The sequence below is a fragment of the Microbulbifer agarilyticus genome (genome assembly GCF_019800665.1).
GTDB classification, from domain to species: domain Bacteria; phylum Pseudomonadota; class Gammaproteobacteria; order Pseudomonadales; family Cellvibrionaceae; genus Microbulbifer; species Microbulbifer agarilyticus_C.
On record NZ_JAHVKO010000001.1, the window covers coordinates 1 to 57,671 of the forward strand.

Sequence of the window (57,671 nt, forward strand, 5' to 3'; positions counted from 1 at the left end):
GACAGAGCTTGTTCATCAGAGGATGTTCGAAAACGAAATCGATGCGGTAGCTCATATCATCGAATACATTGAGTTCTACAACCGAGAACGGCTTCACTCCAGTCTCGGCTATCAATCGCCTTCAGAGTATGAAAAACTGGCGGCATAAAGTGTCCACGAAAGTGGTAGCAGATCATGCCCCTTCCGGCGGCGTTATGCGTATTAGAGTCACAAGATGAGTATTAATCAGATTTGCCGATGGACCATAGGTGGTTGTTGGATCTACCACGGAATCATCCCAAAGCTCTTTACGATTGCGCCTTTAGAGCAGCAAATGATGAACCGTCTCGGGTTTGGGGTGCAGATGACTGAGCGGCTAGTTCAAGCTGCAGGGGTAGCTGAAGTGTTCTTTGGTATTGTGTTTATCGCTTTCTATCGGGTGCTTGCTATAAATCTACTAAATATGGTCGCATTGATAGCACTATTACTTTTTGTCGTTGTCTTTTCATCGATATCATTACTAGCAGCGTTCAATCCGATAACTACAAATATTCCAATTATCGCATTGAGCGCAATTCTTATCATGGAGCTTCGTAGGGGCGATACGCATAACAAGGCAGAGCAATAGCTGCGGCCTTTGGGAACCCCGGGAATAGCTTACCTTGTTTACCTTTTGCGCAGGTCACTCCGCTCCCATTTTTGCGCAAAAGGTGTGCTAGGTCAGCTGCTCCAGCTAGCAGCGTTAAATGCATAGACTGATACGAATAATGGAATATGGTCGATGACTGAAAAAGAGAAAATGCTAGCAGGACTGCCTTATGATGCGTGGGATGAAGTTCTGTTAAGTGAGCGAATGACCGCAAAGGCAATTTGCCATAGTTTAAATGCTTACGATCCAGCTAAGTTGGATGAGCGAATGGCATTGTTGTCAAATTTATTGACGATAGATGGAAGAGCACATATAGAGCCTAATTTTTATTGTGACTATGGTTACAACATTAGGTTGGGCAATAACTTTTACTCAAATCACCACCTAACTATTTTGGATGTATGTAGGGTAGATATTGGAGACAATGTTTTAATTGGTCCCCATGTTATGATTTCCACCGCTACACATCCAATTAATGCCATTGAGCGCCGTACAACGGAATATGGAAAACCTATTTTAATTGGAAGCGATGTTTGGATTGGTGGGAATGTTTCAATACTTCCAGGGGTTTCTATAGGTAATAATACTGTGATAGGCGCCGGTAGTGTTGTAAATAGAGATATCCCAGATAATTGTGTCGCCGTAGGTGGTCCTTGTAAAGTCGTTAAATCGGTTTAGTTAGTATTTAACAAGCGCATGTTCCGGATAGGTTCCCGCTACCTTTCAGTATGTCCAAATGCATGTGTTGTAAAAATACATAAACTCCCCCTGTTTATTCTCTGACAACTTAGTAACTTTTCTACTGATTTCACCTTGATTTCACCCTAGCTTCTTTAAAGTGCTACTCACTCAGCTATTTAAAGGTGCTAACCATGTCGAGCAGTATCCACTTAAAGCAAATTGGCCATCATTTTACCTTGGCCAAGCAGCAGGTCAGCCTGTTTGAGGGGTTGAATATTGAACTGCACAGTGGCCAGTCTTACGCCATTGTGGGGCCCTCTGGAGTAGGCAAATCAAGCTTATTACTGTTAATGGCGGGGCTTGAATGTCCGGTTTCTGGCGAGGTGCAATTTCAGAAAAATGGTGACCCGCAACCACTAAAGAACCTGCGTCAGAGCTCGGGTTTTATTTTTCAGCAGTTCCATTTGTTACCCGAACTTGATGCATTGAGCAACGTCGCGCTGCCTTTAAAGCTAAAAGGCGACAAGTGTGCATTAGTCACAGCTGAGCTATGGCTCGATAAGGTTGGGTTATCTGACCGAATGTATCATAAACCACAGCAGCTCAGTGGCGGTGAGCAGCAACGGGTGGCTATTGCACGTACTTTAGCAATGCAGCCGCAATTTATTTTTGCCGATGAGCCTACAGGCAATCTAGACGAGAAAACCGCACAATATATCGCACAATTGATGTTTGATTGCTGTCAACAAAGTGGCGTGGGGCTGGTACTCGTCACTCACTCGATGGAGTTAGCGCAGCACGCCGATACTTTACTGCAATTGGGGCAAGGAAAATTAACGGTCAAGCCTGGCAACCATGCTGCGGCTACTGTAGGTGCATTATGCTGATTCTATTAGTGTGGCAACTGTTCCGCCAGCAATACCATCAAGGGGATGCACGATTAATTCGCTGGACCCAAACAAGTTTGATGTTTTTCATATTAACGCTCAGCTTGACCAGTAGTTCCATTCAAGCGTATTTAGCCAATAATTTGCAGCAAATGCTCGGCAGCGATTTAGTGATTTCTCACCATCAAGCGTTGACCGGTGCGCAATTAGACAAGTTGCAGCGGCATGCGCAGGAGTTGAGCGTGAGCCAACTGGTGAACGTAACGTTGACTCATGATAACCATTGGCAAGCGGTGCAGTTAAAGGCAGTGGATGATCACTATCCAGTACAAGGCACACTGCAGGTGGCGTTTGAGACGGGCGGGCAAGGTCAATCCCTGAGCCGTGGGCCTAAACCCGGTGAGATCTGGGTCGATAGTCGATTGTTTACCTCGCTGCAGCTCACCTTTGGCCAATCCTTAGATATGGGGCATGGAAAATTAAGGCTAACAGGTTTGGTGCAACACGAACCCGACCGTTTACTCGAAGGCCATTCTGTGGGATGCGTGCGCTGGTGCATCTAGATGACCTTTCATTGATACAAGCGGACAATGGCAACTATCGCTATTTGCTTACGGGGGACGATAGGGAGCTGAACACCCTAAAGCAATGGGTCGCTGCTGAGCTAGTGACTGCGCAGCTCTATGACAAATACAGTGGCCATCCTCTGGCGACGTTTTGGCAACGCGTTGAGAATTTTGTTGGCTTGGCATCTGTACTGTTGTTTTTGATGGCGGCCATAGCCATAGACCAAGCCTGTCGACGTCAGTTGCTTTCCCAGCAGCGTTTTGCGGCAGTGTGTTTGGCCATGGGTAGCAATAAACCCCAAGTATTTGCTCTGTCGTTTGGCCAGTGGTTACTGACCGTCATTGCAGGACTAATTCCGGCAACCGCCTTGGCATGGGGGGCGGGACATCTGATTTTGCAGCAAATGCAGACCCAGTTTACTGATCTATCCACCACCTGGATGTGGACAGATATAGTCAGTAGTTACGCGCTATTGTTGACTCTACTGGCGATTTTCCAAATTCCCAATTGGTTAGTGATGGCTAAAGTAACCCCCGCGCAGCTAGTTCGCCAAATGGAGAGCCCGAATCACTTGTTGCCCCGTTACGGATTTACGTTAATCAGTGTGGCAGCAGTAGCCTTTGTCTACTCAGACAACGGTCTGCTCACGGCCATGACGCTATCCGCTATGGCAGCTACCTTGATATTGATGATGGGCTTGACTTGGGTGGTGCTGAGTCTGGGGCATATGGTGACGAGCCGGGCGACGGGCATGATCGCTTTTGGTTTCTATATGATGAAACAGCGCTTGCTCAGTAAGTCCGTTCAAATTTTGGGTGTTGGAATGTGCGCCACCTTGTTGCTGTTCACCCTAAGTTTGATGAAAGACATTGGCCAAACCATGGAAGGCTATACCCGCGAGCACGATGGTAATCTGATGATCACCCAGGCCAACGAACATCAAGTGCAAGACATTCGCCAATGGAGTGCACAGAATGGTAGTGACATTCGCCAATTAATGCCGTTTTGGTACGCGCAGTTAAGTCATGTTAACGGCCAGCCCCTGGCAGAATTTGCGACAGGCCCCAGTGAAAGTTTGGTCAGCTTGCAGAAGCCTGTCCGCTTGCATTTTAGTACAAACCAGGCAAACAATAACCGAACGGTGGCTGGTCAACGCTGGCTAGATCGGGATGCTGACTGGCAACAAGTATCCGTTGAGCAAGAAGTCATGACGGATATGGGGTTGAAGCTTGGCGACCAATTACAGTTTGAGGTTGCGGGGCAATCTTTGAACTTTGTAATCAAGGCCAGCCATAAATACGTGCCGGGCGAAGGTTCCATCACCTTTTGGTTTGATGTGCCAGAAAGCACCACGCACCAGCTCCAAACACCGCCTCTTTATATGGGAAGCCTTGAGCTTGCGGACATTGCTTGGGAGCAATTGGCCGAGCTTTGGCAGCGTCACCCATCATTGCGGTTAATCTCGGTGCGGGAGTTGACACAGCGCTTTGATGATACGTTGTCGATGGTGATTAAGCTGGTATGTGGATTTAGCCTGATGATAATTTTGCTGGCACTGCTGGTAATTAGTGCGTCGGTCAAAGGCTATGAAGCTGATGAGCGTAAAAAGAACGCATTATTGATCAGCTTTGGCCAATCACGCCTTGCCTGCGGTAAACTAAGCTTGTTTGAGTGGTTGCTGACTTCTTTGATTGCCAGTGTGGGAGCCATTTTAGGTACGCATCTTACGGCCCAATTAATCTACCAGTCGCAATTTGGCGTACATTATAAGCCAGATTGGCTATGGATGATCGCTACTATAATCGTCAGTGCACTTGTGGTGTGCAGCGCTGGCATGATGGCCAGTCGCAGTAGTTTAAAGTTTTCCGTTGGGACCTTGTTAAGGAACGCAGGGTGATTAGAATTTCAAACTTGATAGCGAAAAAGCAATGAGGTTTGGCCGTTAACGTATTTGGATATTTTTAGCGCAAGGGCCGTTGGGGGCTACGGCCCTCCACGGGACGGCGGTATACGTGTAGAGTTCGAGAATTTGAATGAAAATTATAAAAGTTGACGAAGAACATATAGAAAACCTATCTAAATTATTTAATTTATATCGACAGTTTTATGATTGTTCTTCAGATATAGATAAGGCAAGAAGCTTTATATCAGAGAGGATTCATAACGGTGAGTCGATCATTTTTGTTGTCGAGAGCGGGAGTGAATTAGCAGGATTTATTCAGATTTATCCATCATTTTGCTCTGTGGATGCCGTAAAAATATTTATCCTATATGATCTCTATGTTGATGAATCTGGAAGAGGTAAGGGTGTTGCTGCTTTGTTGATGAATAAAGCAAGAGAGTATGCCATTGCAAATGATGTAAAAAGGATTGATTTGGTAACAGCCAAAGATAATAGTCCAGCAAGAAAGCTATATGAAAAACTTGGTTATCAAACGGCTTTAGAAAATTTTGTTAACTATTCGCTAAACCTTTAACCTGGCGCAGAAAATGACATTTGAAAAGTTATGTCTATACCTTAATCAGCATTGATGATGTAATCCCGCCTTTCGCGTAGCAATATCAATCAGTGGAAATTTGAAGAGCTTTCTTTTAACACTTCAGGGCTCTATTTATATGGGGCAGGTATATAAGAGCGGATCATAGTGGTCGCCGAAGGTAGTTGTGACTCACGCTTTAAAATACCTAAAAACTATACTTACCTTGGACCGCTAGGGCGGTATTGAGTTTGTAGTCTTAGTGAAACTTCCGAAGAGTAGGGATTTCTGAGAAAAAATGTTACATCCAGCATGCCCGAAATGTAGCTCAAGCTATGCGTATCAGGACCATGAGAATCTGGTCTGTCCAGAGTGTGGTTATGAGTGGAATCCATCCGAATCTTCAGATGAGGATGCGGTCATCGTTAGGGATTCTAATGGAAGCCTTCTCCAGGCAGGCGATAAGATTACCCTGATTAAAGATCTCAAGGTAAAAGGAAGTTCGCAGGGGCTAAAAATTGGTTCCAAGACGGTGATACGAAGAATTGTGGACGGTAAGGACCACCAGCTTGATTGCAAATTTCCCGGGGTGGGTGAAATTATGGTTACCGCAAAGTTTGTAAAGAAAGCCTGATGCTTGGGGGCATCGTAGCGCTGTTGTTATCCTGGGTCATCCTTCACCGCATGGCCGGGGAGCCCTTTACTGTCTTGGGTATTACCCCAACCTGGAAGCGTTGCGGTGAATTTCTGTTTGGCATGGTGTTTATGGCTGCCGTAGCGGTTATCAACTTCACCTGGCAGGCGCACTTCAAGCAAATTAGCTATACGATTAACTTGGAATACAGCTTGCTGGATTCTCTCCGTGGATCGTTTTGGGTATTTAGAGCGGTTCTGTTTGAAGAACTCGTGTTTCGCGGGGCTATCCTATATCTGCTGATCAGGTATGTCGGGCTGATAAAGGCGTGTCTGCTCAGTTCCATGATTTTTGGCGTCTACCATTGGTTCAGTTATGAGGTTTTTGGGGCTCACCTTGTACTGATGATATACATCTTTCTGGTTACTGGTATGGGCGGCTGGATGTTTGCCTTTGCCTATGCGAAAACAAAGTCTCTGTTCGCACCGGTCGGCTTGCATCTTGGCTGGAATCTTGTCACGGCAATCGTATTTTCTTTGGGGCCCCTCGGTAACCAGTGGCTGATCCAACAGGGGGAAGCGGTTCATACGAGTGATTGGATCACACTGATTTTCTTTTCACTACAAGCGATCGTCGCTCCTGGTCTGGTGACGCTGTACCTGCTCGCGCGCTACAAGTCGGTTGAATGCAATGCCGCAGCTTTGGTGAGATGATTGATACATACCGTTGCTCCGCTATGTTCCACCCAATATTTTCTTAGGTGAAATCCATTGAAGAAAATCATATTTGTTATTCTTTTTTTAGCAATCGCAGCATATCTGTTCTATCAGTATGGAAGAACAATTTGGCATCCGGCGACAACCAAGATCACCGGTAAGAAAACGGTAGCAGAGGTTATTGATCTTTATGGAGATCAAGCAAGACAAGAGCTGGAGCCGCTGTTCAATAAAAAAGGCATCAGCTACCCGCCGTCAAAACTCGCGCTTGTTGCCTTCAAGGATAAAGATGTCTTGGAAGTCTGGGCATCAAACGGCAGTGGCTATCAGCTGATTACGTCCTATCCCATCAAGGCGGCTAGTGGTGTACCGGGCCCGAAATTGCGCGAGGGAGATAAGCAGGTTCCGGAAGGTATTTATAAGATCATCGGGTTTAACCCAAATAGCGCTTATCATCTTTCCATGAAGTTAAATTATCCCAACGATTTTGATTTGGTACATGCCAAGAATGAAGGTCGGACTTATCCAGGTACAAATATATTTATCCATGGCCGTGCAGCTTCTATAGGCTGTCTGGCAATGGGGGACCCTGCGATCGAGCAATTGTTTTCCTTGGTTTATGCTACCGGAAAGTCGAATACGACAGTGCTTATTTCACCATCCGACCCATCGCAGAGCACGCTACGCCCACCCGCTGACTCTCCGTCGTGGGTTTCCGATCTATATAAAGATATTGAGTCAAAGTACTCGGAAATTACCGGGAAGTAGGTCCACGCCACATTCCAGCGTCTCAAACCAGTTCAAAAACTCGGCGACCATTTTCTTGCCAACAAAGGGTTTGCCGTGCTGCGGCAATATCATTTCCACATCCAATAGCCTTATCCGATTCACCCACTCGCGGCAGGCACGATTGCCCGCCATGTAGCGGCGGTGAAAGCCCTCCATGCGCGGGATATGTGCTGCCATGTCATCTACCGGTAGGTGATCCTGTCCTGGGGTAATGGCTGCACCCACATCGCCGGAAAATAAGGCTTTGCTGATGGGGTCGTAGAAATGGAAGTTGCCTACAGAGTGCAGAAAATGTGCGGGCACCGCTTGAAAGCTGGTTTCCCCCAGTGGAATACGACCTCCTTCGTCAGGTAGTTCGATCATGCGGTGGGTGAGAGAGGCATTCATGCGTTCAGACACGAAGCCTGATACGAGATGGGGCAGGAACCGGGCCCACAGCTTGGATGTTACAACGCAGCAGTCGGTATGCATGAGCCAGCGGGGCAGGGATGCAATGATATCGGGGTCTTGATGCGAGGCGCATACGTAGCGCAGCGACTTCAAGTCGATGAGCTTGGATAGCTCGAATGACAGCGCGCTATAGGTGAGGTCGCCGCCGGGATCAAATAGCGCGGCTTCACCGTGATCAATGATGACCAGTTGATTGCTCGGAATGGCTTCTCCATCCACCAGACCCGTTACGAATAGACAAATATGATCGTCTTTGTCGTAGAGTTTTATAATCTGCTGGCTCATCACACTGATCCCTTCTATTTCTGAGCAGTAGGCGTCATTATTCTTTTCAAGGGCGCGATCATACGTATCTGATAGGGCATCCAATTGATATGGATCAAGCCGGTCATGGGCGTGGATCACTAACTACGGGTTAAGTATGAAGACTATCGGTATGCTCGGTGGGATGAGTTGGGAGTCAACGGCAAGCTATTACAAGGCCATCAATGAAGGAGTTAAGGAAAGCCTTGGCGGCCTGCACTCAGCAAAAATTGCGCTTTACAGTGTTGATTTCGATGAGATCGAGAAGCTTCAGCATCAGGGACGTTGGGATGAAACGGCGAATATTCTCGCGGATGCAGCCAGATCGGTAGAGGCCGCCGGGGCAGAGTTCCTGCTCATTTGCACAAATACTATGCATAAGGTTGCAGGGGAAGTGGAGGCTGCCATATCCATACCTCTTGTGCATATTGCAGACGCCACGGCCCAGCAATTGCTAGCGGACGGAGTGAAGTCGGTAGGATTACTCGGGACAAAGTTCACCATGGAGCAGGAATTCTACAAGAGTCGACTGACAGAGCAGTATGGAATCAATGTGATTATTCCAACACAAGACGAGCGCGATACCGTGCATGATGTGATTTACTCTGAGCTTTGTCTTGGCATCATCAACGATGAGTCTCGAGCAAAGTATATCGGCGTGATTCGTCATCTGGCTGAGCAAGGCGCGGAAGCCGTGATACTGGGGTGTACGGAAATAGCACTGCTGATCGACCAATCAGATACAAGCGTACCGCTCTACGATACAACCAAGATTCACGCTGCGAAGGCGGTGAATCTGGCGGTCAGTGAACTTTGACGGTGGAATAATAAATGGATCGTAAAACACATTACCAAAAGCTGATTAGCATGTATGCGGCGGCGCCGATTAACGAGATCTTCGCGCCTATAATGGAAGTGTCTGAAGGGGAGGCGGTCATCGAGATCGAGCTGTCGAAGAAGTACCATCACTCTGGCGGTGGTGTGCACGGTTCAGTGTATTTTAAAATGCTCGATGATGCGGCTTTCTTTGCGGCCAACTCTCTGGAAGAAGAGGTGTTTGTCTTGACCACATCCTTTACCACTTATATTACCCGGCCTGTAGCAACAGGGTGTATGCGGGCGGTAGGCAGGGTTGTGAATAGAAACAGGACCCAATTTATCGCAGAATCCATCGTGTATGATGCCGAAGGTCGGGAGATCGGCCGAGGCAATGGTATTTTTGTGCGCGGCAAGCTTCCGCTGACGGATGCCGACGGATATGAGTGACAGGAACTGGCCTGACGTCACCCAGTCGTCATCAGCTTTGGTGACTCGTCAGTTCTGATTGTGTAATTAACCTAGTGAAGCAAGGGTTGTTAATGTTGATCAAAAAATCGTTAGTGGCTTTGGGTATGCTCCTATTCTTGTCTCAGCCAGTGATGGCGGAAATGGATAAAGAATTTGCACCTGTGGAAAAGATATTCGATGCGTTATCCGCGTTTGATCACGAAGGTATGAAGAGTGCGGTAACCCCAAGCTTTGTTTTGCTGGAGCATGGAGAAGTTTGGGATATCCAAAAGCTGATTGACGCGGTAAAGCCGGCCGAGTACCAGCGCAGAAATTTCATCAGTGTTATCTCTAAAGACGTGAAGGCTGAGATGGCGGTGATCAATTATTGGAACAAGGCAGTGTTCAAAAGTGGGGATAAAACCACTGAGCGTGCCTGGCTGGAAAGTGTCGTTGTGGTAAAGACGGAAAACGGTTGGCTTCTTGAGCAAATGCATTCCACGCGCATCAAGCTCGAGGATTTGCCTAAGGGACTGGAGTTTATTGAACTCTAGAGTGCTTACGCCATTCTGGTCGCCGTACTCAGCACGGTGCTCGTCCTCCAATTTAGCACCGATCTATTGCGTTAGTTTGATGATGCGAAAAGTAATATCGCTTGTTTTGGCCTACTTTTTCATCGCCCTCGCGGTGATTGGTGTGTTCCTGCCGGGTATTCCTACGGTTCCTTTCCTTCTGCTTTCCGCCTGGTTTGCCGCGCGTGGTTCAGACCGCTTGCACAAGTGGTTGTATGCACACCCCACCTTCGGCAGCCTGTTGATCAACTGGGAGCAGCAAAAGGCCATATCACGCAAGAGTAAAATTATCGCCGTGCTTATGTTGTGCGGCAGTTGGATTTTTCTATATCACTACCTCGAGAGTACCTGGCTGCTATTGGCAATCAGCGGTATTTTCTTGCTTGTGGCGGCGTTTATCCTCTCTCGCCGTGAGCCCTATTAAGCCGGCGCACAAAGTTTCAAACTGGCCGGAATCCAAAGAATGACCTCCCGGTGTGCTATAGCATTAGGCTGTAGCGCCATACCGCAATGTGTACCCTGGTGGTAGGCGCCCACTCCGTTTATACGGACCCTTGGCGTGCGGGAGCATGGAAATGGAAGGCATATTGGCTGGGACAGTCGCCCTACGGCTATTGCTCGCGGCCGGTCTGACGCTGGCGCTGATACTGGTGCTGGTGGCGTTGAGGTTTCTGTTTACGCGCGCGACACAGCGTGTGGATGACCGCCTCTTGCATTCCCGTTGGGCGCTGGCAATTCAAGACATGGAGCTAATGTCTGCTGCGAACCTGCGCAGGGGACTCTGCTTTTTGCTTGGCGCCGCACATATGTTTGCGGCACTGTTTGCCGTCTACCTGTATATCCCCTTTATGCTCGGTCTGTTTCCGGGTACCGAGCCGCTGGCCCTGCCGCTGGCGCAGTACTTTGTCACGCCGCTGACTCAGCTCTGGCAGGCACTGATCGACTATCTGCCTTCCCTGGTCAGCATGCTGGTGATCCTTTTTTATGCCTGGCTGATCTTGAAGTTACTCTACGTGGTGAAGGTTGCCTTACAGAAGCGCTATCTGACGTTACCGGACTTTCGCCCGGAGTGGAGTGAGCCGACCTATAAGATACTGCGTTTCCTGGTGCTGGCACTGACTTTGGCGATGGTCGTGCCGCTACTCCCGGGGGCGGATTCGCCGGCATTCAAGGGTGTTTCCTTGTTCGTTGGCGCGATGGTGACCTTGGGCTCAACCACGGCGATGGGCAACATTACGTCGGGCATCGTGCTGATTTATACCCGGGCTTTCAACGTTGGCGATATGGTGCGGGTGGGCGAAGCCTTCGGGGAGGTGGTGGAGCGCTCGCTGGTGGCGACCCGCATCAAGACACCGAAACACGAGATTGTCACCATCCCCAACTCTTCCGTGTTGAGCAGCCAAGTGACCAATTATTCGGATCGCTCAGAGTCCCCCGCGCATCTGGTGCATGTGCAGGTGAGTATTGGCTACGACGTGGATTGGCGCACTGTGCATCAATTGATGGTGGCGGCTGCACAGGATACCGCGCTGATTGATCCTGTGCCGGAGCCCTTTGTGCTGCAGAAGGGCATGGGAGATTTCAGTGTGAGCTATGAGATAAACGCCTATACGCGCGCCTCGGCGCAGCTACCGCAGATCTATTCCGAGTTGATGCAGCATGTCCTCGATCGGTTTGCGCAGGCAGACATCGAGATACTGTCTCCAGCCTATACCGCCATCCGCGACGGGAATCGCCGAACCACGCCTTCGACATAAGGCCCGCTTTGGGGCACCCGGGAGCGATTTATCCGCCAGTCCGGTAGCGCACTACACCGATGAACTGCTCACAGGGGTTACCAGTGCGGACGCCATCGTGCTGCATCGTGCTGGCGGTGCCCATGTATAATTTTGGTGTGCCCAGTCTGATTGCGGCATAGCGGCGGTTCCTACACGACCGCTGCTCTAGTGGATGGATAACCCGAGGTGACAACCACCAATGCCTGGTCGAGATCACAGCATCAATCCCAGCACCAATCCCGGCACCAAGCCCAGCACCAATCTCAGCGCCAAACACAGCACCCGAATCTTTGATAGCCACCTGCATATTATCCCGGCTGGTTACCCTCTGTATGAGAACAACGGGTTCCTGCCAGATTACTTTTCCGTGGCGGACTATCGTACGGCGATGGAAGCCTATGATGTGCAGGGCGGTGTGGTGGTTTCCGGTTCATTTCAGAAACAGGACCAGAGCTATTTACTGGACTCTCTGCGCAAGCTCGGAGAGGGCTTTTTCGGTGTTACGCAGTTGCGTTTTTCCGTCAGCGACGAAGACATCATTGCGCTGAATCGTGCGAGGGTGCGCGGTGTGCGTTTTAACGTAATGCGTGGCGGCTCTGAGACTGTGGACAACTTGGCATCATTCGCTGCACGGATCTATGAGCTGGCGAACTGGCATGTGGAACTCTATATCGATGCCAGAGAGATCGAGCCACTCTATGGCACCCTGGTGGCGCTGCCGTCTGTTTCGATCGACCACCTGGGGTTAAGCAAGGCCGGATTGCCGTGGGTGATCAAATTGGCTGAGTGTGGTGTAAAAGTGAAAGCGACGGGGTTTGGGCGGGTCGATTACGAACCCGGACAGGCGCTCTCCGCGATTTATGACGCCAATCCTGCGAGTCTGATGTTTGGCACTGACCTGCCCGGAACCCGGGCGCCAAGACCTTTTTGCGCGAATGATATTGCGATGATTCAGGAGACCCTGGGTGACGCGGGGGTCAATCGAGTGCTCTGTGACAATGCGCTTGCTTTTTATAACCGCTAGCCGGTTACAACTGTGGATAAATAGTGGGGTTCCTGAAGTGCCACATCCAGCTTTTGCGGGATGGATACAGTGCAGTAGTATTGCGATCAAATCCTTGTGAATAAATATCCCATAAGCTGAGAGTATGGCTGGAAACAAAGTTCGTCGACGCAGTGCGCGTGAAATTTTTACTGCATTCCTGAGGCTGGGACTCACCTCTTTCGGCGGTCCCATCGCCCATTTGGGGTACTTCCGCACAGAGTTTGTTGAGAAGCGGGCATGGCTCGATGAACAGCAGTTTGGCCAGCTGCTTTCGATCAGTCAGTTTTTGCCCGGGCCGGCTAGTAGCCAGCTGGGCTTTTGTATCGGGCTGCTCAAGGGCGGCTGGCTCGGGGCGCTTTGTGCTTTTCTCGCGTTTACCTTGCCGTCGGTCATGCTGCTGGTGGTGTTCGCGGGGCTTTCCTCTTTCCTTTCCGGGCCCGTTGGCATTGCCATCGTACACGGGTTGAAACTGGTAGCCTGTGCGGTCGTTGCGGATGCGCTGCTCGGTATGTCCAGAAACTTATGCCCGGATGCAAAACGGCGCACCATTGCTGTGGCTGCGGCGGCACTGCTACTGGTGTTCTCAACCTCCTATATGCAGCTGCTGGTGATTCTGCTGGGTGGTATTGCGGGCGTGCTGGCGCTCAGCGGAACGGCGAGCAACAATGCCGCCACCCCAATTTCGGTTTCTTTTGGCAAGCGCACCGGGTCGGTGCTAATTACGGTATTTTTTGCCTTGCTGTTTGCCTTGCCGCTGTTCGCCAGCGCAGCGCCGAATCTGCTGTCTGTTGCCGAGGCGTTTTACCGCGCAGGTGCCCTGGTATTTGGTGGTGGGCACGTTGTATTGCCGCTACTTGAGGATTCTGTGGTGACGCAGCGCTGGGTGAGCCCGGATCAGTTTCTGTCTGGTTACGGCGCTTCTCAGGCCATTCCGGGGCCGATGTTTGCATTCTCTGCCTACCTGGGTGCGCTGATCCCCACCGGCGCGGGTGCCTTGTTGACCGCTGCGGTGGCATTGATTTTCATGTTTCTGCCCGGGTTTCTGCTGGTGGCTGGTGTGCTGCCGTTCTGGAGTTCTGTATCCCATAGTCCGGTTGCCGCGCGTGTTATCGCAGGTGTGAATGCAGCGGTGGTCGGTCTGTTGGGTGCGGCACTGTATAACCCGATTTTCACCTCGGGTATTGAAGGTACCCAAGATCTCGCCATTGCGCTGGTCGGCTTCGGCTTACTGGCGGTTTGGCGAGTCTCGCCACTGTTCGTGGTGTTGTGGTGTGTGCTCGCCAGTGTCGTGCCGGTTTTGATTTAGCGCTCGCTTGCTTCTATATATTTGATTGCGGGCCCGAAGATTTCAGCCTGTAATCACTTTTGTGGAGCTTTTCTTATGCAGCGACAGGGTGGGAATTGTGCCGTCGCCCAGCAGTTATACGATGCGTTTCTGGCGGGAGATCTGGACGGGATCTACGCTCTGCTGGATCCGAACATCGAGTGGGAGTTGGTGGGTTCCGAGGAGGTGCCACATTTTGGTGTTTACCGCGGTCTCGACGAGGTGATGCGCTTTTTCTCCATTGTCGGTGATATCAACCGAGTCGAGTCGTTTGAGGTGCTTTCTTATACAGAGACGGAGAAGGGCGCTTATGTGGAGTGCCGGGAACGCGGCCATTTTGCCGGGCACCCGCAGCACTTCGATATACGCTCTTGCCAGATTCTGGAAATTGAAAGCGGTCGTATCGTGCGCTTTCGCATCTATCAGGACACTTCGCAAATGGTAGATGCCTGGCGGTCCTGACGCGGCCAGTGTGTAGCCCGGTACTCGTTACAGTTCGTCGAGCGGCTTCTCCTCCAGCTTCGCCAGCATCAGTTCGCGGATAACCGGTACCGGTGCGTTGCCGTAGCTCAGGAAGGTCTCGTGGAATTGCTTCAAGTCGAATGCGTCGCCCATCTTTTCCTTGATTTCATCGCGTAATTCCATGATGTCCATGTAGCCGGCAAAATAGCTGGTGAGCTGCACCTGACTGAGCGTGGCGCGGCGCCATTTGCCCAGTGCCTCGGTCTGTTGCTGGAACCCCTGCTTCATCATCATATCCATGGCTTCTGCTTCGGTCATGCCCCTTACCTGAATGGAGTAATCCAGAAGGGTATTGATGACGGTGCGCAGGTTCCACTTGTAATACATCATCCAGAGTTCTGGCTCGAAGTTGCCGTAGCCGGCTTCCAGCATCATACGTTCGGTGTAGACCGCCCAGCCCTCAATCATCGCACCATTGCCGAGAATATTCTTGATGAGGCTGGGGGACTGGTTGGCGTATACCAGTTGCGTGTAATGCCCGGGAATGGCCTCGTGAATATTCAGTATCTGCATCAGATAGGTGTTGTATTCACGCAGAAAGCTTTCGGCGCGATCGTCCGGGAGTTCCGCAACCGGCATTACGTTATAGTAGGTATTGGCATCTTTATCGTAGGGCCCCGGTGCATTGATCGAGGCAATGGCGAAACCGCGCATGTAGGGTGGCGTGGTACGGACAACTAATGGCTTTTCTTCGTCCAGTGACAGCAGGTCTTTTTCTTTGACGAAGGCGACAAGCTCTGGAATCTGTTTTTCCACCTCGGCCTTGAAGGTTTCCTTGGTGGCGTGATTCAGTGAAAGCTTTTCCAGTACCTTGTGGATTTTTTCCAGAATATCGCTCGGGCGTTTTTCGTCGGGAAAATACTTGGGCCACAGCTTGTCTGCCAGCTCATCCATTTTCAGGTGGAGGCGATCTTTCTCGCGCAGCGCGCGTTCGTACAGCGATTTCCCGCTCATGCTGATCTGAATATCGTAACCAAACTTTTGCTCGTATTGTTCTTCGCCAATACGGAAATCGCGGAAGCTTTGGGCGTTCGCCATTTGTGAATGCAGCGTTTGCAGGAAAACGACGTACTCATCGATGGCCTTGCGCGCATCCTTCAGGCGGCTTAAGAACTGTTCCTGTTCTCTTGGGGAGAGTCCGCTATCTTCAACCTGGCTTTCCAGTGCTTCGCCAAATACGGACTTGGCGCCTTCATTTTGCTGAATGGCCAGCATCAGCTGAGGCGCGGCAGGGTTTTTCAGGGTTTTTTCTGCAGCGGCGTAATAGGCGGGCACCTTGGTAAGGCGTTCGCTAAAGGTGCGCAGACGCTCGTCCAGCGGTGCGTAATCGGTATTCAGGATCAACGCGAAACCGTGCGACACATTGTAATCGGCGGGGTTCCACTCGTGAGGTTTGAATTCGGTCAGCTTCCAGATGGTTTGGTTCAGAAAATTAATGATCAGCGCAAGATCGGTGCGCGCTCCGGCACTCAGGGTCTGCGGGTCGAATCCGGAAAATTGATTCAGGTAGTTTCGCGCAAAGCTCAGTACCGCGCGACGGTAGTGGTTGTCCGGTACCTGAAGTTCACTGGCGACTTTGTAGTAGCCGTTGCTGATTGCCCAGGTGGGGAATAGCTGCCACATGCGCTCAATCATCTGTGCGCTCAGGCGCTCAAATGTTTCTTCGTTAACCGTAGCGCGTCGGCTGGGTTTCTCTTCTTCGGCGGGGGATTCGGTTACGCTCTGATCGACGAGCGTCTGCGGTGTGTTGGCGCCAGTATTCTCTTGTGGCGTATCTTTCGGTCCGCAGGCGCAGAGTATGCTGGTGAGGAGAAGTATCGCAGTCAGTTGTTTCATAGAGGTGCTCGAACTTTTGACCGAATCTGTTGAAAAACTAGCACAGTCGTCTTGTTAGCAGGATTTTATCCGTACACAATTTCGTGTGACCGAGCTTACCTTGTTTCCACTTCGCGTGGCGACTACAGTGTCAAATTCTGGATTTGTGGTCGAGCGCCACGATTCTACCCTCACTAATAATGAACTGTGCATAGAGGAGTCAGATATGACTGAGCTGGCAGCTCAAGCCTGCGAGGCCTGTCGTGCAGACGCACCACTGGTATCCGATGAAGAACTCGCGACACTGATCCGCGAAATTCCGGATTGGACCCCGATGACCCGCGACGGCGTCATGCAATTGGAGCGTGTGTTTAAGTTCCGTAACTTCAAGCAGGCGTTAGCGTTTACTAATCGCGTCGGCGCGATTGCGGAAGAGGTGGGCCACCATCCGGCACTACTGACGGAGTGGGGCAAGGTAACCGTTACCTGGTGGAGTCACGAGGCGGGCGGTTTGCACAAGAATGACTTTATTATGGCGGCGCGAACCGACCAGCAGCTGGACGCAGAGTAAAAACTTCTGCGGTTCCGGTTTCCAGGCTAGCGCTCAATTGTGAGTTCTAGCCTGGAGTCGCGAGTGCCTAATCGCGCTTTGTGGCCCACAGTAAAAATTCGCGGTTGCCGTCTCCGCCCTTGATTGGGCTTTCAATATAATCCCGCACGGTAAGATCCAGCGCTTCACACAAGGCGCAGATTTTTTCCTGCACACCTTGATAGAGGCTGGGGTCCTTTACCAGTCCACCTTTACCGATCCCTTCCGGGCCTACTTCAAACTGCGGTTTCACCAGGCTTAGCAGGTGCCCCTGTGGCTTCAGCAGTGCGGGAAGCTGGGGCAGGATGAGGGTCTGGGAAATAAACGATACATCCATCACCACCGCGTCAAAGCCCTCATCCCCCCATGGGGAGATCTGCTCGGCAGTGAGATCGCGTGCGTTGACACCTTCGAACAGGTGCATGCGCGGGTTTTCCAGCAATGCCGGCGCCAATTGGTCGCGCCCCACATCCACTCCCACCACCAGTTCTGCGCCCCGCTGCAGCAGGCAGTCACTAAAGCCGCCGGTGGAGCAGCCTACATCCAGGGCGTGCCAGCCCGCGGGGTTCAGCCCGGTGTGGTCGAGAATGCCCGCCAGCTTGATACCGGCACGGGAGACATACTGGTCTTCCGGCAGCGCTTCCACGCGCAGCTGGGTGTCCTCACTCAGGTTCTGGCTGGCCTTGGTGGCGGTGCGCCACTGGCTTCCGGCTGCATCCGATACCTGTACCTGCCCGGCGTCAATCAGTTTGCGGGCATGGGTGCGGGAGCTGGCGAGTTGTTGCTGTACCAGCAGTAGGTCGAGGCGGGTCATGAAAGGCACTATAGTTCAGAAACAATGGAAGATTAAATCGCTGCCATGCTAACCTCAGTTTCCCGGATGCGGAAGACGCGGACAGCAGGTAACCGCCCGGTAGATCGTAAAGTAAGCAGACAACCATGTAACTTGGCAACGCGGTTACATAGCGGATCTGAATGATAGGAGTTGGTGTTAGATGGCAAATAAGGTTCTGAGTAAATTCAGAGTGCGTAAAGGCAAGGTGTTCGAGGCGCCATTGGAGAATGCCCTGGGACGCCTGATGACGCCGTTCGATGAATTTATTCACCGCCAGAGTAGCAGTGGTGTACTGCTGATGATTTGCGCAGTGATTGCGCTGGTGATCGCCAACTCTGCATGGCAGGCGGGCTATGCGCATCTGCTGCACCTACCAGTCAGTTACAACTTCGGTGACTGGTCGCTGTCTATGAGTTTCCATCACTGGATCAATGATGGCCTGATGGCGATCTTCTTCTTGCTGGTGGGCCTCGAACTCAAGCGTGAGTTCCTGGTCGGCGAACTCTCCGAAATGAAACATGCGGTACTGCCCGTGATGGCCGCCATTGGCGGTATGGTGGTACCGGCCCTGATCTTCTCCATGTTCAATGTTGGGACGCCCACCGAGCGTGGTTGGGGTATTCCCATGGCCACCGATATCGCCTTTGCGGTGGGCTGTATTGCCATCCTGGGGAACCGGGTACCACGCGCGGTGGTGACCTTCCTGGTGGCATTGGCGATTGTGGATGACCTGGGAGCCATCCTGGTGATTGCCATCTGGTACACCGAAAGCGTCAATATGATCGCGTTGATGGGTGCCTTCCTGCTGACGGCGATTTTGTGGCTGCTGAATTTGGCCGGGGTACGGCACTCCGCCGCCTATATCTTTGTGGGTATCCTGCTGTGGTACGACCTCCACATCACCGGTGTGCACGCCACGCTGGCGGGGGTGATTACCGCGATGGCCATCCCGGCGCGTCCGAAGTACGACCCGGTGGCGTTCAGCTCCTTTGTAAAAGACATTATTCGCAGCTTCGACCGCAGCTTCCGCCCGGGCGACAAGATTATCGCCAACGACGCGCTGCGCGCGCGGGTGTCCGCACTGGATAACGGTGTGCACCTGGTACAGTCCCCGCTGCAGCGCATGGAAACGCGCCTGCACATCCCGGTGGCCTTTATTGTGGTACCGATTTTTGCGCTGGCCAATGCGGGTATTCCGGTGGACAGCTTTACCAGCGCCGAGGCAGTGCTGAACCCGCTGACCATTGGTGTGATTTGTGGTCTGGTATTTGGCAAGCTGATCGGCATCGTCGGTGCCACCTGGATCGGCTGGAAACTGGGCTGGGGTGAACTGCCCAAGCATTCCACTTTCCACCACATCATCGGCGTCGCCCTGCTGGGTGGTATCGGCTTCACCATGTCGATCTTTATTTCAGAACTGGCCTTTGCAGGTCAGAATGAAATGCTGATTCAGGCCAAGGCAGGTGTGTTGCTCGCGTCCCTGATCGCGGGTATTTCAGGCTTCTTGATCCTGCGCCGTGCGCCGATCGAGGAGTCCACCCAGAGCGAAGAAGTCGATGTTGTTGCTACCGCCGAGATGAGCACCGGTAGAAAGTTGCCCTGATCGGTAACTTCTCTAGATAGTTCTTCAGGCACCCTTCTTAAACGACCCCAGCACCATATAAGCGTGGTGCTGGGGGTTCGTTACTCTTTCCCTAACTCCCTTCCCAAGCAAACACGGTAGACGCAGTCGCGAGTATCAGAATACTTCGTGGCGCTGGTAGCGGTTGCAGCGATTGCCGCAGTACGGCTTGTCTGAGCGGATGGTACCACTGGTCGGGTGGACCAGAAGCTGGCGCTTCTTGTTGCCGTGGTAGGCGACCACATTCCAGTAGCCGTTGCGAAAAACCATGCTGCCGAAGGAGTGGAAGCCCAGTTGCTGTAAGCGTGCGCGCACCGCGCCGGCGCTCAGGTCAATCTCCGATGGCGTGTGTCCGTCGAGATCCGGCCCATATAGCTGCGGGGGTATCTGGGGGTTGGTTTTTGGGCCGGAGAACTGGAAGTCCTGGGCGGAAAAGGGGCCTGGTTGTTGTGCGGCGGCCCCGGCGCTTAGCGACAGGGCGGCGGCGAGCAGCGTAGCGCCGAGAAAGTGACGCTTTCTGTGGGACTGTCCTTGTTGGTGTGGTTCAGTGGCAAACAGCATGGCGCTCCCCAAATTGCCTTTATCCGGTCATTGATAGGCTGGGGAGGCGCCAACCCCAAGTGCTGTGGGCTTCCGGCTGTTCGCTGATGCACTTTGCGGTGAGTTGAAGAGTTGCTGAGACGGTATTTCCGGAGCGGAATCGCCAGTCACATTAGTACTGCTAGAATGGCGCGCTATTTATCCAATCTGTGAAAAATGGCGCCAAATATGACCATTAAGACCTTATACCGTCGCTTGGGCGCGGTACTGCTCGGATTTGCCGGAACCTCCGCGGCTATTGCCGCCGACCCGCTGAACGTCACCGGCGACAAGTTCCGCCAGCTGGAAGAGCTTCTGCCCACCCCGAACACCTATCGTGCCGCTTCCGGTGCGCCGGGGCATGCCTACTGGCAGCAGCAGGCGGACTACGACATCAAGGTCTCCCTGGATGATGACAAGCAGCGCATCACCGCGTCGGAAACCATCACTTACACCAACAACTCGCCGGATACCCTGCGTTACCTGTGGGTGCAGCTCGACCAGAACCGCTTCAAGCCAAACTCTTCCGGCAACCTGGCGGCGCCGGTAGACGTTGAGTCCATCGCCCCGGACACCATCCCGTTCCGCAGCTTCCGTCGCGAAGTGGTCTCCGCGGAATTCCAGGGTGGTTATGACATCACCAAGGTGGCGGATGCCCGTGGCCGTGACCTGCGCCACACCATCGTCGACACCAACATGCGCATCGACCTGCCGCAGCCGCTGAAGTCTGGCGACAGCGTCACCTTCCAGATCGACTGGGAATACAACATCATCGAGCAGAAGGCATTGGGTGGCCGCTCCGGTTACGAATATTTCGAGCGCGATGGCAACTACCTGTACGAGATTGCCCAGTGGTTCCCGCGCATGGCGGCGTATAACGATGTGAGCGGCTGGCAGAACAAGCAGTTCCTGGGCCGTGGTGAGTTTGCCCTGGAATTCGGTGATTACCGCGTGGCTATCGAAGTGCCGGCGGACCACATCGTTGCCTCCACCGGTGTACTGCAGAACCCGCAAGACGTACTGACCCGCGAGCAGCGCGCGCGCCTGAAAAAGGCCGAGACCGCGAAGAAGCCGGTAATGATCGTGACCAAGGACGAAGCCCTGGAGAACGAGAAAGACCGCGCAACTGCCCGCAAGACCTGGGTGTTTGAAGCAGAGAACGTGCGTGACTTTGCCTGGGCTTCCTCGCGTAAGTTCCTGTGGGATGCGCAGGGCTACAAGAAGGGCGGCACCGACACCATGGCGATGTCTTACTATCCGGAAGAGGGTACCCCGCTGTGGGACAAGTACTCTACCGAAGCCATCATCCACACCATGGAAGTGTTTAACCGCTACAGCTTCGATTACCCGTACCCGACCTCCATTTCGGTCAATGGCCCGGTAGGTGGTATGGAATACCCGATGATCACCTTCAATGGTCCGCGTCCGGAGATTGATGAGGAAGACCGCAGCAAGCGCACCTATTCCCGTCGCACCAAGTACGGCCTCATCTCGGTGATCATCCACGAGGTAGGTCACAACTACTATCCGATGATCGTGAACTCCGATGAGCGTCAGTGGACTTGGATGGACGAAGGCCTCAACACCTACGTTCAGTTCCTGGCGGAGCAGGAGTGGGAAGAGAAGTATCCGTCTCGCCGTGGCGATGCACGCAAGATCATTGAGTACATGAAGAGCGAGAACCAGGTACCGATCATGACCAACTCAGAATCCATTCTGCAGTTTGGTAACAATGCGTACGGCAAGCCGGCGACTGCGCTGAATATCCTGCGTGAAACCGTCATGGGTCGCGAGCTGTTCGACTTTGCGTTCCGCGAGTACTCCCAGCGTTGGAAGTTCAAGCGCCCGATGCCGGCGGATTTCTTCCGCACTATGGAAGACGCGTCCGGTATGGATCTGGACTGGTTCTGGCGCGGTTGGTTCTACACCACTGACAATGTGGATATCAGCATTGATGCAGTGAAACACTATACCGTGGGTACCAAGGACCCGGATGTAGAGGGCCCGTGGAAGCGTGAGCGTTTCGAGGAAGAGCCGGAGTCGGTAACCAAGCAGAAGAACCGTGCGAACAAGATGACGCGCATTGTGGACGGCAAGCCGGAGCTGGCGGACTTCTACAATGAGCACGATGAGTTTGATGTGTCCAATGCGGATCGCAATCGTTACCGCGGTATGCTGGATGGCCTGGAAGACTGGGAGCGCGATCTGCTGAAAGTAGAGAGCAATGTGTACGTGCTGAATTTCAGCAATATCGGTGGTTTGGTGATGCCGATCATCCTGAAACTGGACTACACCGATGGTTCTTCTGAAGAACTGCGTATCCCGGCGGAAATCTGGACCCGCAATGCGGCCAAGACTTCCAAGATGCTGGTGCGCGGTAAGGACAAACTGCTGAAGTCGGTTGTGGTTGACCCGCACTGGGAGACGGCCGACGTAGACGTGGAGAACAACCACTACCCGCGCCGTATCATCAAGTCGCGTCTGGAGCTGTTCAAAGACGAGAAAGCGCGCAACCTGATGAAGGACTGGCAGGAAGAGCTGAAAGAGGACTAAGCTCGAAACTGCGGCATGGTCCCATCTGGCCCGGTGGCGGTGACGCTACCGGGTACAGACTTGTGAGACACGCCGTGCACCCATCCCTGGGGGCTCTGCAAAAACATCCTGTTTTTGAAGGTCTCACAAGCCTGTACCCGGCACCGCCACCTTCGCCCGCAACTTTGTGTTCTTTTGTTGTCGCGTCTTACACTTCAACTATTCCATAGCTGTATCACTTGGATGCCTAATATGCGTATTTCTACTCCCAAACTGATTGCGTTTTTGTCTCTGGTTGCCCTGTTGTTTGCATCACAGGCCCACGCCCACCGCTACCACTTCGGCCTCACCGAAATGGCCGTGAATGAGCGCACCCAGTCTCTGGAAATCACCCATCGTTTCTTTATCGCGGATGTGGAGCGCGCGCTGCAGTTGAGCGCGAGTAAGGAAATGAAGGATGCCAAGGCGCAGATGGAGGCGTATGTGAATGATCGCTTTCAGTTGCGCACCGCCGATGGTGCAGTGATCAAGCCCAAGTGGGTGGGAATGGAAGCGGATGTGCACGATGTTTGGGTGTATCAGGAGCTGCCGCTGGCGGAGGTGCAGGGTAAGAAACTGCAGGTGCGTCAGTCGATGCTGATGGAGATGGAGCGAGATCAGGTGAATACCGTGAACGTTACCCGCGATGGCAACACTGAAACCTTTACCCTGAAGCCTGGCTCCAGTGCGGTAACGGTTCAGTTCTGAGGTTTATGCTTGAGGTTTTTGCCTGAGATGTGTGCCTAGCCGCAGCTACAGCAGCGGCGGGTTTTTTCGGTCTTGCCGATACCGGGGTTGAAGGTGTTGGTGGGGTCGAGTTGTTCGAAGAATTCGCGCTGTGCGTCGGGCGCTTGATACAGGTGGCCGACGTTGTGCTCTGCGGGGTAGCGCGCTCCCCGCTGGTCGAGCAGTGCGAGCATGGCTTTCTTGACCGCCTCGTGATCGGCGTCTTTTTTCAGGACGTAATCCTGATGGAAGACGTTACACAAGAAGTGGCCGTAGTAGAGGCGCTGCTCCAGTTGGTCGGCGATTTCTGCCGGTAGCTTTTCCTCCCAATCCATATCGTTGCGCCGCAGTGCAATATCCAGTGGCAGCAACTCTCCCACACGTTTGTAATGTACGGCCTGGTAGCGCATGGCGGCACCGGCGGAGACAAAGCGATGCAGCATGGCTTTGCTGGCTTCCTCTGGTGTACAGGTAAAAAAGTCACCCGTGTTTTCTCCTCTTTCGAAAAAGGCCTGCAGCCATTCGTGGGTGCTTTCAATTCCATCGTCCGCTACCTTGACGATCAGGTGGTGTGGATACTTTTCCCGATAGTCCAGCATGCGCTTGGGCAGATGTTGCGGGAGTAGCTTGCTGATTTTTTGTAGCAGGCGTTCACTCAGAAAACGCGGCAGGAAGCCGCGTTTTTCCAGCCAGGCATCAACGCGACCTTTGAGGGCGAAGAAGCGTGGCATGTTGCCGGTGCCGAGTTTGTTGATCAGATAGAAACTGTCTCTTCCGTATTCCGCGGCAAGATCAAACATGTCGCGGTGCAGGTATTCACCGAGCAGGGGAATAGTAGGTAACTCGCTCAGTAGGCCCCTGCGCAGGCGCGCAAACACGGCGGGATCGTCGCTGCCGATATAAAACGTTTGCGTGCGCTTGGGGGTGGGGTAGGTGTCGAGGCGTACCGCGAACACCGCGACCTTGCCGGCGCAGCCGCTGGTTTCAAACAGGCGGCGCGGGTCGGCATTAAATCTTGCCGGGGTGTCGGCGTCTACATCGCGTACCCGTTCCACATATTCCCGGTCCGAAGCCATGCGCGGACGGGTGTTATTGTCCGAGTAAGCGAGTTGCCCGACATCTGCAAAGTTGCCGTGCTCGAGGTTAGTGAGTATTTCCTCGGGGGTTATACCCAGCTCGATGCCCAGGTGATTGATCAGTTGCAGTTCGCCGCCGGCATCGACCTGTGCGTAGAGCGCCAGCTCGGTATAGGCTGGGCCCCGTTGGCAGAGTGCGCCGCCGGAATTGTTGGCGATACCACCGATAATGGAGGCGCCCAAACAGGACGAGCCGATCTCGGAGTGTGGCGAGCGCTGCAGCGGCGCCAGCTGTTTTTCCAGGCTGTTGAGGGTGGCGCCGGGCAGGGCGACAACTTGTTCACCGTGGTGATTTCCTTTACCCAGCAGGTGAATGGTGTCCATGCGCAGGGTATTGATTACCACAACCGGGCGATCGTAGTCGGTGCCGCTGGGGGTGGAGCCTTCTGTCAGGCCGGTGTTGGCTGCTTGCAAGATTATGATCGCACCCGCGTGCACGCAGGCTTCCAGTGTGCGCCAGAGTTGCAGCAGCGAATCCGGGAACACCACCGCAAGTGCGGCGCCCTCACCAGAGCGATAGCCGGTGCGATAGTACTCGTTGCGCTCGGCATCGGTAATTACGCGCTCGCGGCCCAGTAACTGTGCCAGTTGTTGGACCAGTTCCTGGGCGTTCGCGCGCGTATCAACGGTGCGGGAGGTGGATTCTGGCATTGCGGTGGGTCAGTTGTTGTCTTCCTTCATCTCCAGAATTTCCCCGCTGTTGGGGTCTACTTCCAGATCCCACTTTTTGCCCTCCTTGTAGGCTTCAACCTCCCAGCGGCCCTTGTCCAGGGTTACTTCGACTACTGGGGTGTAACCCTGTTGTTCCAGCTTGGTAAGCACCATGGATAACGCCATGGCACCGGGGGGCGGCTTTTTGTCTTTGGTGTCGTCCTGGGCGGCTGCGACCGCGGCAATGCCACCGAGGGTGACGGCGAGGAGCGAGTTTTTGACGTTTTTCATGTGGTACTCCCTAAACCGGCCGCTATTCGAGCCGGTTTCTCGAAGTGATGGCCTTGTCCGGAAATCAGTCGTTGTTGCTGAGGCGCTGCTGCATCATAAAACACCACTCGTCACTGCCGCCGTCGGGGCCATGGGCGTCGTCCATCTTGTCGCCACCGGTAAGCTTTTCCATCGCGGTAAACCATTCTTTGGAGCCCACTTCAGGCAGCCCGGTGGGGTAGTGTTCGGCAATGGCCAGGCCCTGGGTTTTCATCACCTCACCGTTGACCCACTCAAACCATTTTGCGTTGCAGATTAACTGTCCCTCACTGTTTGGGCTTTCGGGCGAGTCGGTGCTGCTGGTATCACCGGTACTGGCTGCCGATGACGTACTGTCGCCAGTGGGAGGGGTTGTTTGGGTGTTGGGATCTGGCTCGGTAACGGTGACTTCTTCCACCACCTCCGCTTCTGTGGTCGGTGCAGTATCCGGATCGTTGGTATCGGATTTGCGGCTGCAGCCGTGGAGGGCGACAGATGCCGCAAGAGTCGTGGCGAGCGCAGTGAGCAAGAGTTTACGGGTCATGAGGTCTCCTAAACTGTGCGTGCGTGTTCACTTGAACAGCGGTGGCGCCGATTTGCTCGGGTACGTGCACTAAGCATAGGTGGATTTTGGTGCCTTGCACGGCGGAGGGGCTTGCTGGAGCAGCAAAACAAAACAGGCGGCCAGTGGCCGCCTGTTTTGCTCAATAAGAGGGGAGGATCAGAGTGCCGACTGGGAGGCTGCAGATTCCGCAGCAGGGACTTCCACAAGGGCTTCGCTATTGTCGTTGGCTGCGGCGTCGGCCAGGCGCTGTTCTTCGATCCGGTCGGTCCAGGTCAACAGGGCCTGATAGTGGCGGATATTCTGCACGTAAGTCACCGGCTCCCAGCCACGGGCGTAGCCGTGTTTCAGGGTCTTGTAGTACTGGCGTTTGGCCAGTAGCGGCAGGTGGTCGCGCACGTCTGCCCAGCGGTCCGGGTTGCCGCCCATGCGCTCGGTGAGAACACGGGCGTCTTCCAGGTGGCCAAGGCCAATGTTATAGGCGGCGAGCGCCATCCAGGAGCGATCTGGCTCGCGGATACGCTCGGGGATGCGGTCGCGTACCTGAACCAGGTAGCGCGCTCCGCCGTCGATGCTCTCCAGCGGGTCCAGTCGGTTCACGCCCATTTCGCGCGCGGTAGCGCGGGTCAGCATCATCAGGCCGCGCACGCCGGTAGGTGACTTGGCGCGCGGGTTCCAGTGGGATTCCTGATAGCTGAGGGCAGCCAACAGTTCCCAATCCACGCCGTACTTGTCGGCGGCTTTCTGCAGTTCTTCCCGCCAGCGGGGCAGGCGGTCGCGGGTGAGCTGGGCGAAGGTCTTGGCACCGCCCACGTTCATCTGGCTCACGTGTCCAAAATGCAGTTCACGCAGCTCCGCCACCAGGCCACTGGTATTGGCGCGGACCATAAAGCTGCGCGCAGCGCGGTAGAGGGTGTCGTCATCGCCCTTGGGGAAGGCCCAGGAAACCGGCTGGAACTGGGTCAGGTTAAAGGCGATATGGGTATTGGGGTAAAGGCCGCGGTGCACCGCGTAGGCATTGGAGTCGACAACCGCGTAGTGGTACTTGCCCTGATCCACCATCTCCACCAGTTCCATGGCGTCGACGTCGGAGATTTCCTCCCAGGAAAGATCTTCATAGCGTTGGGAGAGCTTGCGCAGCTGCTCGGCATGGGCACTGCCGGCGATCACCGCAATATTCTTGCCGGCCAGGTCACCCACACTGCGCGGGCGCGCCTCGCCCAGGCGGTAGATCACCTGTTGGCGAATCTCAAAATAAGAAGGCGTGAAGCGCACCTGCTCGCGGCGCTCGGAGGTTACCGTGAGGCCCGATGCCGCCATGTGTGCACCAGACTCGGGGTCTTCCAGCTCACCGAACAGGTGGCTCAGGTCGTGCACGTCGCGGATTTCGAGTTCCACGCCCAGTTCGCGGGCAAACTCTTCCAGCATGCCGTACTCGAAGCCGGTGTACTGGCCGTTGGCATCTTCGTAATAGGTGGTGGGACCATTCTGGGACAGCACGACAAGATTGCCGGAGGCCTTGACCCTCTCCAGCAGGCTCGGCGCCTTGCTGGCGACCAATAAAGAGGCACAGCAGGCCAGGGCCACCCCCTTTACCAGGCGGCGGCTGTATCGCAACAGTCGGCTTTTCATGATCATAGGCTGTCCCCTCGAATCCCTTCGTTAGCATTATTAACGCGTGAAGCTCGGCCAGTACCTGCTTGGTACCTAACACCTTTCATCCGGATCTTTCACCGGGACTGTTTACCCGCTTGTGGCCGGTATCCATGCTTCACTGCGAGCGCTATCCATTGCGTCTCGCTTCGATTCACCGTGTACCAAGAGAATCCAGTACATCGGTAATGCCGGCTTTGCCTATTATTTGAACAGCACTAGGCAAAAGCGCGGCAATTTTACCCCATCTCTACCGGGTCTGACCAATTTTGACCAAATTGCGTGACCTGGTTTGTGAAAGCCGGGGTTGTCCCAATCCACCTTTCAGTGTAGTTGGCGCAGCCGACCATGGGCCTGGCCAAGGGTAATTTAAGGGGAATTGAGGTCGTTCCTGGTGCCATTTGGGTCTTCTCCATTAAAGAACGGGGTGCATAGGTACAGTTAATTCCCGTGGCAGTGTTGGAGCGGCGTCGCTTCAGGTACAATGCGCGCGCTCCGATTCCCGGTGTACCTGCGTGCCACCTCTAAACCGACCGGTTGCTTCCGGCCGCAGGCGCTCAAATTCAGACAAGAGGCTATCTCCCGCGATGCTAGTTCTGCGTGGTGCTCCCGCACTGTCGAAATTCCGCCATCAAAAACTGCTAACCCAACTCCGCGCCCTGCAGCCTGCCATTGCAGACGTGTACGCAGAGTTTGTGCACTTCTCTGACAGCGACAACCTAGGGGACAAGGACCTCGCGCTGCTGGAGCGTTTGCTGCAGTACGGTCCCACCGAAGAAAAGCACCTGCCCGAGGGCGAGCTGCTGCTGGTGGTACCGCGTCCGGGCACCATTTCTCCCTGGTCTTCCAAGGCAACCGACATCGCCCACAATGCGGGCCTGACGGATATCCACCGCCTGGAACGTGGTGTTGCCTACTACATTACTGGCGTTGAATTAACCGAAGCTGAACGCGACGATCTGGCGGCACTGCTGCACGACCGCATGGTGGAGACTGTATTCACCGAGATGGCCCAGGCAGAGCAGCTGTTCCGCGTGGAGAGCCCACGCCCGATGAGTACCGTCGATGTACTGAACGGTGGTCGCGAGGCCCTGTCTCGGGCCAACGTGACCCTGGGCCTGGCGCTGGCGGAAGACGAGATCGATTACCTGCTCACCAGCTTCGAAGAGCTGGAGCGCAACCCCACCGATGTTGAGCTGATGATGTTCGCCCAGGCGAACTCCGAGCACTGCCGCCACAAGATCTTCAATGCCAGCTGGACCATCGACGGCGAAGACATGCCGAACTCCCTGTTTGGCATGATCAAGAACACCTACCGCCAGGGCGGTGACAATGTGCTGTCTGCCTACGCGGATAACGCGGCCGTTGTGGTTGGCCACAATGCCGGCCGTTTTTACCCGGACCCGGAAACCAAGGAATACCGCTTCAGCCAGGAAGCCATCCACCTGCTGATGAAGGTGGAAACCCATAACCACCCGACCGCCATCGCGCCGTTCTCCGGTGCCGGCACCGGCGCCGGTGGTGAGATCCGTGACGAGGGCGCGGTAGGCCGCGGCTCCAAGCCCAAGGTTGGCCTCACCGGCTTCACCGTATCCAACCTGCAGGTCCCGGGCTTCGAACAGCCGTGGGAAGTGAATTACGGCAAGCCCGGTCGCATCGTGACCGCGCTGGATATCATGATTGAAGGCCCCATCGGTGGTGCTGCCTTTAACAACGAATTCGGCCGCCCGAACATCTGCGGCTATTTCCGTACCTTTGAAGAAGACTTCAACGGCGAGCGCCGCGGCTACCACAAGCCGATCATGCTGGCCGGTGGTTACGGCAACATCCGTGAAGACCACGTGGACAAGCCGGAATTCCAGCCGGGCGCCAAGCTGATCGCCCTCGGTGGCCCGGCCATGTTGATTGGCCTGGGTGGCGGTGCCGCTTCCAGTATGGCCAGCGGCTCCAGCTCGGAAGACCTGGACTTCGCCTCCGTGCAGCGCCAGAACCCGGAAATCGAGCGCCGTTGTCAGGAGGTCATCGACCAGTGCTGGCAGCTGGGTGCCGAGAACCCCATCGCGTTTATTCACGATGTAGGCGCCGGCGGCCTCTCCAACGCTTTCCCGGAACTGGTGAAAGACGGTGGTACCGGCGGCAGCTTCGAGCTGCGCAACGTACCGTCCGACGAGCCGGGCATGAGCCCGCTGGAAATCTGGTGTAACGAATCCCAGGAGCGCTACGTCCTGGCAGTAATGCCGGAAGACCTGGCGCGCTTCGAGAAGATCTGCGAGCGCGAGCGCGCGCCGTTCGCGGTGGTGGGAGAAGCCACCAGCGAGAAGCACCTGACCCTGAATGACAAGCAGTTCGACGCCAAGCCGGTCGACCTGCCCATGTCCGTGCTGTTCGGCAAGCCGCCGAAGATGCACCGTGAGGCTGCCAAGGTAGAAGCCGAAACCAAGGCCTTCGATACCAGCAAGATCGATCTGAACGATGCCGCCGAGCGCGTTCTGCGTCTGCCCACAGTGGCCAGCAAAAACTTCCTGATCACCATTGGCGACCGTACCGTAACCGGACAGGTCAGCCGCGATCAGATGGTTGGCCCCTGGCAGGTACCGGTCGCGGACTGTGCGGTAACCACCGTTTCTTATGACAGCACCGCGGGCGAAGCCATGTCCATGGGTGAGCGTACTCCGGTTGCGCTGCTGGACGCGCCGGCCTCCGGTCGCCTGGCGGTGGGTGAGGCGATCACCAATATTGCGTGTGCGCCGATCAAGCAGCTGTCCGATATCAAACTGTCCGCCAACTGGATGTGTGCCGCGGGCCACCCGGGTGAGGAAGAAAAGCTCTACCGCACCGTAGAAGCCATCGGTATGGAGCTGTGCCCGGAACTGGGTATTACCATCCCGGTGGGTAAGGACTCCATGTCCATGCGCACCGCGTGGAATGAAGACGGCGAAGACAAGGCGGTAACTGCGCCGCTGTCGCTGGTAATTTCTGCCTTCTCCCCGGTTACCGATGTACGCAAAGTGGTGACCCCACAGCTGCGCCGCACCAAAAAAGGTGAGAGCGAGCTGATTCTTGTGGATCTGGGCGCTGGTAAAAACCGCCTCGGTGGCTCCTGCCTGGCACAGGTATACAACGAGCTGGGTGAGCAACCAGCAGACCTGGACGATGCCAAGCGCCTCAAAGGCTTCTTCGACCTGATGCAGCAGCTGCTGGCGGAGAACAAGGTCATTGCATATCACGACCGCGCCGACGGCGGCTTGTTCGCCACGCTGGCGGAAATGAGCTTCGCCGGCCGCGTCGGCCTGGACGTCGAAATTTTCGACCTCGACGACGACGCCATCGCCGCGCTGTTCAGTGAAGAGCTGGGTGCGGTACTGCAGGTGCCGGCGGCCGATGCTGAGATGATCGAAGGGCGTTTCGCCACCGTTGGCGTACCGGCGCACCGTATTGGTGGCCTCAACGACAACGAAACCCTGTGCATCACCAATAACGGCAAAGAAATCTTCAACCGCAGCCGTGCGGAACTGGAGCAGATCTGGTCAGAAACCAGCTACCGCATTCAGGCGCTGCGCGACAACGCCGATTGCGCCAAGCAAGAGTTTGACGCCATCGCCAAAACTTCCGCGCAGGACCCAGGCCTGTCCGTGAGCCTGAGCTACGACGTCAACGAAGATATCGCTGCGCCGTACATCAGCAAGGGTGTGCGGCCGAAGATTGCGATCCTGCGCGAGCAGGGCGTCAACAGCCAGGTGGAAATGGCACATTCCTTCCACCGCGCGGGCTTCAATGCCGTCGATGTGCACATGAGCGATATTCTCGCCGGCCGTGTTGAACTGGACCAGTTCAAGGGCCTGGTGGGCTGTGGTGGCTTCTCCTACGGTGACGTACTCGGCGCCGGTGAAGGTTGGGCCAAGACCATTCTGTTCAACGACCGCGCACGCGATCAGTTCGAAGGCTTCTTTAACCGCAAAGACACCTTCGGCCTCGGCGTGTGTAACGGCTGTCAGATGTTCTCCGTCATCAAGGAACTGATTCCGGGTGCCGGCCACTGGCCGCGCTTTGTGCGCAACCTGTCCGAGCAGTACGAAGCGCGCTTTGCGCTGGTGGGCGTGGAAGACTCCCCATCGGTCCTGTTCAAAGGGATGGCTGGATCTTACATGCCGGTGGCAGTTGCTCACGGTGAGGGTCGCGTGGAATTTGCCGACCAGAAGGCGCTGGAAGCGTGCGAACAATCCGGCACCATTGCCATGCGCTACCTGAACAACAACCAGCAGATTACCGAAACTTATCCGGCCAACCCGAATGGCTCGGTAAACGGTATTACCTCTCTGTGTTCCGAAGACGGTCGCGTCACCATCATGATGCCGCACCCGGAGCGTGTTGCCCGCGCCGTCAGCAACAGCTGGCGCCCGGATGACTGGGATGAAGATTCCGGCTGGATGCGTCTGTTCCGCAACGCCCGTGTGTTTGTCGACTGATTTTCGGTATCGCACATCCGCCTGATTTCAGGTGTACAAAAACCCCGGTTTTTACCGGGGTTTTTTATGCGCGAAAGGCAACAGCTTTCCAGGTATGGATACCTCGGTGCAGCGATTGAACTTGTCTAGACTGAAGGGGCTTTGAAATTTGGTCGTCCGGTGACTGTGCGCGCTGGTCGAGTTATGAAGGCTCTTAACAATCTCGGTGGTTCAATTATGTGTGACGAATTACTGCATTCCGGCGATACCTCTCGCGCCACGCAATCGCCTGCTGAGGCGTCGGATACTGGGCAAGGGACCAGCCGTCGGCAGCTATTGAAGGGCGCCTTCTCGGCGAGTGTGGCCGGGCTTGCCGCTGGCGCGGGGTTAATGGGGTTTTCCAATGTAAGCTTTGCTGGCGCTTTGACCAAAGAGCAGCGTGACGGGATGAGCCCTGATGACATCGTTAAGATGATGGAGGAGGGCAACAAGCGCTTTCGTGCGGGCAAGATGAAGCAGCATGATTATGTAGCGCAGCAGAACGCAACGGCATCTGGACAGTATCCTGCGGCGGCAATTTTAAGCTGTATTGATTCACGCACCCCGGCGGAAATACTGCTCGACCTTGGTCTGGGCGATGCATTCAATGCGCGAGTCGCGGGTAACATTTGTAATGATGATGTTATTGGTAGCCTCGAATTTGCCTGTGCAGCAGCGGGCTCCAAAGTGATTCTGGTGATGGGGCATAGCGCCTGCGGCGCAGTTAAGGGCGCCATTGATAACGTAAAGCTGGGCAAACTTACCGGCCTGCTCAGCAAGATCCAACCTGCGGTGGCGGCCACCAAGTACGATGGTGATCGATCCAGTAAGAATGCCGAGTTTGTTGATCAGGTGGCGGAAAACAATGTACGCCAGTCGATCAAGGAAATTCGCGAGGGCAGCGAGACACTGGCCAATCTGGAAAAAGAAGGGAAAATCAAAATCATCGGCGCCATGTACAACCTGAGTGATGGTCAGCTGACGTTACTGAATTGAAACCTGAGCGGCGCCCTTTGGGCGCCGTTGCATCCATATAAGTGTATTTGCGCGCCTGACCAGAGACTAAAATTCCTGACTGGTCGGGCACTTTTTCCATTCTTTGCTACACTAAAAACCATAAGCGCAATAACATTTTTCGTATGGACACTTCATCGCAATCGATACCAACCTCCATACCTTCGCTGCTGGCTGATTATCTCAGCCCATTAAGTCCGCAGCGCAGCGAACGCCTGCACAAGTTGCACAACCTTGTGATCGCCAGCTATCCCGATGCAAATCTATCCCTCAAATACAAAATGCCAACCTACGAGCAGGGTGCCGGGTGGGTGGCACTGGCGAATCAGAAGCATTATGTCTCGGTGTATACCTGTGCCCGCGTCCACATACAGCCGTATCTCGATAAGCATCCAAAAACCAAGTGCGGAACCGGGTGCCTGAATTTCCGCGACAATGACGATATTGTGTTTGAAGACCTGAAGCCGGTATTGGCTTCTGCATTTAGCAAGAAGTGAGGCAGCTGACACCGTCGGTAGTTTAGTCGCGCGCTCACAGGGAATTAAGATAAAAATCAAGGAGTTGATCATGCCTTACAACGAAGAGCTGGCGGAAAAAGTACGCGAAGTCCTGCAGGAAGAAGCCGGTCTGACCGAAAAGCAGATGTTTGGTGGCCTGGCATTTATGCTCAATGGCAACATGGCCTGCGGCGTTGTTGGCGAGGAGCTGATGGTGCGGGTAGGGCCTGACAACTACCAGGCCGCACTGGGCGAGCGCTATACCCGGCCCATGGACTTCACCGGCCGGCCACTGAAGGGCATGGTGTATGTCGAAGAGGACGCCATTCTTGAGGACCTAAATGGATGGGTCACCCGCGGAGTAGAGTTTGCGGGTACCCTGCCACCAAAATAAGGCGGCTCCAACTCGATTTCTTCATAACACTCTTCATTGATCAAACAGCGCCGGCATCCAGGCTGTCCGGGTCGTCCAGCTTCGAGGGGGCGGCGATACCGTCAATTTCGACGGTCAAATGGGAAACCTGTGAACAGCGCTGTTTGAGTTCCGCTTCCAGCGTATCAATCAACATTTCTGTTGCCTCCAGGGTGGCCTGCACCGTCGCCCTCTGTTCCGCATAGTCGATCACTGTCTCCGTGCGCCGATGATCGGGCACGCGTTCCAGAAGTGCGGCCTGGTGCTCCTCAATACGTTTACGCATATCGCGCATCAGCACTTCTTCGCGTATCTCTATTTCCGCAACGACCACGGTATGCCGGTCGTCTACGATGACCGAGCGCAGGTCGTGGTGGCGTTCGATTTCGGGGTGCTGGCGTACAATTTCACTAAAGCACTTCTCGGCCTTGTGATCGCGAATACTGGTAAGAAAGCGCATATTTACCATGCCGAGAAAGATTGCGGTGACACCGAGCATCAGTGCGATCAGCACGGAAAACCCGATGTCCCAGCGCGGATCGCCGGTGACCTGCGTCATACCGATACCTGTGGCGGCGAGTATCACACCGGTAACGGCAATCGAGTCTTCAAGCAGTACCGCAATCAGTGTTGGATCATCCGCGGACACCAGATAACGAAACGGATTGCGCAAACCGGCGGCGCGCATACGGCTGAAGAATTCTTTGGCCGCCACGTAGAGGACATATCCCTCGAGTACGAAGGCAATGGTTAACACCAGCGCTGAAATCACAATAGGGTGGACCGCCATGCCCAGCACCTGGATAGTCTCCGGCCGCTCTATATGTCCCAGATTGTGAAACGCATGCCAGGCATGGGCCAGGCCGAGGCCACAACCAATGGAGAAGAGGCCAATGGCACTCCACAGGTTCCACAGATACTTTTTCTGGCCGTGGCCAAACGCATAGTGACGATCTGCCGGACGCCCGCCCCGCTTCAACCCCAACAGCAAGAAGATCTGATTGAGGGTGTCCATGAGACTGTGGACAGCCTCATTCATCATTGCGGCGGAATGGGTCGCCAGAGCAGCAACACCTTTCAATACGGTGATAATCGCGTTCACACAAATGGCATAGAGAACCGCCTTTTTTGATCCCTGAGCCATGTAACTCCCTTTTCCCTGATGTTTCCCGAATGCCAGACGTAGCCAAAGGGCGCTACGTAACGCTGTGATAGGTGGGGTATTGAAAACCCACTTCCGTCAAAAATAGGCAAGGTGACGGCGGCTGAATCTCTCTCTAGATGCGAAAAACGCCAACCCGCCAATCTGCACAAAAATCCGCTGCCTATACTTCCCCAGTTCCAATTGTCTGCCACCGCGCACAGTCCAGCGCGGATACTAATGGGGAATCACCATGAGTAAGTATGGGATTGTTTTAACGGCTTTGGCTTTCATTTTTGCCGCGAGTGGCTGTGGTGAAAAACAGCAGGGCGGGGCGGAGAGTGAACCGTCAAGCGGTCAGCCCAAATTGATCGAAGAAGAATTTGGGCGCGATGCTAAACAGCTGAATGAGGAATCCGAACAGCCCCGGGATAAGGGCCCGCAAACCGCCCCGGAAGGTGGTGACACCAGCGCGGCAGCGCCGGCTCCTGCGTCCAGTGGCGACTACCCGACCCAAGCCTACTTCGGTGACACCCATGTCCACACCGGCTGGTCGGTAGACGCCGGTATGGATGGGGCGATTCTTTCGCCGGAAGACGCTTATCGATTCGCCCTTGGCGAGGAGGTCAAATCCAATAGCGGCCTGAGTGCCAAGCTCAGCCGTGCCTATGACTGGTTTATGGTCACGGATCACTCCGACGGTATGGGGGTCATTAGCGAGCTGGTTTCCGGTAACCCGGAGATGATGGCCGACGAGACCCTCAAGCGCTGGAACGAGGCACTCAATTCCGGTGACGACCAGCGGGCGGCGGATGCCAAGAGCGAGCTGATTGTCATGCAATCCGAGGAGCGCCTGCCGGAAATCGTGATGGATCCCAAGTGGATGAAATCCGCGTGGGAAAAAACCGTGGATGCGGCGGAGAAGTTCAACAAGCCCGGCGAGTTCAGTACGTTTATCGCGTTCGAGTGGACCGTGAATGCTGGCGGCGGTGACAACCTGCATCGCAATGTGATTTTTCGCGATGATGCCAGCAAGACCCGCAGCCTGCTCCCACTGACCACCTTTGAGACTCAGGACCCGGAAAAGCTCTGGCAGTGGATGAAGGCTTATGAGGACAAAACTGGCGGGCGCGTTTTCGCGATTCCCCACAACGGCAATATGTCCAACGGCCGCATGTTTGAGCAGAAGCGCTTTGATGGTTCGCCCATGACCAAAGAGTGGGCGGAGTTGCGCGCACGCTACGAGCCACTGTATGAAGTCACCCAGATCAAGGGGCAAAGCGAATCCCACCCCAGCCTGTCACCTGAAGATGAATTTGCAAGCTGGGACTTGTGGGACCGCGGTAACCTGATTCTCAAGCCAAAGCCCGCCGGATCTTTTAAATACGAATACTGGCGTCCGGCGTTGAAAGAGGGCATGCGCCTGGAAGCCGAGCTTGGGGTGAATCCGTTCCAGCTTGGCGTCAATGGCGCAACGGATACGCATACCGGCCTCTCCACTCCCGATGAAGATAACTTCTTCGGCAAGTTCAAGACACTGGAACCGAGCAATAAAGATCGCTGGAAGTTCCCGCTGCTGAGCGGACCCTCGGATAACTACATGGGATGGGAAATGGCTTCCGCAGGCATTATGGGTGTCTGGGCCACGGAGAATACCCGTGAGGCGATCTGGGATGCGATGCTGCGTAAAGAAACCTTTGCCACCAGTGGGCCGCGCATGCTCGTGCGCTTCTTTGGTGGCTTTGACTTCTCTGCCGCCGATGCGGAGTCGGATCTGGTAAAACGCGGTTATGAAAAAGGCACCCCAATGGGCGGGGTCGTAAACGGTGATCCATCTGGCAAGAAGTTGGGTTTCTTGGTCGCCGCCATGAAGGACCCGGACGGTGCGAACCTGGATCGTGTCCAGATTGTTAAGGGGTGGGTCGATGGCCGTGGCAAGACCCACGAGAAGATTTTCAATGTGAAGTGGGCCGGTGATCGAAAATTGGATGGTGAGGGAAACATTCAGAAAGTCGGTGATACCGTGAACCTGGAAACCGCGGAGTACACCAACGATATTGGTGAAGCAGAGTTGGTTGGCTACTTTGAAGATCCCGAATTCAATCCCGAGCATCGCGCGGTTTACTACGTGCGTGTACTGGAAATTCCCACGCCGCGCTGGACACTGTACGACAAGATAAGAAACAAAGTGGAGATGGATAAGGATGTTCCGATGGTTCTGCAGGAGCGCGCCTTCTCCAGCCCTATCTGGTACAAGCCGTAGGTGACAGCTGTACGGCACCCAAAGCTTTTGCTCGGGTTAGTCGGTATTCGCGAGAAAGTGGCTACATGGAGGTATGCATGAACAAGATATCTTTGGCGATATGCATTACTGCGTTGCTGGCGGGTTGTTCAGGTGAGCAAGAATCCGCGCAACACGATAAACAGGCATTGCTTGATGAGTCTTCAGCGCAATCCAGCCTGGCTAAGCCTCCGGCGGAAAAGGTAAGTGGTGCGGAAGCTTCCAGTGGCAAATTGGTAAGCCGGCAGGGCAGTCTCGCGGCGACAAAGCCGCGGCAGCAGGCCGCGCAAACCAGTGATCAAACCGGTGGCAAACCCAACATTCTGGTGATCTGGGGCGACGATATCGGCTGGACGAATCTGTCCGCGTACGAAAACGGCGTAATGGGGTATACCACGCCCAATATCGATCGTATCGCTAAAGAAGGTGTGTTATTCACCGACCACTATGCGCAACCCTCCTGTACGGCGGGCCGCGCTGCATTTATCACCGGTCAGTATCCAATACGTTCGGGGATGACCACGGTAGGACAGCCCGGCGACGCGTTGGGGCTGCAGCCAGAATCCCCGAGCCTGGCGGCAGTGTTAAAAGCCGTTGGCTACAGTACCGGGCATTTTGGGAAAAACCATCTGGGCGACCGCAATTCCCACCTTCCCACCAATCATGGCTTTGATGAATTTTTCGGTAATCTTTACCACCTGAATACTCAGGAAGAGTCCGAGCAGCGGGATTATCAGAACTTCGGCAAACAGTTTTCCGGTGATCTGGAAAAGTATGAGCAAAGCTTTGGTACCCGTGGCGTGATCCATTCGTTTGCCACAGATAAAATGGATAAAACTAAGGACCCGCGGTTTGGCGTGGTCGGCAAGCAAACGATCAAGGACACTGGCCCCCTTACGCAAAAGCGGATGCACAATTTTGACAGTGCTGAAGTCATTCCGCTGGCGTTGAAGTTTATGGAGAAAGCCAAAAGCGAGGGTAAGCCCTTTTTCGTTTGGCTCAATACCAGCCGTATGCATCTTTACACCCGTATTGATGACGAGTGGCTGCAAAAGGTAGAGAAGTACACCAGCGAGGTGGACTACCATGGCGCGGGCATGTTGCAGCACGACCATGATGTGGGTGTGGTGCTGGATTGGCTGGATGCGCAAGGACTCACCGAAAATACCATTGTCTTGTACAGCACAGACAATGGCCCGGAACACAGTAGCTGGCCGCACGGTGCAACCACACCGTTTCGCGGTGAAAAAATGACCACGTATGAAGGCGGTGTGAGGGTGCCGATGTTTGTCCGTTGGCCAGGCCGAATTCCCGCGGGCGTTGCTCTCAATGGAATTCAAGGGCATCAGGATCTCTTCACCACACTTGCCGCCGCCGCGGGGGTGCCGGATGTCGGCGAAAAAATGCTGAAGGAGAAGAAACAGTACATCGATGGGCTGAACAACTTGCCCTACTGGATGGGTGAATCTGACGAGTCAGCGCGCTCCTACATTTTTTATTACTATGAGAGCAAGCTGACCGCGGTGCGTATGGGGCCGTGGAAGTTCCACTTCTCTACCAAGGAAGATTACTATGCGAATGTTGTTCCGCGCACCGTACCGCTGGTATTCAATATTCGAATGGATCCTTATGAGAGCTATGACTCCCCCGACTCATACGGTCATTTGATGCAGAAAGTTTCCTGGTTGATTCAGCCCATGGGCGTATTAATGCAGCAACACCTGCAGACACTCAAGGACTACCCACCGGTTCAGGGGGGCAAGACTTTTGACATGTCGAATGTGGTTGAGGAATTCATAAATAAACCACCGCAATGATTGTGCAGAAACCCCGATGCCTGAATAAGCAAAACCCACCGTAAAGGTGGGTTTTGCGTTTCTGGAGCGGAGTGCCTAGTTGCTGCCGCCAGCCCCTTCTTTCAACTGTTGCTCGATTTTCTCAAGGTTGAAAGAACCGGGGGTTTGGCTGGGTGGGTATTCCTGCATGGTTTTCAGGAACTGCGCGGCCAGCTGTTGCAGGGGTACCAGTACGAAGGCGCGGTCGATCAGCCAATCGTAATAGGTATTGGCGTTGTGTTGGGCGCGTTCGAACGGGTCGCGACGCAGGTTGAAGATCAGCGGTACCCGCAGTTCGGTGAAGGGTTCCATCCATACCCCAAATGCCTTGCCGCGGTTCTCCAGGAACACCGCTTTCCAGGCGTCATAGCGCATGGCTACGATCTGACCATCGTCATTTACATAGATGAACTCACGGCGTGGCGACTCTTCCGTTTTACCGGTGAAGTAGTCCAGCATGTTGTTGCCATCAATGTAGTTCTTGTAGCTGCGGCCATTGAGTCGCACACCCTTGAGCAACTGCTGCTTAATTTCCGGGTTGCCGCCTGCGGCAGCAAAGGTGGGCAGCCAGTCTTCATGGGAGACGATGCCGTTCAAGGTTTTACCGGCCGGGAACTTGCCGGGCCAGCGCACAAATGCGGGTACCCGGTAGGCGCCTTCCCAGTTGGAGTTCTTCTCACTGCGGAAAATGGTGGTACCCGCATCCGGCCAGGTATTGAAGTGCGGACCATTGTCGGTGGAGTAGAACACGATAGTGTTGTCTGCGATCTTCAGCTCATCCAGCAGGTCCAGCAATTTACCCACATGCATGTCGTGTTCGACCATGCCATCCTGGTATTCATTGCTGTTGGGGCCGGCGAGATTTTTATGCTCATCTTTCACGTGGGTACGGAAGTGCATACGCGTGGCATTCCACCAGACAAAGAAGGGTTTGCCGGCCTGCGCCTGTTGTTTGATAAAATCCATGGCCGCGGCGAGGGTTTCCTCGTCCACCGTTTCCATTCGTTTTTTGGTCAGCGGGCCCGTGTCTTCGATCTTGCCGTCGGCGGTGGCTTTGATTACGCCACGGGGGCCGAATCTTTTGCGAAACTCGGGATTTTTCGGGTAGTCACGGTTTTCCGGTTCCTCTTCCGCATTCAGGTGGTAGAGATTGCCGAAAAATACATCGAACCCATGATTGGTGGGCAGGTGCTCGTCGCGGTCACCGAAGTGGTTCTTGCCGAACTGTCCGGTGGCGTAACCCTGGCTCTTCATCACCGTGGCAATGGTTACGTCGGACTCCTGCCAACCTTCTTTGGCACCAGGTAATCCTACTTTTGTCATGCCCGTGCGCACCGGCACGTTGCCGCCGACAAAGGCGGCGCGCCCCGCGGTACAGGACTGCTGGCCGTAATAGTCGGTAAATGACAGGCCCTCATTGGCGATGCGGTCGATGTTGGGCGTCTTATAGCCCATCATACCTTTGCTGTTGGCGCTGATGTTCCATACCCCAATATCGTCACCCCAGATCACCAGGATGTTGGGTTTGTCCTGCGCCTGTGCCGCGCTGGTGCAGATCGACAGCAGTGCCGCCACGGCCAGTGAAACAGGTACCTTCAACAGGTGCCCTAAACGTAGTTTTTTCATGGTTTCCTCCGGAGCATTGTGGAAGGTTGTTGGTGATAATTAGTGCTAGTTGATTGTCCCTGGGAACACCTGGTCCCAGTCTTCTTGCATGTCGATGACAAGCCAGCCTCTATTCGCTGCTTGATCAAGTCCTTGATCCAGGCGGCCTACGTGAGACTTGCGATCGTAGGCCCACTCGCGTTTGTCATCGGTGTGGTGCAGTAGCAGGCCAAAACGCGGACCTTCACCTGCGGTGGTCCATTCGAGCATTTGAAAGTCACCGTCGGAGTTTCCTGCGGCGAATATTGGGCGCTGACCAATATGCTGATGAATGCCAACGGGTTTACCAGCCTTGTCGTTAATCAGGTTGATGTCAGCGAGCTTGATGATTTCAGGTTTGCCGTCACGTACCTGGTATTCGGCTTTGAGGCTGGAACCCACGACCTGATCTGGCGGGATGCCGTAGGTCTGTTCTGCGAACACTCGCAAAAAATTAGTGCCACCACCGGAAACGATAAATGTCTTGAAACCGTTCGCGCGCAAGTAGTTGAGTAGTTCCAGCATCGGCTGGTAGACCATTTCGTTGTAGGGGCGGTTAGTTTTCGGGTGGCGGGCGGTTTTCAGCCACTGGGATACATTTTCTGAAAATTCGTCTGCGGTCATATTGGCGTGAGTTGCGCCGATGATTTTCATCAGGCCTTCTTTACCACTGGCCACAAGTTTGTTCATGTCCCCCTTGAGGGCAGAGGCAAATGGCTCTTCGGTTTTCCACTCCGGGTGCTGGGGGGCCATCTTCTTGACCTGGTCCAGTGCGTAGATCAGCTGGAAATAAACCGGTTGTTCAGCCCACAGGGTGCCGTCGTTATCAAACGTGGCGATGCGCTGATTCTCTGGCACGAAGTCAGGGGAGCCTTCACGTGTTGTCTTTTCGACAAAGCTGACAATGGCCTGCTTGGTCTTGCCATCGGACCAGGAGGGGAGTGGGTCGTTACTCGCGGCCGCCCATACGCCGGTGCTTAGGCAAGCGAGGCAGACAACAAGCAGCCACAGAGCTGTGGTCGCGAAGCGGTACGGCAAAATCCGTAGTTGCATAGAACTTCCCAAAATACTGCAGTGAAGCGCATGCGTTAAATAGGTTGCTGTATAAATCCTAGTTCGTGATTTTCATCTATGGCGGCTAAAGGCGAAAAATCTTCCTGACTAAGTGGTCGTATTCTGTGGCTCAGTTTGGGGTTGGGGAGGGTTGGGTGTTACTTCAGGGTGTTTTTATAGATCTTGCCGTCCTTCATGATCACTAGGAAGTTATCGTGGGGATTGGCGATTAGATCCAGCTCCCTAAGAGGGTTTCCGTCAACGAGTAGCAGGTCGGCATAGGCTCCCTCGCGTATGACCCCCAGTGGGCCCTCTTTGTACGGGTGCCTTGGTCCCGACATTTCAAGTAGCTCTGCGTTTCCCGACGTGGCGATCTTTAACACCTCAAATGGCGTAAACCATTTACCCAAACGAACGAGTAGCGCGTTTTGTTTTTTTGTAGCTTCTGCATCGAGTAGCAGATCGGTGCCGAATGCGATCTTCACTCCGATACGCGCGGCATTCGTATAGACGTTATTAACTGCGGCAACGACTTTGCGCCACTTTTTGGCACTCTCTGGGTCGTCCCAGCTGTTGTCGTCCATCTCAAATGGTTGTGGGCTCAGCCAGATCCCCTTTTTTTTCATTAGCTTGAGAGTGTCGTCGGATGCGAAATAGCCGTGTTCAATGGATTTCACTCCAGCTTCAATGGAACGCCGGATACCTTTGTCGGTCATTACATGGGCCAGGACATAGGTGTTAAAGTTCTCTGCCTCTTCCACCACCGCTTTAATTTCCGCCAGAGAGTATTCGCTTACATCTAACGGGTCGTATAGCGACGATACGCCTCCGCCTGTGGTTATTTTTATCTGAGTGGCGCCATAGCGTAGGATCTCGCGGGTGCGCCGGCGTACGTCGGGGACTCCATCGGAGACAAGCACCATCATGTTCTTTTCCCAGTAAGTAAGGCCATCCACTGGGTTCGCTGGTATCTCAAGATTGCTGCGGAAGTCTGCGTGTCCTGAAGTCTGGCTCATAAATGGGCCAGACGGCAGAATGCGGTGACCAGGATATTCACCGGAGTCAATAAGCTTCTTGATCGCAAACGAATTTCCACCCGGATCTCTAACGGTGGTAAATCCACGCATAAGAGTTGCCTTCGCGCCAGTCATACTGCGGATTGCAACCTCGAGAATATCTCCTTGATTATTCATCAGTACGGACGCAGGAGTGTAGGCATAGGTTGTATGCCAGTGCACATCGATAAGACCTGGCATCAGAACACGACCGCCAGCATCGATTACCTGAGCATTATCGGCAGTCAAGCCTTTGCCAATTTTCTTGATTAAATTACCTTGGACGAGTACATCAACATCCGATTGCAGGGAATCACTCTCACCGTCGAAAACATTGGCATTTTTAAACAGTACACTGCTGTCCTCATTTGGTGGGCTCGTTGGTTTTTCTTTATTACCTGTATGGGCCAGTGCTGCGATCGGTATGCTAAGCGCGAGTACTAGAGAGAACAGGAGTTCAGAAAATCTGGTATTCATATACGCATGACCGTCACATTCATACTTGGTGGTGTGGGTTTAATGGTGGTAAGTCTTTCTTTCGAGTGCTGGCACTGCGTTGGGCGGCATAGGCGTCAATCGCCAGCTCGAAGCGTTGCCACAGGTGCATGTCGGTTTCTGTAGCTGCAGTGTCTCCATATCGCGCGCGTCCCAATGCCAATAGGGCGGCTGGGATGTCGGATGTTATATAGTCCTGTGTGTGTTCGAGTTCTACCGCAGCTACGAGAGCACTAGTGTAGTCACGCTTTTTTGCTGCCTTGCGCAGTCTCGCCAGAACTTCCTGCCCGCTTGCTTCTCGGTAGTCGAGATAGCGTGTTCGTACGTGCTGCGCCAGCGCGGGGAGCCAGCGCTTGCCGAGCCATAGTGCCAGCCCGGTCAGCGCCAGTACCAGCAGCCACTGTGCCAGCGAGAAGCTGCGCACAACGGATGCTCCTTTCACCCGGATCTTGAGGGCGTCCACCGAGGCGGTTTGGATACTGCCGTCGTCCAGGTCATACCAGCGCAGGGTAATTGCCGGCAGTTCACCTCGCGTTGGTGCCTCCGCGACAAAGGTGACTTTCTCGGTGCGTTTACCGGCGCCGCTGTCGCGGAAGTCACTGTGGTCAATCGCCTGCGGAGTGTCCGGGTAAGCGGCAAGGCCATCTACATTGGTTTGGTTTTGTAACAGCGGGATAAACATTACCGTCGACCCCTGTATTGTGGCGGTCACTGTGCGGCTAAAGCTATCTCCGGGGCGGAGCTTGTCCGGCTCCCCATCGATTTTCTGCGTCAGGGTGAGGTCGCGCGCGGCGATATATGGGCGCAGGTCTTCTGCGCCTTTGGGGGCGGTGGCGGTGAGGGTTTGCGCAGGAAGCGGTACGTTTGTGACTATGTCTCCGTCATTCTGCGGACTGCGGTAGTGCACCTCGAGGCTGGATGGGGGTAGCTGAAAGGTTCCCGGGGTCAGGGGGACCACCTGATATTCCCGTATTACCCCAGACCAGGTTTTCCCGTTGATGGTTTGACTGGTAGAGACTGTGGACTTTTCTGGCAGCGTCAGCGAAAGATTGGGGCTATCAAATTGGGGGAACTCGATGGGTTTACTCAGCCAGGTTGGTACCAGTACCGTCACACGGAAGGTCACTGCCTGCCCCGGAGCGATGTCGGACTGGGAAAGCGCACTCTGTACGACCGGTTTGTTGTCTGCCTGCTGATTGCTGGTCAGATCCGAAGGCGTGTCGGTTTGTGCAGCGATCGTGACGGCAGTCGTAAGAACAATCATGAGACTTGCGACGAAACACGCAGTCCGTCTCAGGTAAGCGGCAGCGCAAGTCACGGAGTACTCTCCGGCGCTGGTGTACTCGCGGCCTCAACCGCAAACCGCTGCTTGAGAAACCCGCTGGTACTGGTATCCAGTGTGGACATCCACTGCTCTGCATTTACCTCTGTGCCACTGACTGGTGTTGGTGGTGCTTCCATTTCTTGTTGCTGTTGCTCGTCGTAGCGGTCGTCATCGCTTTCAGTTTGTTCATATTTTTCTTCCTCCTCGCCCCGGGATTTCTCCATGTATGTGAGAATCTCACGAGAGAGTTGCAGGTTTTTCTGTGCGCCTGGGAAATTTGGATCGATCTGCAGTACCTGTTCAAATCCGGCAATGGCGTCCTGATACTGGCCACTTTTAACCTGGGCCATGGCGCGGGTGAAGATAGCCTCAGGTGCATCAAGCACTGCCAGCGTGTTCGCCGCGTCCTCATAATGGCCAGCCTGATACTGCGCGTATCCGCGGTGGTACACATCGGCAAATGCGTCCGCCGCGCGCGCATATTGTTTGCGTTGCATTAGCCACTGGCCGAGCTGATCTGGTGTAAATAGTCGGCTAAGAAACGCATTTGCCGGTGGTCCCTGCGGCGCTGCAGTTGTGGAGGTCGTTGCGGTTTGGGCGTTAGATGTTTGTGCGGTGACCCATGGTGTAACAAGGTGCAGTAGGCTGACGACACAAAGTATCAGGCCAACACTTGCGCCAGCCCGAGTCGTTAAAGTGGAAGACGGTGTTGTCGATTCGGTTGTGGGTAGCATCCAGCCGCGACGAAACCACAGCAGCGCGAGTAGCGCGGCGGGCCAGGCAAGCCACCAGCCGCGATCGTCCCACTGGAGATTCTCGTCCCTGGCCAGCGCCCGGCGGAAACCACTATCAAAGTAACGCACAAAGTCTGCGATATCGCGAGTATCCGGCGTTACCCGTTCTACACGCGCATCGCGCACTTGTTCAGCCCCCGGTATTTTGGCGCTACCCGGCAACAGCATCAGCATTCCAAGGGTGTTCGCGCGATTGCGCTGGTTGAAGCTGGCAACGTCTGCCGGATCAAGTCCATCGCCCAGAAATAGAATCCCTCCGGAGGAGCCGGCCTGTTGCAGAATGTTCTGTGCCATGTTCAATGCACCGGACGCGTTGTTGCCAGCTACCGGCATGATGTCGGCGGCCAGCCCTTCCACATATGGGCGCAACAGGTTTTGATCCTCGGTCAGCGGGACCACCCGATGCGCCGTGCCGGCGTAGGCGACCAGTGCAGTGGGGGCGCCGTCGCGGCGTTCCAGTAAGTCATAGACCTTTTGCTTGGCGCGTTCCAGTCGGCTGGGCGCGATATCGGTTTCGGTCATGCTCTGATTTACCTGCACGGCAATCACCAGGGGCGCGGTGCGGCCCATCAGCGGGTCGGGCAGGCGCGTCCACGCAGGGCCCGCGGTGGCCAGGGTCAGTAGCGCCAGCAGTAACGCGAGTGCATCGACGGGCAAGAAACGTGGCCAGCGTGTTTTATCGCGCTCGCCGACACTGAGCGCGCGGGCCAGATGGGGAGCGATTGGCAGGGTGGGCTTATCGATCGCGCGATCCGCTGGGCGGCGCTGCCTCCACCACAGGGTCAATATAATCGGCAATAGCAGGAGCCAGAGCGGGCGCAAAAAATGGAATGCAGTGAGGAAACTGCTCAGGTCACCGGCAAGATCACTCATGTTGATGCCTCCTGAAGATGCCGGCCGCTTCTCTGCAGAGTCAAAGCCAAACCCAATAAGGACAACAGCAAGGCAATGCCGAGCGGCCAGTGACTCAAGCTGGTGCGGGGGCGATAGATCTCGGTATCGACTTTTTTTGGTACCAGTGCATCAATTTCTTTGTAGATTTGCGTAAGCGCCTGTTGGTCGTTGGCGAAATAGAAATTGCCACCGGTACGTTGCGCGATGGCCTTTAGTGTGGCTTCGTCCAGCCGGTTCTCGGATTCGCCCTGCGGGTCGCCCACACCGACCGTGAGAATTTTTACGTCGCGCTGATTGGCGATGGATGCGGCATTAATCGGACTCATGCGGCTGGCGGTATCGCTACCATCACTGAGTAAAATCAGCAGCCGTTGCTTTACCTCGCTGCTTTCGAATTGGCGAATGGCGAGGCCAATGGCATCACCGAGGGCGGTGTGCGGCCCGGCCATGCCCACTTCCGTTTGACGCAGCAGTTCGAGCACCGTGTCGAGATCGGTAGTGAGTGGTGCTTGCACAAATGCTTTGCTGCCAAACACGATCAATGAGACCCGCTCGCCTTCGCGACCCTCAAGAAAGTCCGCCAGTACGCTTTTTACCCCGGCCAGTCGTTGCAGGCGCTGGCCGTCTGCACCGGTGAAATCCTCCTGTGCCATGGAGCCGGAAATATCCACGGCTAGGATGAGATCCCGTGCGGGTTTCTGAATTGTTACCGCTTCGCCTTCCAGTTGCGGGCGCGCCAGCGCACTCAGGATCAGAATCCAAATGAGAGCGCCCAGCAGGTGTTGCCAAAGTTGGCGACGACGTACGGTGGCGCCGGCGCTGGGTGAAAGACCGAGGCGTTCGCTTATGCGCTGAAAAAAGGGTACCCGAATGGCTGGTACGCGCACCCGGTAGGGCGGTGCCATTTTCCATACCAGCAATGGTAGTGGCAGCAGCACAAAGACCCAGGGTGCGGCAAAGCTCAGACTTGCCAGAAAACCGCTCACGATGTTTTCTCCACAGAGGCAGTCGGCTGTACAGAGTTTTTTGCGGACGAGGGCGTAGCCTTGACATGATGTTGAATCCAGTCGCGCGCGGCATTTGTGAGCGCGGACTGTGCTGGGCAAGGCCGGTAGGCGCCTTGTAATAATGTTTCGCCTACTGCGCCCGTAAATGCATTGCCGGGGTAGTGGTGGTTGAGAAAGTCCAGCCAGACCGACCCGGTGAGCCCCGCCACTTGATCCCGCGGGTAGGCAACCAGCGCGGTGCGTCGCAAAAGTTCGGCGATTTGCGCCGGGTCGTCCGCAACCGTGTCCAGCGCCCTCAACGCCGCACGCCGGTACGCGTTTGTGCGATAGCGTCGATATGCCAGTGCGGCCAGAGCCAGTACCAGAAACAGTGCCATTAACAGCAGGCTTTTCGCTAGCGGGGTTTGTGGCCACAGGGAGATCGCTTCCGGTACCGGGGGCGGAGCCAGCTGCGCAATCAGGTCGGGCAAGGTGGTTTCGGTCGTCGTCGGCTTACTCTGGGTCACCGGCAGCCTCCGACGCTGAATTGGGTTTCGTATTGGCTGCGGTTTGCGATGCTGTGTTTGGTGTAAGACCCAACAGGCGGCGCAACTGCGGCAGGGTCTCCTCTCCGGCGGATAGTGGCGCCAGGGGGATCCCATAGCGTCGCTGCCACTGCGCAATAGCGGCGCGGCGCTCTTCGGTAAAATGATTTAACGCCGAATGGATCTTGTGGTCGCTGGTATCCAGAGTTGCCTGCCTGTCTCCGTCAGAGATAGCACTCACAAAACCTTCGGGCACCGTTTCCCCGGTCGGGTCGGATACCGGCATCAGAATCACGTCGTTGTGTCGCGCAAGGCCAGCCAGCAACTGGTCACTGGCGGGGCCGATGACATCGAAATCGCTGATCAGCAGTACAAGGTGGTCGCGACGGGCAATATTGGCCACCGCCTGTAGCACCGCATCCAGCGAGGTGGGATTTAGCGGCGGTGCATCCGCATGCAGGCGCTGGTTGGCCTGGGCGAGTTCGCTGAGAAAGTGCGTGAGCGCGCGCCGGTTGCGTTTAGGGCGCTGTGCATAAAGCCCATCATCGCGCACCACGATACCGCCTACACGGTCGTTCTGGTGCAGTACGGCGAAGGCGGCGTAGGCTGCCGCTTCAGCGGCGGTGACCGACTTCATGGCAAAGTGGGTGCCGTAAAACATCGACATGCGTTGGTCTGCGACAATTAGTGCCGGACGGTCCCGCTCTTCCGTATACACCCGCACATGGGGTTCGCCGGTGCGCGCGGTTACTTTCCAGTCGATGGAACGGACATCGTCCGACGGCCAGTACTCACGCAGTTCCTCAAAGTTGAGTCCGCGCCCGCGCAGTGGCGAATGGTGTTGTCCGGCCAGCACACTGCGCACCGGTTGATGCGGCAGCAGGTTGAGGGTTTGCGCGGGGCCTTCCAGCACTTGCAGGTGGGCGAGGTCTACGTGAACACGTGGGTCGTCTGTGCTGCGCGGTGCGGCAACGGTGTTGATGCCAGCGCGGGTGTAATTTTGGCGGCGGGTGAAGAAGCTTGGCATGGGATTCGCCCCGGTTCAGGTGTCAGGGCAGTGCGACGACTTTGAGCAGAGTGTCGATCGCCCGGTCCGCACTGATGCCTTCCCCCTGCGCCTCGAAGCTGAGCCCCAGGCGATGTCGCAGACAGTCGTGAATGACGGCGTGAATATCCAGCGGGTCGACATAGTCCCGCCCCTCCAGCCAGGCATTGGCTCGACCGGCCTTGTCCAGGGCAATGGAGCCTCGCGGGCTGGCGCCAATTTCTATCCAGCGTGCAAGATCCGGTGAGCGCTCTCCCGGGTGGCGGGTTGCCTCGACCAGGTCCGCCATATAGCGCGCCATCGGGTGGGATACGTGGATGGCGGCAATTTCCCGGCGGGCATCGAATACCGCCTGCTGTGGAATGACTTCCACAGCTTGTTTGCCGGCGGTTGTATTTGTGCTCTTGTCGCCTTTTTCTGGGCTGGTTTCTCTATCCGTGCCGCCATCTGTGCCGCCATCTGTGCCGCCGTCAATCGCCGCGATCTCCTCGTTGCGCACCAGTTCGATCACCTCAACCTCATCTTCCACCGGTGGGTAGCTGATCAGTACGTGCATCAGGAATCGGTCCAGCTGTGCTTCCGGCAGCGGGTAGGTGCCTTCCTGCTCGATGGGGTTCTGAGTGGCCATCACCATAAACAGGGGTGGCAGCGGGTGGGTATTGCCGGCGACGGTGACCTGGCGCTCTTCCATGGCCTCCAGCAAGGCGGACTGCACCTTGGCGGGGGCGCGGTTGATTTCGTCGGCCAGCACAATGTTGGCGAAAATGGGGCCGGGGTGAAAACGGAATTCGGAGCCCTGATCGCTTCGGTACAGCATATCGGTACCGGTCACGTCAGCGGGCAGCAGGTCGGGGGTAAACTGAATGCGACTGAAGTCGGCTTCCAGGTTTTTTGCTAGCGCCTTGATGGCGCGGGTCTTGGCAAGGCCAGGCAGGCCTTCCACCAGCAGATTACCGTTGGCGAGCAAGCCGATAATCAGGCGCCGGATCACGTCCCGCTGGCCCACGATGGCGCGACCCATGCCCGCTTCCAATGCTGCAATCTGATCACGTGCCGACACGGACAACCCTCCATACTGCGTCTCTATTAACGCTAGCAGATTGGGGGCAGAGGTCAGAGGCGTAAGAAGCTATACTCGGTGTCTTCAAACACCTTAACTCGCTGATAATAAGAGCATAATTCGGAGACAGGATGCGCGCGCCGATCATCTTTCTGCTTGCGGTACTCGCCGCCACGGCCTGTGACAAAAACGCAGGGGTGCACGATGCAGAAAATCTGCCAAAGACGGACCAACAAGCCGCGACTGAGGAACGTCAGAAATCTGCGGTGGCAAATGTTGCGCAGGGAAAAAAAGGCGCATCACCGGAAGCGGATGGTAATCCCGATTATGTGGGCGTTGCACAATGTGCGGCCTGCCATCAGCAGGAATTCGACGCCTGGCAAAAATCTCATCATGACCTGGCGATGAAAACGCCGGACTCGGAAACGGTGGTGGGGAATTTTGACGATGTAACCTTCGATTATTTTGGTACCGAGTCTCGCTTTTTCCAACGCGATGACCAGTACTTTGTGCGCACCGATGGGCCCGATGGCAAGCTGCACGATTATCCGGTGGCCTATACCTTTGGCGTTTATCCGCTACAGCAGTATTTGATCGAGTTTCCCGGTGGGCGTTTGCAGGCACTTAGTATCTCCTGGGATGCCCGTCCAAAAGAAGAGGGCGGCCAGCGCTGGTTTCACCTGTATCCGGATGAAGAGATCAAGGCCGGCGATCCACTGCACTGGACCGGTATCAATCAAAACTGGAACTTCCAGTGTGCCGACTGTCATTCCACCAACCTGCATAAGAATTACGACGCGGAATCCCAGACATTTGCCACCCGCTGGTCTGAAATGAACGTGGGTTGCGAATCCTGTCATGGCCCGGGGCGAGCCCATGTGGAGTGGGCCGGTTTGCCGGAGAGCGAACGCGCAGCGGATAAAAACCAGGGATTTGCACTGCGCTTTGACGGGCGCCGTCAGGCGCGTTGGGAAATGGATGCGAAGACCGGGATAGCACATATCGCCAACGACGTGCACACCCAAGCCGAAATTCCCGTGTGTGCACAGTGTCATTCCCGCCGCGGTACCCAGTTCCCCGGCGTCAAGCCAGAGGATAATTTCCTGGACTTCTTCCATCCGGCCTTATTGAGCGAAGGTCTCTACCATGCGGATGGTCAGATCAATGACGAAGTGTATGTCTGGGGCTCCTTCCTGCAGAGCGAAATGCACGCGGATGGCGTGACCTGCAGTAATTGCCACAATCCCCACAGCCTGGAGTTACGCGCGAGCGGCAACGATGTGTGCGCGCAGTGTCACCTGCCCACCAAGTTCGATACGGCAGAACATCATTTTCATCCGGCGGGTAGTGAAGGTGCGCAGTGTGTGAATTGTCATATGACCGACAAGGTGTATATGCAGGTGGATGCACGTCGGGACCACAGCTTCCGCGTGCCACGCCCGGATTTGTCAGAAAAAATTGGATCACCGAACGCTTGTGTCGGCTGCCATACCGATCAAACCAATACCTGGGCTGCGGCCATTCTGGAGGAAAAGTTTGGTCAGCCGGAGCCGCACTATGGTGAGGCGCTGTTTGCCGGGCGAATGGGTGCACCCGACGCGGAGAGCCAGTTGTTGAAGCTCGCAATGGATGAGAGCCAGCCTGAAATAGCGCGGGCAACCGCGGTCTCCATGCTGCCAAGCTACTTGTCGCAGACCAGCGCCCAGGTGTTGCAGGTGATTGCGCAGGGAGACGCTGCCTTGCCGCATCTGGGGTTGGCGCAATCGTTGGATCAGGTACCGCAACAGGTGCGCCCGGCACTGGCGATTCCGCTGTTATATGAAGATGAACGCGTGACGGCCTCTCTTGCCGCCAGTGCTTTGGCGGGTGCGCCGCTGCAGAGCTATCCGGAGGAGGTCAGCAAACGCTTTGACCGGGCGATGTCCGATTACCAGGCTTCGGCGGAGTTCAACAGCGACCGACCGGAGAGCCTGGTGAATTTGGCTTCTTTGCGCGGGCGCGAGGATGACCTGCCGGGCGCCGAGAAACTGCTGAAACAGGCGGTGGCACTCGCCCCGTATTACACGCCGGCGATTATTAACCTGGCGGATCTGTACCGGGGCACCGGGCGCGAGCGCGACGGGGAACGCCTGCTGCGCAAGGCGCTCAATCGCCCGATCGAAGAAGCCATCGAAAAGGCGCCACTGCAGCACGCACTGGGCCTGTCCCTGGTGCGTCAGCAAAAATTGCAGGACGCCATGCCCATGCTGCGCGCAGCCGCCGACGCTGAACATGCATCACCGCGCTATGCCTATGTGTATGCCATTGCGCTGAATTCGGCTGGTGACTCAGCGGCCGCTATCCAGTATCTGGAACAGGCGCTGCAGCGGTTCCCCGGAGATCCGGAGATGATGAGTGCACTGGTCTCCCTGTACCGCGATACTGGCCAGCAAGAAAAGGCGGAGCAGCTGCGGAGACAGTTGCAGTAATTTGCAAAATCTTCTCGCCCTTCCCCGGGGGAAGGGCGGTACACTGAGTGCTCAACAACAATAAACCACAATAAAAGCACTTTGTGACCATGCGTACTCAGCATTTCGATACCCTGATCATCGGTGCCGGCCTCTCGGGTATCGGTACTGCCTGCCATTTAATGCGGGACTGTCCCGACACAGACTTCGCAATTCTCGAGCGCCGCCAACAGATTGGTGGTACCTGGGATCTGTTTCGCTACCCCGGGGTCCGCTCCGACTCCGATATGTTCAGCTTTGGCTTCAGTTTCCGTCCGTGGAATGGCCTGAAGACAATGGCCGATGGCGAGTCGATCCGTCGCTACATCGAGGATACGGCAGCGGAATACCACGTGACCGATAAGATTCACTTCGGTGTGAATCTGAACGAGGCCAATTGGGATAGCGTACAACAGCGCTGGCAGTTGCTCGGTGAGTGCAGCAGCCCGACAGAGGAAGGTGGTAAAGCCTTGATCGAGCCGGTGCTGTTCACCTGCAACGTACTGATTTCCTGCACTGGCTACTACGACTATCAGGCGGGATATCAGCCCGAGTTTATCGGCATGGAGAATTTTCAGGGGCAGTGGATTCATCCGCAACACTGGCCACAGGATCTCGATTACCAGAACAAACGCGTCGTGGTGATCGGCAGCGGCGCTACCGCGGTAACCCTGGTACCAGCAATGGCAGAGCAGGCGGCGCATGTCACCATGTTGCAGCGCTCACCTACCTATGTGTTGTCGGTGCCGGCGGAAGATAAATTGACCCACTGGCTGAAGCAGTGGATACCCGAGCGGTGGGCCTATGGCATGGCGCGGCGTCGCAACATTACCCTGCACCGCTGGATGTTCAAAGCCGCCAAGCGCTGGCCACAGTTGGTGCGCAAACTGATGCTGCGTGGGGTGCGCAAGGCACTCGACGAAGGAGAAATCACAGCCCATTTTACGCCACGCTATGCGCCATGGGATCAACGGCTCTGCGCCATCCCCGATGGCGACCTGTTTGAGTCGATCAATAGGGGCAAGGCGTCGGTGGTGACCGAAGAAATCGATTGCATCACCGAGAGCGGCGTCCGTTTGAAAAACGGCGAACATCTATCGGCGGATATCATTGTTTCGGCCACCGGGCTGAAGCTGCAGCTGCTGGGTGGGCTGGCGCTGAAATTGGATGGGGAATCCGTGGATACCCGCAATCGCCTTACTTACAAGGGTGTGTTGATGGAAAGCGTACCCAATATGGCGTGGGTATTCGGCTATACCAATGCGGCCTGGACCCTCAAGGCCGATCTTGCCGCCGGTTATATTTGCCGATTGCTCAACCATTTGCGCGACACTGGACAGCGCCAGTTTATCGCTGTGGATAAAGATGGCTGCATGGGGGATTCCTCGGTGATGTCCGCGCTGCAGTCCGGTTATGTGGAGCGTGCGGATCACTTGTTGCCGCGCCAGGGCACCCGCTACCCGTGGAAGCTACTGAACGACTACCCGAAAGATCGCAAGCTCATGCTGGAAGCGCCGATCGATGACGGCATTCTGAATTTCTCGGCGACACGCGTGGCGCAAAATCACAGCGCAGAGGAGGAGGCCGCGCCAACTGGCTGATACGCAAGCGAATCGACTAGGCTCTAAGTCATCCAGTAACAGCGAGATGACACGAGAATGCCGAGCGTTCGTACCCTGCGACCTTTTTTCCTGTGGGCGGTAGTGTTGTTTTGCCTGGCCATTCTGTGGGAAGTGATCATGGGTGACAGCCAAACCTCGACGAAGCCTCTGGGGGAGGTCGTAAACAGCCTCGCGCCAGCCACGGAGTCGCGTTTGGCACGGGCGGTTCTACGGGACGGGCAAGGCCAGCCGGATACCCACTCCGGCTTCCATCTCTTGCAGGATGGGCTGTCTGCTTTTGTGGCGCGAGCGGCACTGATTGAGGAAGCCAGTGTCTCTCTCGACCTCCAATACTATATCTATGAAGACGATACCGTTGGCCGCATCCTGACCAGCCTGTTGTTGCAGGCTGCGGATCGCGGGGTGCGGGTACGCCTGCTGGTGGACGACCTCGGAACCCGCGTCGATAACCCCTGGATCGCGGTGCTCGACCAGCACCCGAATGTTTCCATTCGATTATTCAATCCTGTGGCGGGCCGCTCGGGTATCGGGCGTGCCATCGAGCAGGCGTTGAATTTTGGCCGTATCAACCATCGCATGCACAACAAGCTGATGATTGCCGATGGGCAGTTGATGATTACCGGCGGGCGCAACATCGGTGACGGCTACTTCTCCCACGCGAATGTGGAATTTTTTGATGTCGACGTACTGGCAATTGGCGCGGTGTTGCCGGAAGCCTCGCGTATTTTTGACGAATACTGGAATTACAAGGTTTCTGTGCCGGTCGAGTTGCTTCCCCTGACGGCGGCGGACGATCAGACTCTGGACCAGCTCCGGCAGGAGGTGGCGGACTTTCTCGCAAACGAGGCAGAGTCCGAGTTTACCGAGGCGCTCAAGAATTCTGATTTCGCTCAGGCGTTGATCAATGACCAGGTCGCCTTTCACTGGGGACCAGCCTCCCTCTATGCGGATCCACCATCGAAAGCGTTGAAGCGGGATGAAATTCCGGTTGAGAAATTTCCAGGGTATCAGCTGGAAAAAGTCATTCGCAGCGCCAAGCAGCGATTGAGCATCAGTAGTGCCTATTTTATTCCCGGTGATGTGGGCAGCGAGTTGTTTGGCGAGCTGGAACGGCGCGGCGTGCAGGTGAAAATTCTCACCAACTCGCTTTCCAGTAACGATGTGGCAATTGTGCACGGTGCCTACGCGCGTTATCGAATGGCGTTACTCAGGAGTGGTGTTGACCTGTGGGAGTTGCGCACGGTTGCGGGGCAGGAGAAGCGGCAGCACTGGTTCCATGGGAAATCCAGCGCAACGCTGCATGCCAAGACATTTGTGATTGATGAGGACCGGGGGTTTGTTGGCTCGATCAATCTGGATAGCCGCTCAATTATTCAGAACACGGAGATTGGCTTGCTGATGGAAAATGCAGAAATAAATCAGCAACTGAATAATTTGTTTGAAGAGTGGGTTGCGCCAGACTCTGCCTGGCACCTGGTATTGAATGAACAGGGAAAATTGCGCTGGCAGGCGCAGGATACGAACGGCGCGCTCATCGAAGTGGATGCGGACCCGGAAACCAGCTGGTGGCAAAGAAGCCTCAGCTGGTTACTTTCCTGGTTACCAATCGAAACGCAGATCTAGAGCGAACAATTTCTGCTATCAAAATGAAAATTGCACCGACGTGCCCAAAAATTGGATATGGGCATCCTCGTATGTTCCTTGCAGGCGTGGACTGAACGGTGGGCGCCCCTGCTGATCGATATCCACATCCCCCAGGGAAACATAGTTGTAACCGATGTCCATGGTGAGCCCCGGGCATAGCTCTTTGCCTGCGCCCAGGCCTATGGTCCAAGTTTTGTTGGTTACCGTATCGGCGGTGACCTCCGAGGTATTCTGCATACCGCTTTCCAACGCCAATCCAGTGGAAAGGTACCAGCCGTTCAACATGCCTTGGTCGAACTCGTGCCGAATACCCAGCGCCAGTGCGCCGGTGTCTTTATATCCGCGGTCCACCTTGATGGAAGTTTGCACCGGATCGCCGAGTTCGAGGGAAACACCCGCGTATTCGGACCACTCCTGCCAGGCCAGGTTGGCGTAGAAGGTGGTGGAGTCGGTCATCTGTTGTTGCAAACTGGCGGTGACCGTCGGCGGGACATCCACATCAATCTCGGTGCGGATACCGTCAAAGCGCTCGACGGCGGGGGCGAACAGGGGCCCGAAGTTACGCAGCCGCAGGTTGTCGCGGAAGTCGAATTCGACTTTTGAGGTGTAGGTGAGGCCAAAGGTGGTACCTGCAACCGGGCGGTACATTATGCCCGCGTTGGCTCCGTATCCCATTTCCAGGTCTTTATAGCGCAGAAATGCGTCACCACCAGCCAGTCCAGCGCGCGGTGCAGACTGATAACTCAGGTATCCGACCATGGCATTGAGACCGATGCCGAGAGAGAGGCAGTCGTTCATCTTCCAGCTTAGGGAGGGGATCAGGCTCATGCTGAGCAGGTCGACGTTCTGGACAAAGCGCCGTCCTTTCCAGGAATCGGTGTAGTCGAGACCGAGGCCGAAGTTGCCCGCTGTGGCGAAACCCCAGCCGATATTGTCGGTCAGTTTACCTGCGGCAAAGACACCGCCACCGGGAAACCAGCCGAGAGCATTTCCCCCGTTTCCTCCGGACACATTACTCCGTCCGTCATCGGTAAACTTGATATCACCGTAGAGTGCCTGTGCCGCGCCGCGCACTTCCATGCCTTCGCGCCACACAGTACCTGCCGGGTTGGTGAATGCGGTAGCAGCGTCTTCTGGCGTAGCGGCCCAGCCTGCGCTGGCGGTACCCAGTGTGGGGGTGCCGATTTGCCACAACATAATGCCGCCGGCATATGCGCTGGGCGCACTGGCTGCGGCAAGTGCTGCAATGGCAATGGGCAAGTATCTATGCAGGTGAGTCTTGCTACGCATGTTCAATTCCCTCTGACGACACCTTCGGTCGAGTCAATTCAATTCCGATAAATTTCGATGCTTTGCCACAACCATTGCACTATTTCGGAAATAACATCACCCAATTTAGACGGAAGCCCCATTCCTGCGAACCAACCACAGGGCTATCTACGTAATAACGCGGCCCCGCCTGTATCTGGTAGGTCTGATCGCCAACTTCAAATACTTTCGCCACCAGGAAATGCACCGGCGCATTCCATACCTCTGTTTCCCAGAAGTAAGTGGTTTCACTCTGCAGGGTAAAGGTCCAGGCATTGGGCGTGTTGTAGGCGAGGAAGGGCTGAATAAACGTGTTGTTTACGTCGTTGCGGTTGTCACTGCCGGCAAAAGACCACACGTGATTGG

The 57,671-nt window shown here is 55.1% G+C and carries 51 protein-coding genes (1 of these 51 running past the window's edge); 31 read left to right on the top strand and 20 right to left on the bottom strand.

Annotated elements, in window-relative coordinates; all coding sequences use genetic code 11:
* From KUV22_RS00005 to KUV22_RS00050, 10 genes are all read left to right on the top strand, one after another.
* Positions 1-148 (top strand): IS3 family transposase (locus KUV22_RS00005; protein WP_222228683.1); only part of this gene is annotated, 148 nt, incomplete at its 5' end.
* 66 nt (positions 149-214) lie between these two features.
* Entirely contained in the window at positions 215-607 is a 393-nt protein-coding gene (locus KUV22_RS00010; protein WP_222227627.1) for a DoxX-like family protein, read from the top strand.
* Positions 608-760: 153 nt separating this feature from the next.
* Complete coding sequence (locus tag KUV22_RS00015; RefSeq protein WP_261319036.1) at positions 761-1,306, top strand: sugar O-acetyltransferase; 546 nt, start codon at positions 761-763, stop codon at positions 1,304-1,306.
* A 194-nt stretch (positions 1,307-1,500) separates the two neighbouring features.
* Entirely contained in the window at positions 1,501-2,196 is a 696-nt protein-coding gene (locus KUV22_RS00020) for an ABC transporter ATP-binding protein (RefSeq protein ID WP_222227628.1), read from the top strand.
* Positions 2,190-2,759: a hypothetical protein gene (locus KUV22_RS00025; RefSeq protein WP_222227629.1), complete on the top strand. Its 570-nt coding sequence runs from the start codon at positions 2,190-2,192 to the stop codon at positions 2,757-2,759. Before KUV22_RS00020 ends, KUV22_RS00025 begins: the two co-directional genes overlap by 7 nt.
* The gene (locus KUV22_RS00030) at positions 2,738-4,660 is read left to right on the top strand and encodes an ABC transporter permease (protein ID WP_222227630.1); all 1,923 of its coding nucleotides are present in this window, start codon (positions 2,738-2,740) and stop codon (positions 4,658-4,660) included. Before KUV22_RS00025 ends, KUV22_RS00030 begins: the two co-directional genes overlap by 22 nt.
* A gap of 136 nt (positions 4,661-4,796) precedes the next feature.
* On the top strand, positions 4,797-5,240 hold the full coding sequence (locus KUV22_RS00035; protein WP_222227631.1) for a GNAT family N-acetyltransferase: 444 nt from the start codon (positions 4,797-4,799) through the stop codon (positions 5,238-5,240).
* A gap of 298 nt (positions 5,241-5,538) precedes the next feature.
* On the top strand, positions 5,539-5,874 hold the full coding sequence (locus KUV22_RS00040) for a zinc ribbon domain-containing protein YjdM (protein ID WP_222227632.1): 336 nt from the start codon (positions 5,539-5,541) through the stop codon (positions 5,872-5,874).
* A complete protein-coding gene (locus KUV22_RS00045; RefSeq protein ID WP_222227633.1) occupies positions 5,874-6,587 on the top strand; it encodes a CPBP family intramembrane glutamic endopeptidase in 714 nt (237 codons plus the stop codon). The genes KUV22_RS00040 and KUV22_RS00045 overlap by 1 nt, the downstream gene beginning before the upstream one ends.
* 57 nt (positions 6,588-6,644) lie before the next feature.
* The gene (locus KUV22_RS00050) at positions 6,645-7,358 is read left to right on the top strand and encodes a L,D-transpeptidase family protein (RefSeq protein WP_222227634.1); all 714 of its coding nucleotides are present in this window, start codon (positions 6,645-6,647) and stop codon (positions 7,356-7,358) included.
* On the opposite strand, the gene KUV22_RS00055 is transcribed toward KUV22_RS00050, so the two are convergent.
* A complete protein-coding gene (locus KUV22_RS00055) occupies positions 7,329-8,114 on the bottom strand; it encodes an MBL fold metallo-hydrolase (RefSeq protein ID WP_222227635.1) in 786 nt (261 codons plus the stop codon). The two genes, KUV22_RS00050 and KUV22_RS00055, sit on opposite strands and share 30 nt — an antisense overlap.
* 136 nt (positions 8,115-8,250) lie before the next feature.
* Here KUV22_RS00055 and KUV22_RS00060 point away from each other — a divergent pair, with 136 nt between their 5' ends.
* The 8 genes from KUV22_RS00060 (at position 8,251) to KUV22_RS00095 (ending at position 14,579) form a co-directional block, all read left to right on the top strand.
* Positions 8,251-8,949, top strand: coding sequence for an aspartate/glutamate racemase family protein (locus KUV22_RS00060; RefSeq protein ID WP_222227636.1), 699 nt, complete (start codon positions 8,251-8,253; stop codon positions 8,947-8,949).
* A 14-nt stretch (positions 8,950-8,963) separates the two neighbouring features.
* Positions 8,964-9,398 (top strand): PaaI family thioesterase, encoded by a 435-nt coding sequence (locus KUV22_RS00065; RefSeq protein ID WP_222227637.1) that lies wholly within the window; start codon positions 8,964-8,966, stop codon positions 9,396-9,398.
* Between the two features lie 92 nt (positions 9,399-9,490).
* Positions 9,491-9,952, top strand: coding sequence for a nuclear transport factor 2 family protein (locus tag KUV22_RS00070; RefSeq protein WP_222227638.1), 462 nt, complete (start codon positions 9,491-9,493; stop codon positions 9,950-9,952).
* Positions 9,953-10,034: 82 nt separating this feature from the next.
* Positions 10,035-10,394 (top strand): YbaN family protein, encoded by a 360-nt coding sequence (locus tag KUV22_RS00075; RefSeq protein ID WP_261319106.1) that lies wholly within the window; start codon positions 10,035-10,037, stop codon positions 10,392-10,394.
* A gap of 151 nt (positions 10,395-10,545) precedes the next feature.
* Positions 10,546-11,727, top strand: coding sequence for a mechanosensitive ion channel family protein (locus tag KUV22_RS00080; protein ID WP_222227640.1), 1,182 nt, complete (start codon positions 10,546-10,548; stop codon positions 11,725-11,727).
* Positions 11,728-11,947: 220 nt separating this feature from the next.
* Positions 11,948-12,772: an amidohydrolase family protein gene (locus tag KUV22_RS00085; protein WP_261319037.1), complete on the top strand. Its 825-nt coding sequence runs from the start codon at positions 11,948-11,950 to the stop codon at positions 12,770-12,772.
* Positions 12,773-12,896: 124 nt separating this feature from the next.
* Positions 12,897-14,099 carry a chromate efflux transporter gene (gene chrA / locus KUV22_RS00090; RefSeq protein ID WP_222227641.1) on the top strand — a complete coding sequence of 401 codons (1,203 nt, stop codon included), beginning with the start codon at positions 12,897-12,899 and terminating at the stop codon, positions 14,097-14,099.
* A gap of 75 nt (positions 14,100-14,174) precedes the next feature.
* Positions 14,175-14,579: a nuclear transport factor 2 family protein gene (locus tag KUV22_RS00095; protein WP_222227642.1), complete on the top strand. Its 405-nt coding sequence runs from the start codon at positions 14,175-14,177 to the stop codon at positions 14,577-14,579.
* A 27-nt stretch (positions 14,580-14,606) separates the two neighbouring features.
* Here the strand turns inward: KUV22_RS00095 and KUV22_RS00100 are convergent, their stop codons facing one another.
* Positions 14,607-16,475, bottom strand: a complete 1,869-nt coding sequence (locus tag KUV22_RS00100; RefSeq protein ID WP_222227643.1) for a DUF885 domain-containing protein — start codon at positions 16,473-16,475, stop codon at positions 14,607-14,609.
* 205 nt (positions 16,476-16,680) lie between these two features.
* Between KUV22_RS00100 and KUV22_RS00105 the strand changes: the two genes are divergently transcribed.
* Positions 16,681-17,025: a 4a-hydroxytetrahydrobiopterin dehydratase gene (locus tag KUV22_RS00105; protein WP_222227644.1), complete on the top strand. Its 345-nt coding sequence runs from the start codon at positions 16,681-16,683 to the stop codon at positions 17,023-17,025.
* A 67-nt stretch (positions 17,026-17,092) separates the two neighbouring features.
* Here the strand turns inward: KUV22_RS00105 and KUV22_RS00110 are convergent, their stop codons facing one another.
* A complete protein-coding gene (locus KUV22_RS00110) occupies positions 17,093-17,857 on the bottom strand; it encodes a TlyA family RNA methyltransferase (RefSeq protein WP_222227645.1) in 765 nt (254 codons plus the stop codon).
* A gap of 181 nt (positions 17,858-18,038) precedes the next feature.
* Between KUV22_RS00110 and nhaA the strand changes: the two genes are divergently transcribed.
* On the top strand, positions 18,039-19,481 hold the full coding sequence (gene nhaA / locus KUV22_RS00115) for a Na+/H+ antiporter NhaA (RefSeq protein ID WP_222227646.1): 1,443 nt from the start codon (positions 18,039-18,041) through the stop codon (positions 19,479-19,481).
* A 135-nt stretch (positions 19,482-19,616) separates the two neighbouring features.
* Here nhaA and KUV22_RS00120 read toward each other — a convergent pair whose 3' ends face one another.
* The gene (locus KUV22_RS00120) at positions 19,617-20,060 is read right to left on the bottom strand and encodes a hypothetical protein (RefSeq protein WP_222227647.1); all 444 of its coding nucleotides are present in this window, start codon (positions 20,058-20,060) and stop codon (positions 19,617-19,619) included.
* 207 nt (positions 20,061-20,267) lie between these two features.
* Here KUV22_RS00120 and KUV22_RS00125 point away from each other — a divergent pair, with 207 nt between their 5' ends.
* Together KUV22_RS00125 and KUV22_RS00130 are read left to right on the top strand one after the other, a co-directional pair.
* A complete protein-coding gene (locus KUV22_RS00125; RefSeq protein WP_222227648.1) occupies positions 20,268-22,631 on the top strand; it encodes a M1 family metallopeptidase in 2,364 nt (787 codons plus the stop codon).
* A gap of 231 nt (positions 22,632-22,862) precedes the next feature.
* A complete protein-coding gene (locus KUV22_RS00130) occupies positions 22,863-23,357 on the top strand; it encodes a DUF6702 family protein (protein WP_222227649.1) in 495 nt (164 codons plus the stop codon).
* A gap of 35 nt (positions 23,358-23,392) precedes the next feature.
* On the opposite strand, the gene dld is transcribed toward KUV22_RS00130, so the two are convergent.
* The 4 genes from dld to mltF all read right to left on the bottom strand — a co-directional run bounded on the left by dld (position 23,393) and on the right by mltF (position 27,671).
* Positions 23,393-25,162, bottom strand: coding sequence for a D-lactate dehydrogenase (gene dld, locus KUV22_RS00135; RefSeq protein ID WP_222227650.1), 1,770 nt, complete (start codon positions 25,160-25,162; stop codon positions 23,393-23,395).
* Between the two features lie 9 nt (positions 25,163-25,171).
* Positions 25,172-25,453, bottom strand: a complete 282-nt coding sequence (locus KUV22_RS00140) for a PepSY domain-containing protein (RefSeq protein ID WP_222227651.1) — start codon at positions 25,451-25,453, stop codon at positions 25,172-25,174.
* Between the two features lie 64 nt (positions 25,454-25,517).
* A complete protein-coding gene (locus KUV22_RS00145) occupies positions 25,518-26,015 on the bottom strand; it encodes a hypothetical protein (protein ID WP_222227652.1) in 498 nt (165 codons plus the stop codon).
* 177 nt (positions 26,016-26,192) lie between these two features.
* Positions 26,193-27,671, bottom strand: a complete 1,479-nt coding sequence (mltF, locus tag KUV22_RS00150) for a membrane-bound lytic murein transglycosylase MltF (protein ID WP_222227653.1) — start codon at positions 27,669-27,671, stop codon at positions 26,193-26,195.
* A 602-nt stretch (positions 27,672-28,273) separates the two neighbouring features.
* Between mltF and purL the strand changes: the two genes are divergently transcribed.
* The 4 genes from purL (at position 28,274) to KUV22_RS00170 (ending at position 34,075) form a co-directional block, all read left to right on the top strand.
* Positions 28,274-32,152 (top strand): phosphoribosylformylglycinamidine synthase, encoded by a 3,879-nt coding sequence (gene purL / locus KUV22_RS00155; RefSeq protein ID WP_222227654.1) that lies wholly within the window; start codon positions 28,274-28,276, stop codon positions 32,150-32,152.
* Between the two features lie 183 nt (positions 32,153-32,335).
* Positions 32,336-33,166, top strand: a complete 831-nt coding sequence (locus tag KUV22_RS00160; RefSeq protein ID WP_222227655.1) for a carbonic anhydrase family protein — start codon at positions 32,336-32,338, stop codon at positions 33,164-33,166.
* A 143-nt stretch (positions 33,167-33,309) separates the two neighbouring features.
* Positions 33,310-33,681, top strand: coding sequence for an iron chaperone (locus tag KUV22_RS00165; RefSeq protein ID WP_222227656.1), 372 nt, complete (start codon positions 33,310-33,312; stop codon positions 33,679-33,681).
* Between the two features lie 70 nt (positions 33,682-33,751).
* A complete protein-coding gene (locus KUV22_RS00170; RefSeq protein WP_222227657.1) occupies positions 33,752-34,075 on the top strand; it encodes a TfoX/Sxy family protein in 324 nt (107 codons plus the stop codon).
* 40 nt (positions 34,076-34,115) lie between these two features.
* On the opposite strand, the gene KUV22_RS00175 is transcribed toward KUV22_RS00170, so the two are convergent.
* The gene (locus tag KUV22_RS00175; RefSeq protein ID WP_222227658.1) at positions 34,116-35,237 is read right to left on the bottom strand and encodes a cation diffusion facilitator family transporter; all 1,122 of its coding nucleotides are present in this window, start codon (positions 35,235-35,237) and stop codon (positions 34,116-34,118) included.
* Positions 35,238-35,487: 250 nt separating this feature from the next.
* On the opposite strand from KUV22_RS00175, the gene KUV22_RS00180 reads away from it, so the two are divergent.
* Together KUV22_RS00180 and KUV22_RS00185 are read left to right on the top strand one after the other, a co-directional pair.
* Positions 35,488-37,497, top strand: coding sequence for a DUF3604 domain-containing protein (locus tag KUV22_RS00180; protein WP_261319038.1), 2,010 nt, complete (start codon positions 35,488-35,490; stop codon positions 37,495-37,497).
* A gap of 77 nt (positions 37,498-37,574) precedes the next feature.
* Positions 37,575-39,332, top strand: coding sequence for an arylsulfatase (locus tag KUV22_RS00185; protein ID WP_261319039.1), 1,758 nt, complete (start codon positions 37,575-37,577; stop codon positions 39,330-39,332).
* Positions 39,333-39,407: 75 nt separating this feature from the next.
* Here the strand turns inward: KUV22_RS00185 and KUV22_RS00190 are convergent, their stop codons facing one another.
* From KUV22_RS00190 to KUV22_RS00230, 9 genes are all read right to left on the bottom strand, one after another.
* Entirely contained in the window at positions 39,408-40,976 is a 1,569-nt protein-coding gene (locus tag KUV22_RS00190) for an arylsulfatase (protein ID WP_222227660.1), read from the bottom strand.
* Between the two features lie 45 nt (positions 40,977-41,021).
* Positions 41,022-42,047 carry an HAD family hydrolase gene (locus KUV22_RS00195; protein ID WP_222227661.1) on the bottom strand — a complete coding sequence of 342 codons (1,026 nt, stop codon included), beginning with the start codon at positions 42,045-42,047 and terminating at the stop codon, positions 41,022-41,024.
* 158 nt (positions 42,048-42,205) lie between these two features.
* Entirely contained in the window at positions 42,206-43,579 is a 1,374-nt protein-coding gene (locus tag KUV22_RS00200; protein ID WP_222227662.1) for a metal-dependent hydrolase family protein, read from the bottom strand.
* Between the two features lie 19 nt (positions 43,580-43,598).
* The gene (locus KUV22_RS00205) at positions 43,599-44,861 is read right to left on the bottom strand and encodes a BatD family protein (RefSeq protein WP_222227663.1); all 1,263 of its coding nucleotides are present in this window, start codon (positions 44,859-44,861) and stop codon (positions 43,599-43,601) included.
* Between the two features lie 50 nt (positions 44,862-44,911).
* Positions 44,912-46,588, bottom strand: coding sequence for a vWA domain-containing protein (locus tag KUV22_RS00210; protein ID WP_222227664.1), 1,677 nt, complete (start codon positions 46,586-46,588; stop codon positions 44,912-44,914).
* Positions 46,585-47,595 (bottom strand): VWA domain-containing protein, encoded by a 1,011-nt coding sequence (locus KUV22_RS00215; RefSeq protein ID WP_315857479.1) that lies wholly within the window; start codon positions 47,593-47,595, stop codon positions 46,585-46,587. The genes KUV22_RS00210 and KUV22_RS00215 overlap by 4 nt, the downstream gene beginning before the upstream one ends.
* Entirely contained in the window at positions 47,592-48,122 is a 531-nt protein-coding gene (locus KUV22_RS00220) for a DUF4381 domain-containing protein (RefSeq protein ID WP_222227665.1), read from the bottom strand. The genes KUV22_RS00215 and KUV22_RS00220 overlap by 4 nt, the downstream gene beginning before the upstream one ends.
* A complete protein-coding gene (locus tag KUV22_RS00225; protein WP_222227666.1) occupies positions 48,109-49,167 on the bottom strand; it encodes a DUF58 domain-containing protein in 1,059 nt (352 codons plus the stop codon). Before KUV22_RS00225 ends, KUV22_RS00220 begins: the two co-directional genes overlap by 14 nt.
* A 22-nt stretch (positions 49,168-49,189) precedes the next feature.
* The gene (locus KUV22_RS00230; RefSeq protein WP_390625210.1) at positions 49,190-50,245 is read right to left on the bottom strand and encodes an AAA family ATPase; all 1,056 of its coding nucleotides are present in this window, start codon (positions 50,243-50,245) and stop codon (positions 49,190-49,192) included.
* A gap of 131 nt (positions 50,246-50,376) precedes the next feature.
* Here KUV22_RS00230 and KUV22_RS00235 point away from each other — a divergent pair, with 131 nt between their 5' ends.
* The 3 genes from KUV22_RS00235 (at position 50,377) to KUV22_RS00245 (ending at position 55,976) form a co-directional block, all read left to right on the top strand.
* On the top strand, positions 50,377-52,713 hold the full coding sequence (locus KUV22_RS00235) for a multiheme c-type cytochrome (protein ID WP_222227667.1): 2,337 nt from the start codon (positions 50,377-50,379) through the stop codon (positions 52,711-52,713).
* 89 nt (positions 52,714-52,802) lie between these two features.
* On the top strand, positions 52,803-54,332 hold the full coding sequence (locus tag KUV22_RS00240) for a flavin-containing monooxygenase (protein WP_261319040.1): 1,530 nt from the start codon (positions 52,803-52,805) through the stop codon (positions 54,330-54,332).
* A gap of 57 nt (positions 54,333-54,389) precedes the next feature.
* Positions 54,390-55,976 (top strand): phospholipase D family protein, encoded by a 1,587-nt coding sequence (locus tag KUV22_RS00245; RefSeq protein ID WP_261319041.1) that lies wholly within the window; start codon positions 54,390-54,392, stop codon positions 55,974-55,976.
* Positions 55,977-55,994: 18 nt separating this feature from the next.
* On the opposite strand, the gene KUV22_RS00250 is transcribed toward KUV22_RS00245, so the two are convergent.
* Entirely contained in the window at positions 55,995-57,287 is a 1,293-nt protein-coding gene (locus KUV22_RS00250; protein ID WP_222227669.1) for an OmpP1/FadL family transporter, read from the bottom strand.
* Positions 57,288-57,366: 79 nt separating this feature from the next.
* Positions 57,367-57,671, bottom strand: partial view of a transporter gene (locus tag KUV22_RS00255; RefSeq protein WP_222227670.1) — the 3' end only. It continues 487 nt past the right edge of the window; only the last 305 of its 792 coding nucleotides appear in the window; its start codon lies beyond the right edge, outside the window; it ends in the stop codon at positions 57,367-57,369.

Coding starts and splice junctions, on each gene's coding strand:
- KUV22_RS00010 (WP_222227627.1), top strand. CDS start 215: ATGAGTATTAATCAGATTTGCCGATGGACCATAGGTGGTTGTTGGATC.
- KUV22_RS00015 (WP_261319036.1), top strand. CDS start 761: ATGACTGAAAAAGAGAAAATGCTAGCAGGACTGCCTTATGATGCGTGG.
- KUV22_RS00020 (WP_222227628.1), top strand. CDS start 1,501: ATGTCGAGCAGTATCCACTTAAAGCAAATTGGCCATCATTTTACCTTG.
- KUV22_RS00025 (WP_222227629.1), top strand. CDS start 2,190: ATGCTGATTCTATTAGTGTGGCAACTGTTCCGCCAGCAATACCATCAA.
- KUV22_RS00030 (WP_222227630.1), top strand. CDS start 2,738: ATGCGTGCGCTGGTGCATCTAGATGACCTTTCATTGATACAAGCGGAC.
- KUV22_RS00035 (WP_222227631.1), top strand. CDS start 4,797: ATGAAAATTATAAAAGTTGACGAAGAACATATAGAAAACCTATCTAAA.
- KUV22_RS00040 (WP_222227632.1), top strand. CDS start 5,539: ATGTTACATCCAGCATGCCCGAAATGTAGCTCAAGCTATGCGTATCAG.
- KUV22_RS00045 (WP_222227633.1), top strand. CDS start 5,874: ATGCTTGGGGGCATCGTAGCGCTGTTGTTATCCTGGGTCATCCTTCAC.
- KUV22_RS00055 (WP_222227635.1), bottom strand. CDS start 8,114: ATGAGCCAGCAGATTATAAAACTCTACGACAAAGACGATCATATTTGT.
- KUV22_RS00060 (WP_222227636.1), top strand. CDS start 8,251: ATGAAGACTATCGGTATGCTCGGTGGGATGAGTTGGGAGTCAACGGCA.
- KUV22_RS00065 (WP_222227637.1), top strand. CDS start 8,964: ATGGATCGTAAAACACATTACCAAAAGCTGATTAGCATGTATGCGGCG.
- KUV22_RS00070 (WP_222227638.1), top strand. CDS start 9,491: ATGTTGATCAAAAAATCGTTAGTGGCTTTGGGTATGCTCCTATTCTTG.
- KUV22_RS00075 (WP_261319106.1), top strand. CDS start 10,035: ATGCGAAAAGTAATATCGCTTGTTTTGGCCTACTTTTTCATCGCCCTC.
- KUV22_RS00080 (WP_222227640.1), top strand. CDS start 10,546: ATGGAAGGCATATTGGCTGGGACAGTCGCCCTACGGCTATTGCTCGCG.
- KUV22_RS00085 (WP_261319037.1), top strand. CDS start 11,948: ATGCCTGGTCGAGATCACAGCATCAATCCCAGCACCAATCCCGGCACC.
- chrA (WP_222227641.1), top strand. CDS start 12,897: ATGGCTGGAAACAAAGTTCGTCGACGCAGTGCGCGTGAAATTTTTACT.
- KUV22_RS00095 (WP_222227642.1), top strand. CDS start 14,175: ATGCAGCGACAGGGTGGGAATTGTGCCGTCGCCCAGCAGTTATACGAT.
- KUV22_RS00100 (WP_222227643.1), bottom strand. CDS start 16,475: ATGAAACAACTGACTGCGATACTTCTCCTCACCAGCATACTCTGCGCC.
- KUV22_RS00105 (WP_222227644.1), top strand. CDS start 16,681: ATGACTGAGCTGGCAGCTCAAGCCTGCGAGGCCTGTCGTGCAGACGCA.
- KUV22_RS00110 (WP_222227645.1), bottom strand. CDS start 17,857: ATGACCCGCCTCGACCTACTGCTGGTACAGCAACAACTCGCCAGCTCC.
- nhaA (WP_222227646.1), top strand. CDS start 18,039: ATGGCAAATAAGGTTCTGAGTAAATTCAGAGTGCGTAAAGGCAAGGTG.
- KUV22_RS00120 (WP_222227647.1), bottom strand. CDS start 20,060: ATGCTGTTTGCCACTGAACCACACCAACAAGGACAGTCCCACAGAAAG.
- KUV22_RS00125 (WP_222227648.1), top strand. CDS start 20,268: ATGACCATTAAGACCTTATACCGTCGCTTGGGCGCGGTACTGCTCGGA.
- KUV22_RS00130 (WP_222227649.1), top strand. CDS start 22,863: ATGCGTATTTCTACTCCCAAACTGATTGCGTTTTTGTCTCTGGTTGCC.
- dld (WP_222227650.1), bottom strand. CDS start 25,162: ATGCCAGAATCCACCTCCCGCACCGTTGATACGCGCGCGAACGCCCAG.
- KUV22_RS00140 (WP_222227651.1), bottom strand. CDS start 25,453: ATGAAAAACGTCAAAAACTCGCTCCTCGCCGTCACCCTCGGTGGCATT.
- KUV22_RS00145 (WP_222227652.1), bottom strand. CDS start 26,015: ATGACCCGTAAACTCTTGCTCACTGCGCTCGCCACGACTCTTGCGGCA.
- mltF (WP_222227653.1), bottom strand. CDS start 27,671: ATGATCATGAAAAGCCGACTGTTGCGATACAGCCGCCGCCTGGTAAAG.
- purL (WP_222227654.1), top strand. CDS start 28,274: ATGCTAGTTCTGCGTGGTGCTCCCGCACTGTCGAAATTCCGCCATCAA.
- KUV22_RS00160 (WP_222227655.1), top strand. CDS start 32,336: ATGAAGGCTCTTAACAATCTCGGTGGTTCAATTATGTGTGACGAATTA.
- KUV22_RS00165 (WP_222227656.1), top strand. CDS start 33,310: ATGGACACTTCATCGCAATCGATACCAACCTCCATACCTTCGCTGCTG.
- KUV22_RS00170 (WP_222227657.1), top strand. CDS start 33,752: ATGCCTTACAACGAAGAGCTGGCGGAAAAAGTACGCGAAGTCCTGCAG.
- KUV22_RS00175 (WP_222227658.1), bottom strand. CDS start 35,237: ATGGCTCAGGGATCAAAAAAGGCGGTTCTCTATGCCATTTGTGTGAAC.
- KUV22_RS00180 (WP_261319038.1), top strand. CDS start 35,488: ATGAGTAAGTATGGGATTGTTTTAACGGCTTTGGCTTTCATTTTTGCC.
- KUV22_RS00185 (WP_261319039.1), top strand. CDS start 37,575: ATGAACAAGATATCTTTGGCGATATGCATTACTGCGTTGCTGGCGGGT.
- KUV22_RS00190 (WP_222227660.1), bottom strand. CDS start 40,976: ATGAAAAAACTACGTTTAGGGCACCTGTTGAAGGTACCTGTTTCACTG.
- KUV22_RS00195 (WP_222227661.1), bottom strand. CDS start 42,047: ATGCAACTACGGATTTTGCCGTACCGCTTCGCGACCACAGCTCTGTGG.
- KUV22_RS00200 (WP_222227662.1), bottom strand. CDS start 43,579: ATGAATACCAGATTTTCTGAACTCCTGTTCTCTCTAGTACTCGCGCTT.
- KUV22_RS00205 (WP_222227663.1), bottom strand. CDS start 44,861: ATGATTGTTCTTACGACTGCCGTCACGATCGCTGCACAAACCGACACG.
- KUV22_RS00210 (WP_222227664.1), bottom strand. CDS start 46,588: ATGAGTGATCTTGCCGGTGACCTGAGCAGTTTCCTCACTGCATTCCAT.
- KUV22_RS00225 (WP_222227666.1), bottom strand. CDS start 49,167: ATGCCAAGCTTCTTCACCCGCCGCCAAAATTACACCCGCGCTGGCATC.
- KUV22_RS00235 (WP_222227667.1), top strand. CDS start 50,377: ATGCGCGCGCCGATCATCTTTCTGCTTGCGGTACTCGCCGCCACGGCC.
- KUV22_RS00240 (WP_261319040.1), top strand. CDS start 52,803: ATGCGTACTCAGCATTTCGATACCCTGATCATCGGTGCCGGCCTCTCG.
- KUV22_RS00245 (WP_261319041.1), top strand. CDS start 54,390: ATGCCGAGCGTTCGTACCCTGCGACCTTTTTTCCTGTGGGCGGTAGTG.
- KUV22_RS00250 (WP_222227669.1), bottom strand. CDS start 57,287: ATGCGTAGCAAGACTCACCTGCATAGATACTTGCCCATTGCCATTGCA.